54 protein-coding genes and 1 pseudogene (2 of these 55 only partly in view) are annotated in these 57,099 nt (G+C 59.3%); 23 read left to right on the top strand and 32 right to left on the bottom strand.

The window, feature by feature from the left end; translation table 11 throughout:
• The 6 genes from DXY30_RS10485 to rnhA form a co-directional block, all read right to left on the bottom strand.
• Positions 1–1,417: the 5' portion of a type II secretion system protein GspD gene (locus tag DXY30_RS10485; protein WP_244281361.1), read on the bottom strand. 734 nt of this gene lie to the left of the window's left edge; only the first 1,417 of its 2,151 coding nucleotides appear in the window; it begins with the start codon at positions 1,415–1,417; the stop codon falls past the left edge of the window.
• 228 nt (positions 1,418–1,645) lie between these two features.
• Positions 1,646–2,374 (bottom strand): hypothetical protein, encoded by a 729-nt coding sequence (locus tag DXY30_RS10480; RefSeq protein ID WP_115094856.1) that lies wholly within the window; start codon positions 2,372–2,374, stop codon positions 1,646–1,648.
• On the bottom strand, positions 2,371–3,051 hold the full coding sequence (locus DXY30_RS10475; RefSeq protein ID WP_115094855.1) for a PilN domain-containing protein: 681 nt from the start codon (positions 3,049–3,051) through the stop codon (positions 2,371–2,373). The genes DXY30_RS10480 and DXY30_RS10475 overlap by 4 nt, the downstream gene beginning before the upstream one ends.
• Entirely contained in the window at positions 3,048–3,974 is a 927-nt protein-coding gene (locus DXY30_RS10470; RefSeq protein WP_115094854.1) for a hypothetical protein, read from the bottom strand. Before DXY30_RS10470 ends, DXY30_RS10475 begins: the two co-directional genes overlap by 4 nt.
• Positions 3,975–4,087: 113 nt before the next feature.
• Entirely contained in the window at positions 4,088–5,269 is a 1,182-nt protein-coding gene (locus DXY30_RS10465) for a quinone-dependent dihydroorotate dehydrogenase (protein ID WP_115094853.1), read from the bottom strand.
• Positions 5,270–5,277: 8 nt separating this feature from the next.
• Positions 5,278–6,024, bottom strand: a complete 747-nt coding sequence (gene rnhA / locus DXY30_RS10460; RefSeq protein WP_115094852.1) for a ribonuclease HI — start codon at positions 6,022–6,024, stop codon at positions 5,278–5,280.
• A 51-nt stretch (positions 6,025–6,075) separates the two neighbouring features.
• Here rnhA and DXY30_RS10455 point away from each other — a divergent pair, with 51 nt between their 5' ends.
• Complete coding sequence (locus DXY30_RS10455; RefSeq protein WP_115094851.1) at positions 6,076–6,816, top strand: DUF3747 domain-containing protein; 741 nt, start codon at positions 6,076–6,078, stop codon at positions 6,814–6,816.
• A gap of 274 nt (positions 6,817–7,090) precedes the next feature.
• Here the strand turns inward: DXY30_RS10455 and rplL are convergent, their stop codons facing one another.
• The 4 genes from rplL to rplK form a co-directional block, all read right to left on the bottom strand.
• Positions 7,091–7,483: a 50S ribosomal protein L7/L12 gene (gene rplL / locus DXY30_RS10450; protein ID WP_115094850.1), complete on the bottom strand. Its 393-nt coding sequence runs from the start codon at positions 7,481–7,483 to the stop codon at positions 7,091–7,093.
• 54 nt (positions 7,484–7,537) lie between these two features.
• A complete protein-coding gene (gene rplJ, locus DXY30_RS10445; protein ID WP_006851480.1) occupies positions 7,538–8,065 on the bottom strand; it encodes a 50S ribosomal protein L10 in 528 nt (175 codons plus the stop codon).
• Positions 8,066–8,303: 238 nt separating this feature from the next.
• Positions 8,304–9,011 (bottom strand): 50S ribosomal protein L1, encoded by a 708-nt coding sequence (gene rplA / locus DXY30_RS10440; protein ID WP_115024548.1) that lies wholly within the window; start codon positions 9,009–9,011, stop codon positions 8,304–8,306.
• 71 nt (positions 9,012–9,082) lie between these two features.
• Entirely contained in the window at positions 9,083–9,508 is a 426-nt protein-coding gene (gene rplK, locus DXY30_RS10435; protein WP_006851160.1) for a 50S ribosomal protein L11, read from the bottom strand.
• Between rplK and DXY30_RS14610 the strand changes: the two genes are divergently transcribed.
• Complete coding sequence (locus tag DXY30_RS14610) at positions 9,501–9,635, top strand: hypothetical protein (protein ID WP_256359554.1); 135 nt, start codon at positions 9,501–9,503, stop codon at positions 9,633–9,635. The genes rplK and DXY30_RS14610 overlap by 8 nt on opposite strands.
• On the opposite strand, the gene nusG is transcribed toward DXY30_RS14610, so the two are convergent.
• The 4 genes from nusG to gloA all read right to left on the bottom strand — a co-directional run bounded on the left by nusG (position 9,619) and on the right by gloA (position 13,767).
• Positions 9,619–10,287: a transcription termination/antitermination protein NusG gene (gene nusG / locus DXY30_RS10430; protein ID WP_115094849.1), complete on the bottom strand. Its 669-nt coding sequence runs from the start codon at positions 10,285–10,287 to the stop codon at positions 9,619–9,621. The genes DXY30_RS14610 and nusG overlap by 17 nt on opposite strands.
• A 21-nt stretch (positions 10,288–10,308) precedes the next feature.
• Complete coding sequence (gene secE / locus DXY30_RS10425) at positions 10,309–10,551, bottom strand: preprotein translocase subunit SecE (RefSeq protein WP_115094848.1); 243 nt, start codon at positions 10,549–10,551, stop codon at positions 10,309–10,311.
• Positions 10,552–10,621: 70 nt separating this feature from the next.
• Complete coding sequence (locus tag DXY30_RS10420) at positions 10,622–13,363, bottom strand: ATP-dependent Clp protease ATP-binding subunit (RefSeq protein ID WP_115094847.1); 2,742 nt, start codon at positions 13,361–13,363, stop codon at positions 10,622–10,624.
• 5 nt (positions 13,364–13,368) lie between these two features.
• Positions 13,369–13,767 carry a lactoylglutathione lyase gene (gene gloA, locus DXY30_RS10415; RefSeq protein WP_115094846.1) on the bottom strand — a complete coding sequence of 133 codons (399 nt, stop codon included), beginning with the start codon at positions 13,765–13,767 and terminating at the stop codon, positions 13,369–13,371.
• Between the two features lie 112 nt (positions 13,768–13,879).
• Between gloA and eno the strand changes: the two genes are divergently transcribed.
• Positions 13,880–15,172 (top strand): phosphopyruvate hydratase, encoded by a 1,293-nt coding sequence (eno, locus tag DXY30_RS10410; protein WP_115094994.1) that lies wholly within the window; start codon positions 13,880–13,882, stop codon positions 15,170–15,172.
• Positions 15,173–15,190: 18 nt separating this feature from the next.
• Here eno and DXY30_RS10405 read toward each other — a convergent pair whose 3' ends face one another.
• The 3 genes from DXY30_RS10405 to DXY30_RS10395 are packed head-to-tail and all read right to left on the bottom strand — an operon-like array spanning position 15,191 to position 17,772.
• On the bottom strand, positions 15,191–16,843 hold the full coding sequence (locus DXY30_RS10405; RefSeq protein WP_115094845.1) for an AarF/ABC1/UbiB kinase family protein: 1,653 nt from the start codon (positions 16,841–16,843) through the stop codon (positions 15,191–15,193).
• Positions 16,843–17,154, bottom strand: a complete 312-nt coding sequence (locus tag DXY30_RS10400) for a hypothetical protein (RefSeq protein ID WP_115024556.1) — start codon at positions 17,152–17,154, stop codon at positions 16,843–16,845. The genes DXY30_RS10405 and DXY30_RS10400 overlap by 1 nt, the downstream gene beginning before the upstream one ends.
• A gap of 45 nt (positions 17,155–17,199) precedes the next feature.
• Positions 17,200–17,772, bottom strand: coding sequence for a hypothetical protein (locus tag DXY30_RS10395; RefSeq protein ID WP_115094844.1), 573 nt, complete (start codon positions 17,770–17,772; stop codon positions 17,200–17,202).
• A 603-nt stretch (positions 17,773–18,375) separates the two neighbouring features.
• On the opposite strand from DXY30_RS10395, the gene DXY30_RS10385 reads away from it, so the two are divergent.
• Positions 18,376–19,902: a lipopolysaccharide assembly protein LapB gene (locus tag DXY30_RS10385; protein WP_115094842.1), complete on the top strand. Its 1,527-nt coding sequence runs from the start codon at positions 18,376–18,378 to the stop codon at positions 19,900–19,902.
• A gap of 526 nt (positions 19,903–20,428) precedes the next feature.
• Here DXY30_RS10385 and DXY30_RS10380 read toward each other — a convergent pair.
• Positions 20,429–21,283, bottom strand: coding sequence for an ion transporter (locus tag DXY30_RS10380; protein WP_244281360.1), 855 nt, complete (start codon positions 21,281–21,283; stop codon positions 20,429–20,431).
• On the opposite strand from DXY30_RS10380, the gene DXY30_RS14200 reads away from it, so the two are divergent.
• Positions 21,275–21,415: a hypothetical protein gene (locus DXY30_RS14200; RefSeq protein ID WP_170951204.1), complete on the top strand. Its 141-nt coding sequence runs from the start codon at positions 21,275–21,277 to the stop codon at positions 21,413–21,415. The genes DXY30_RS10380 and DXY30_RS14200 overlap by 9 nt on opposite strands.
• 108 nt (positions 21,416–21,523) lie before the next feature.
• Here DXY30_RS14200 and argJ read toward each other — a convergent pair whose 3' ends face one another.
• A complete protein-coding gene (gene argJ, locus DXY30_RS10375; protein ID WP_115094840.1) occupies positions 21,524–22,762 on the bottom strand; it encodes a bifunctional glutamate N-acetyltransferase/amino-acid acetyltransferase ArgJ in 1,239 nt (412 codons plus the stop codon).
• A gap of 14 nt (positions 22,763–22,776) precedes the next feature.
• Between argJ and coaE the strand changes: the two genes are divergently transcribed.
• Positions 22,777–23,415 carry a dephospho-CoA kinase gene (gene coaE / locus DXY30_RS10370; protein ID WP_115094839.1) on the top strand — a complete coding sequence of 213 codons (639 nt, stop codon included), beginning with the start codon at positions 22,777–22,779 and terminating at the stop codon, positions 23,413–23,415.
• An 11-nt stretch (positions 23,416–23,426) separates the two neighbouring features.
• On the opposite strand, the gene DXY30_RS10365 is transcribed toward coaE, so the two are convergent.
• Positions 23,427–24,248, bottom strand: a complete 822-nt coding sequence (locus DXY30_RS10365) for a 2OG-Fe(II) oxygenase (protein WP_115094838.1) — start codon at positions 24,246–24,248, stop codon at positions 23,427–23,429.
• The gene (gene gatB, locus DXY30_RS10360) at positions 24,248–25,729 is read right to left on the bottom strand and encodes an Asp-tRNA(Asn)/Glu-tRNA(Gln) amidotransferase subunit GatB (protein WP_115094837.1); all 1,482 of its coding nucleotides are present in this window, start codon (positions 25,727–25,729) and stop codon (positions 24,248–24,250) included. Before gatB ends, DXY30_RS10365 begins: the two co-directional genes overlap by 1 nt.
• Positions 25,730–25,811: 82 nt before the next feature.
• Here gatB and DXY30_RS10355 point away from each other — a divergent pair, with 82 nt between their 5' ends.
• Positions 25,812–26,402 (top strand): cyclic nucleotide-binding domain-containing protein, encoded by a 591-nt coding sequence (locus DXY30_RS10355; protein ID WP_170951224.1) that lies wholly within the window; start codon positions 25,812–25,814, stop codon positions 26,400–26,402.
• Between the two features lie 7 nt (positions 26,403–26,409).
• Positions 26,410–27,522, top strand: coding sequence for an FAD-dependent oxidoreductase (locus tag DXY30_RS10350; RefSeq protein ID WP_115094835.1), 1,113 nt, complete (start codon positions 26,410–26,412; stop codon positions 27,520–27,522).
• A 4-nt stretch (positions 27,523–27,526) separates the two neighbouring features.
• Here DXY30_RS10350 and ndk read toward each other — a convergent pair whose 3' ends face one another.
• Complete coding sequence (ndk, locus tag DXY30_RS10345; protein WP_115024564.1) at positions 27,527–27,982, bottom strand: nucleoside-diphosphate kinase; 456 nt, start codon at positions 27,980–27,982, stop codon at positions 27,527–27,529.
• 114 nt (positions 27,983–28,096) lie between these two features.
• On the opposite strand from ndk, the gene speA reads away from it, so the two are divergent.
• Positions 28,097–30,031 (top strand): biosynthetic arginine decarboxylase, encoded by a 1,935-nt coding sequence (gene speA / locus DXY30_RS10340; protein WP_115094834.1) that lies wholly within the window; start codon positions 28,097–28,099, stop codon positions 30,029–30,031.
• Here the strand turns inward: speA and alaS are convergent.
• Entirely contained in the window at positions 30,022–32,691 is a 2,670-nt protein-coding gene (gene alaS, locus DXY30_RS10335; protein ID WP_115094833.1) for an alanine--tRNA ligase, read from the bottom strand. The two genes, speA and alaS, sit on opposite strands and share 10 nt — an antisense overlap.
• A 25-nt stretch (positions 32,692–32,716) precedes the next feature.
• Between alaS and DXY30_RS10330 the strand changes: the two genes are divergently transcribed.
• The 5 genes from DXY30_RS10330 (at position 32,717) to DXY30_RS10310 (ending at position 38,273) form a co-directional block, all read left to right on the top strand.
• A complete protein-coding gene (locus tag DXY30_RS10330; protein ID WP_115025006.1) occupies positions 32,717–33,133 on the top strand; it encodes a hypothetical protein in 417 nt (138 codons plus the stop codon).
• The gene (locus DXY30_RS10325; RefSeq protein WP_115094832.1) at positions 33,130–36,327 is read left to right on the top strand and encodes a DEAD/DEAH box helicase; all 3,198 of its coding nucleotides are present in this window, start codon (positions 33,130–33,132) and stop codon (positions 36,325–36,327) included. The genes DXY30_RS10330 and DXY30_RS10325 overlap by 4 nt, the downstream gene beginning before the upstream one ends.
• Positions 36,328–36,329: 2 nt before the next feature.
• The gene (locus DXY30_RS10320) at positions 36,330–37,220 is read left to right on the top strand and encodes an SWIM zinc finger family protein (protein ID WP_115094831.1); all 891 of its coding nucleotides are present in this window, start codon (positions 36,330–36,332) and stop codon (positions 37,218–37,220) included.
• 14 nt (positions 37,221–37,234) lie between these two features.
• Positions 37,235–37,714 (top strand): MEKHLA domain-containing protein, encoded by a 480-nt coding sequence (locus DXY30_RS10315; RefSeq protein WP_115094830.1) that lies wholly within the window; start codon positions 37,235–37,237, stop codon positions 37,712–37,714.
• Between the two features lie 166 nt (positions 37,715–37,880).
• Entirely contained in the window at positions 37,881–38,273 is a 393-nt protein-coding gene (locus DXY30_RS10310) for an Hsp20/alpha crystallin family protein (protein WP_115094829.1), read from the top strand.
• Positions 38,274–38,373: 100 nt separating this feature from the next.
• Here DXY30_RS10310 and DXY30_RS10305 read toward each other — a convergent pair whose 3' ends face one another.
• Entirely contained in the window at positions 38,374–39,669 is a 1,296-nt protein-coding gene (locus tag DXY30_RS10305) for an NRAMP family divalent metal transporter (RefSeq protein WP_115094993.1), read from the bottom strand.
• Positions 39,670–39,751: 82 nt separating this feature from the next.
• Between DXY30_RS10305 and DXY30_RS10300 the strand changes: the two genes are divergently transcribed.
• Positions 39,752–41,500: a diflavin flavoprotein gene (locus tag DXY30_RS10300; protein WP_115094992.1), complete on the top strand. Its 1,749-nt coding sequence runs from the start codon at positions 39,752–39,754 to the stop codon at positions 41,498–41,500.
• Here DXY30_RS10300 and DXY30_RS10295 read toward each other — a convergent pair.
• A complete protein-coding gene (locus DXY30_RS10295; protein WP_115094828.1) occupies positions 41,494–42,633 on the bottom strand; it encodes a hypothetical protein in 1,140 nt (379 codons plus the stop codon). The genes DXY30_RS10300 and DXY30_RS10295 overlap by 7 nt on opposite strands.
• A gap of 50 nt (positions 42,634–42,683) precedes the next feature.
• Between DXY30_RS10295 and DXY30_RS10290 the strand changes: the two genes are divergently transcribed.
• From DXY30_RS10290 to DXY30_RS14470, 5 genes and pseudogenes are all read left to right on the top strand, one after another.
• Positions 42,684–44,486: a diflavin flavoprotein gene (locus DXY30_RS10290; protein WP_115094827.1), complete on the top strand. Its 1,803-nt coding sequence runs from the start codon at positions 42,684–42,686 to the stop codon at positions 44,484–44,486.
• A 78-nt stretch (positions 44,487–44,564) separates the two neighbouring features.
• Positions 44,565–45,278, top strand: a complete 714-nt coding sequence (locus DXY30_RS14630) for a rubrerythrin family protein (RefSeq protein WP_115094826.1) — start codon at positions 44,565–44,567, stop codon at positions 45,276–45,278.
• Between the two features lie 139 nt (positions 45,279–45,417).
• Positions 45,418–45,933 (top strand): NADPH-dependent FMN reductase, encoded by a 516-nt coding sequence (locus DXY30_RS10280; RefSeq protein WP_115094825.1) that lies wholly within the window; start codon positions 45,418–45,420, stop codon positions 45,931–45,933.
• 70 nt (positions 45,934–46,003) lie between these two features.
• Positions 46,004–46,177: pseudogene (locus DXY30_RS10275) on the top strand (pirin family protein); the annotation flags it as partial.
• 157 nt (positions 46,178–46,334) lie between these two features.
• Entirely contained in the window at positions 46,335–46,586 is a 252-nt protein-coding gene (locus tag DXY30_RS14470) for a hypothetical protein (RefSeq protein WP_115094824.1), read from the top strand.
• Here the strand turns inward: DXY30_RS14470 and DXY30_RS10265 are convergent.
• The 4 genes from DXY30_RS10265 to DXY30_RS10250 all read right to left on the bottom strand — a co-directional run bounded on the left by DXY30_RS10265 (position 46,544) and on the right by DXY30_RS10250 (position 51,525).
• Complete coding sequence (locus DXY30_RS10265; RefSeq protein WP_115094823.1) at positions 46,544–46,798, bottom strand: hypothetical protein; 255 nt, start codon at positions 46,796–46,798, stop codon at positions 46,544–46,546. The two genes, DXY30_RS14470 and DXY30_RS10265, sit on opposite strands and share 43 nt — an antisense overlap.
• A gap of 129 nt (positions 46,799–46,927) precedes the next feature.
• Positions 46,928–49,741 (bottom strand): aminomethyl-transferring glycine dehydrogenase, encoded by a 2,814-nt coding sequence (gcvP, locus tag DXY30_RS10260; protein WP_371638803.1) that lies wholly within the window; start codon positions 49,739–49,741, stop codon positions 46,928–46,930.
• Between the two features lie 112 nt (positions 49,742–49,853).
• A complete protein-coding gene (gene gcvH, locus DXY30_RS10255) occupies positions 49,854–50,243 on the bottom strand; it encodes a glycine cleavage system protein GcvH (RefSeq protein WP_115094821.1) in 390 nt (129 codons plus the stop codon).
• Positions 50,244–50,253: 10 nt separating this feature from the next.
• Positions 50,254–51,525, bottom strand: a complete 1,272-nt coding sequence (locus DXY30_RS10250) for a methionine gamma-lyase family protein (RefSeq protein ID WP_115094820.1) — start codon at positions 51,523–51,525, stop codon at positions 50,254–50,256.
• Positions 51,526–51,692: 167 nt separating this feature from the next.
• Between DXY30_RS10250 and DXY30_RS10245 the strand changes: the two genes are divergently transcribed.
• The 3 genes from DXY30_RS10245 to dnaB all read left to right on the top strand — a co-directional run bounded on the left by DXY30_RS10245 (position 51,693) and on the right by dnaB (position 54,618).
• The gene (locus tag DXY30_RS10245) at positions 51,693–52,604 is read left to right on the top strand and encodes a fatty acid desaturase (protein WP_115024585.1); all 912 of its coding nucleotides are present in this window, start codon (positions 51,693–51,695) and stop codon (positions 52,602–52,604) included.
• 77 nt (positions 52,605–52,681) lie between these two features.
• Positions 52,682–53,140, top strand: a complete 459-nt coding sequence (gene rplI, locus DXY30_RS10240; RefSeq protein ID WP_115024586.1) for a 50S ribosomal protein L9 — start codon at positions 52,682–52,684, stop codon at positions 53,138–53,140.
• A gap of 71 nt (positions 53,141–53,211) precedes the next feature.
• Entirely contained in the window at positions 53,212–54,618 is a 1,407-nt protein-coding gene (gene dnaB / locus DXY30_RS10235; RefSeq protein ID WP_115094819.1) for a replicative DNA helicase, read from the top strand.
• A 240-nt stretch (positions 54,619–54,858) separates the two neighbouring features.
• Here the strand turns inward: dnaB and DXY30_RS10230 are convergent, their stop codons facing one another.
• From DXY30_RS10230 to DXY30_RS13675, 3 genes are all read right to left on the bottom strand, one after another.
• Positions 54,859–55,800 (bottom strand): neuromedin U, encoded by a 942-nt coding sequence (locus tag DXY30_RS10230; RefSeq protein WP_179948970.1) that lies wholly within the window; start codon positions 55,798–55,800, stop codon positions 54,859–54,861.
• The gene (locus tag DXY30_RS10225) at positions 55,800–56,786 is read right to left on the bottom strand and encodes a helix-turn-helix domain-containing protein (RefSeq protein WP_115094818.1); all 987 of its coding nucleotides are present in this window, start codon (positions 56,784–56,786) and stop codon (positions 55,800–55,802) included. The genes DXY30_RS10230 and DXY30_RS10225 overlap by 1 nt, the downstream gene beginning before the upstream one ends.
• 105 nt (positions 56,787–56,891) lie before the next feature.
• Positions 56,892–57,099 carry the end of a hypothetical protein gene (locus DXY30_RS13675; protein WP_137006841.1) on the bottom strand. 353 nt of this gene lie beyond the right edge of the window, so only the last 208 of its 561 coding nucleotides appear in the window; the start codon falls outside the window, past its right edge; the stop codon is at positions 56,892–56,894.

Here is a 57,099-nt window from a genome sequence, read left to right as displayed (position 1 = left end):
TCTCATCAAGAAGATCCGGATAAGTGACATCAGAACCTATTTGATTACCATTTTTATCAAAAATTGGCGTCACAATTCCATTTTTTACGTCTTTTGCAGCGATAACAGGATCCCTTACATCCTGCGCCTGAACTCTCGGCACAAACGATGGATATGTTCCAGGATTAACATATTCACTGCCATTATAAGTTCCCGACCCCAGGAGAGGCCCACCAGGCTTATACGCGCCAAAGTTCATATGAGCCTTGCCACTCTGGCTCACAATGAATGTATTCCCGATCTTTGCCGAGAAACTAGAATCAATACTCGCATCATTGTCAAGAGTTACATTTAAAATCTGAACCTTCACCGCAACTTGGCGCTTGCGCAGATCGATTTGCCTGAGATAACTCTCAGCAACACTGATTAATTTAGGATCCCCTATCAAAGTAATCGTATTTAAACGTGAATCGGTAGTCCCAATCAAACCGATCAACGGCCCAAAGCCAGAGCTATAAGTCTCAACAGAGCTGGAAACTGAAGCAGTTGGATCATTCGATCCACCCGAATCAGAGCTTTCACCATCATCAGAAGACTCCTCAGAAGCTGCTGCTGTTGATGTACGCGTTACCGTGATCGCAGCCCCAAGATTACCTAGATATTGACTTGCAGACTCCACATCCACCTGATTCATCCGGAACACTTTCGACATCTGCGGGCCAAAGCTTTTCGCAGAAATAGCTGTTCCCACAAGCAGAGTGTTTCCATCCAGCCGGCCTTGCAATCCTGACGACATCAAGACGCTGTTCAAGGCACGGTCGTAACGCTCATCACGAAACGCCATGGTGACAGGGTATTGACTGCTATCAACGCCTTCAGCAGTCGGGAGATCGGCACCGCCAACAAAGACAAAGCCATACCCCCCAAGGCGAGCCAACGACATCAGGGCATCCTTCGCCGGAGCATTATTCAAGGTGAGAGAAACCGGCGGACCACTTGCCGTAACAAAGCTACGATTGTTTACCAACATCGTTCCAACAGCCATATCACCGAGCGGTGGTGCTACAGCCCGTGGACGTATCGGCGGGGCCATCACTGGCTGTGCAACTCGGCCGGGACGACGCAAATCCAACGAACTGGTTTGACGCGTCTTGGATGCACCTGTGAGGCCGCTAAACCGAAGCACTAAATCATCTCCAGTGGCCAAGATCTTTGGCTTCGGCAAAACAATGCCCGTAACGGATTTAACCTCCAACCGATAGGCAGAACCAGATCCACGAAGACGAACACTGGCCAAACCCATCTCTGGCATGGACACCTGTTGCGCCACCTCGTCAGTCGACAACCCATCATCCGAACCGGTAATTTCCCCCCGCCAATTGGTGTCGGTGCTCCGCTCTTGAACAACCCGAGCGCTATCACCAATGCCGGTCAGCATCACATCAAGATGTCTGGGCTCCTTTCGCAACTTCAGGGAGACCCGAGACACGCTTTGCGCCAAAACCGCTCGCTCGAGCAATAGCGAGTCCACCAACCCCTGACCAGCCAGACCAAGCATTAAGAAGAGCGGAAAAAGACGCCGGGAAGAGGGGGTCACCAAACAAAAACCGCTCGAGTGCCTGAACTATGGGCAGATGGTATCAATGAGATCTGGAGACCACCAGACTTAAGTGGGATCTTCGTTGGAACTTGGCGCAGTTGGACGATCAGCAGGTTCAGGAACTAAGTCATAAAAACTCAATTGGAGGGTGAGCTTGGTTGCTGCGCTGTTCGGCCATGTTTCATCAGCAGCCTCTTGAGCAAGGGCCTGAAGTGACAGTTCACTGCTTTCGACCAGCAACTCCAACGCTTCCATGCGTTGCAAAAAGGCTTGCAAACCGCCGTAGGAGCCGCTGACTTCAAGCGCAACAGATGACTTGCGATAACCAAGAGCCTGCAAGGGATCTTGCGGCAGCTTGGTTTTCCCATTGGATTGCTTGTTGTTCCGGCGGGATTGCCTCTGCCGAGACGCCGAGGGAGGAGCTGCCGTTTTGAGCGGTTCATAGCGCTGCATCTGCACAGCCGATGCCACAGCCTGCTGATTCAACAGCGCCAAAAAGGTCTGCACACTGTCACTCCCGGCCAGCAACCCAACCAAAAGAGCTTGCTTCTCTTCAACCGCCAACAGTTCAGCCTCCGCTTGAGGGAGCTGGCGTTCCAACGCAGAAAGACTGAGTTCAAGGCTGAGCAAGGCATCTCGCCTTGCCTCCAAATTTCGCACTTGTTGAACAGCAGGCAATACCGCCAAGAGCACAACAGCAGCACTCACCACAACACCAATCCCAAGGGGCAGACCCACCAACAGGCGCCCCCGCGTCAGCCATCGCTGTCGTGGGGGCGTCAACAGATTGGTCATGGCAACACACCTTCGTCTTGAAGCAACTCCAAACGACGAGCCACGCCTTCGGCACCAAGGCCACGCAACTGTGCCGTTGTGGGTTTGCTTGTTCGATCGAGCTTGGCCTCGAGAGTGAACGCAATCAGTCCATCCTGATTGGCCTGAGCTTTCACCACAGTTGTTCCATCGGGGAGCATGCCCGACAACGCTTCAAGGTTGAGATCCAAGGCATTGATCCGTTCAAAGGCATCTCTTCCTTGGGCTTCCCCCTGGATCGCCAACTTGGATGGGTTGGCGTCGACCGACACAAGGCGTACACCCTGAGGCGTGACCTGTCGCAACTGCTCCAACAACGCCGACCCCGAACGCAGCGCCACCAATTGTTCGGCGATGGATTGCGTCTGCTGCTCCAAGGTGGACCGGCGCGAGGTCAGCGCTTTGAGCCGTGCCTTGGCGTCACCAACACGCTTCTCCACAGCATTGAGGGCAGCGACCTCGCCCTGCACCACCTGTTGACGATGCTGCAATACCAACACGGCGAGCAACGACAGCATCATCAACACCACCGCACTGATGCCCCCCTTCAAGAGAAGGGACAGCATTGACGGAACCGGTGCCGGCTCAAACGGCAAGCCGAGCTCAACCCGGCGTTGCTGCAATAAATCCGGCTTGGGCCAAGCCTGACGCGCCGTCATCGCTCCTCCTCTTGCAGAGCCAACAGCGCCAAATGCTGAAAGGGTGAAAGCGCATCAACAACAGCGGCTTCATCCCACGATTCGGCCAAAGCGGGCAAGGGCTGGTTCAAGCAGCACTCTCCTGCCGCACCATCAACCAGAGACAACCACTCATCGACCTGCTCCACCTTCACCGAAAACCACCATCCAAGTGGTGGTGGCGTGGCCACATGGGACTGCCACGCAGCAACACAGGCCCGAATCTCGCGTTGACAGGCAACAGGTTCATCCGCTTCAAGGAGATGGTCAACCTCAGGAACCCTCTGGCGGAGCAACACCAAACGAATGCTCTGCTCCTCCACCACGAGCCAAGCCAGGTCGCCCTGCCACGACTGCGTGAGTTGCTGTAGGGCCCGCTGGGCTGCCGTCAGAGACCAATCAACGCGGCGCAGGGGCAAATCAGCGAGTTCAGCAACCTCACTCCACCCTTCAATCAACGAACGGGGCACACCCACCACTGCCAAAGCGTCCTGCATCGGCGAGGACGTGATGTAACTCTCAGCAAGATCAAACGGCAGGTCGACAGACGGCAAGGACGGGGGCAACACGCCAGTCGCCCCATCCAATCCGTAGCCGTCGACCACGCACCAGGCAGCAGCGCGCAGGGGGAGACAAAGAACAAGTTCTGCCCCGGGAAGATCGCAGTCAAAGATCAAATCAGCGATGAACTCACCAACCGCTTCCCGTTGCAGCGGCACACCATCACGACACACACCATCGGGCCAGTCGACAACGCGTTGCCAGCAACGCTCCCCTTTGTCCCAACAACACACCAAGCGCGTGTTGGTCACCATGATCAACACCGGCTTGATCTCGACAAGCCGCCGCCAAGCCAAGCTCAATGCTGTGAGTTGAGGCAGCTCAGCGAGAGCAGGCAGTGGCACACAACTCTTTCCACTGTCTTCATCCTATCGACGATCACTCGCTTGAATCACTCTCCCAAAGAGACATTCAAAGGCACAACATCAAGGAATGAGATGGCTTTGATGCATCCAGTTCAGTCCTGCCAGGGCAAACCGCTGCCGGATGCCTCCGCAATGTTGCGGAGGCCATGGCGATCCAACTGCAACAGCAGACCCTCCAGAATCCGCGGCACCAGATCCGGCCCCTGAAAGATCCAACCGGTGTAAAGCTGCACCAGGGAGGCACCTGCGGTGATGCGCTCCCAGGCGGCTTGCGCGGAGTCAATCCCACCCACGCCGATCAACGGCAACGCAGGGCCGGCGCTAGCCCGTAACCGGCGAACCACCTCCTGAGCCCGGTGACGCAGGGGGGCACCGCTGAGGCCACCGGCCTCCTCCGCCAGAGTGCATCCCGTCTGAGGCAGACGCCGTTGCTCCAGGCCAAGCCGATTGAGACTGGTGTTGACAGCGATCACGCCAGCTAGGCCTTCCTCAAAGGCCAGGCGAGCAATGGCATCGATCGACTCATCGTCCAAATCCGGCGCGATTTTCACCAGCAGCGGAGGGCAAGCCGCCAGGCGTCGCAGCCGCTCCACAAGCCGTCGCAGCTGAGTGGTGTCTTGCAGATCCCGCAGCCCGGGGGTGTTGGGGGAGCTGACGTTGATCACTGCGTAGTCCGCCAAATGAGACAACAACTCCAGGGAGGCCGCGTAGTCATCCGGAGCCTGCTCCAGGTCTGTGATCTTGGATTTGCCGACATTGATCCCCAGAACAGATGGACGACGACCCGGCGGGTCCAACCGTTGTCGCTCCAGGGTTTTCAACAGCGCCTTGGCACCATCGTTGTTGAATCCCATCCGGTTCAACGCTGCCTGTTCTTCCGCCAAACGAAACAGGCGTGGTTTGGGGTTACCCGGCTGGCCATGCCAGGTCACCGTGCCCACTTCGGCGAAACCAAAGCCGAAGCGATCCCAGATGCCAGCCGCCACGCCGTTTTTGTCGAATCCCGCTGCCAAGCCCACCGGGTTGGGGAAACGACAGCCAAACAACATCTGCTCCAAGCGCAGATCACGCCGTTGCAGATCTGCCGCCACGCCATCGAGCACCGTGGACACCCCTGGCCAACGACGCCGCAGGCTGGCCTGAGCCAGCGCCGTGAGCGCTGTACGCGAGAGCTGTTCAGCATCCAGACCGTCGTCTCGCGCCAAGATCGGGCCAAGCCAACGTTGATAGAAGGCACCGCTGCTGAGCGGTCCGGCCGAAGAGGACGGCGACATGCTCTGCCTCAGGACTGTCCTGATCCTGCCTCGCGGCGTTGCAGGGTCCAGCGGCCATCCTCCTGGGGATGGACAGTCCAGTCCCTCCAGATCCAGCTCTCCCGCTTGGTTTCCAGCTGTTTGAACGGCTGTTCCACCAGCTGCGCCAGCTCCAGCAACGACAGGCTGTATCCGCCCTTCGCCAACCGATCCGCCAACTCCAATCGTGACAACAACTGCAGCAAAGGCTTGGGAGCGGCCTCTGGAGCAGCCTCCGCAGACAGCGGCTCAGATGATCCCTGCTGCAGGGCTAAATCTGGCTGGACGGCATGGGAGAACGCCACAGCGATGCGATCCACCCGTTCATTGTCTGGATCGCCGCTATGGCCTTTGACATACCGCAGCGGAACGTCATCCAAGCGGGCGGCATCCAGGGCCCTCCAGAGATCCTGATTGAGCACTGGCTTGCCGGCAGCCGTCTTCCAGCCTTTGCGCTTCCAGCCTTTGATCCAGGAGCCCAGCCCATCAATCAGGTATTTGCTGTCGGTGCGCAGGGTGAGGTCCGGATGACGGGGCAGCTGCTCAAGGCGTTGCAACACCTCTAAAGCCGCCTGCAATTCCATGCGGTTGTTGGTGGTGTCGGGCGCATGGCCCCCGAATTCCTCAACACTGCCGTCTTCGAAACGCAACAACGCGCCCCAACCTCCCGGACCTGGGTTGCCGCTGCAGGCGCCGTCCGTCGCTGCAGCCACGACACGTCCGCGTCCTTCGGCCATTGATCTGTCCCAACACGGTTCGGTACAACACGGTTTCTGGCGTCACCGTGCATGAGCCGAACCTACCTGCGGGCTGCCGGCCTGACTGCCGTGGGGCTGATGGGCGCTGGCCTACCGCAGGAGGGCGCGGCGCGGCCCCTGTTTGAGAGCACAGCAGTTCCACAGGAGCGCTTCGCTGTACTTGCACAACCCGTTGGGAGGGCCCAGTGGAAATTGCTGGTTCTGGAACAAATCAAGCCCCAACCGCGCTGCTGGACGCCACGCCAGGACGGACTGGTGGAGCCCAGCCTGAATCGCTTCGACTTCACCAGACTCTGCAAGCGCTACCTGGACAGCAATGGCTACTCGTTGCGCAGCGGTGAACAAGATCTCGGAACCCGCTTCCGCTTCCGTCTCAAACAATCCGGCGCATCACTGAAACTCGAGGCCCTCGACCCCCAGCAACGGGCACCACTCCTGGTCGGGCAGGCCCCTGTCCACCGTCGTGAACCCAACGGATTCGTCCCCCTGCAACTGGAACCTGGCTGGGCACTGGAACGGCGCGTTTACCAAGGCCGCAAACTGAACCACCTGTACTTTGCCCACAAGGCACCGGTGAACCTGCTCCTCGCACGGGCCAGCAGTCATGGCCAACGTTCCGGATTCAGGCGATTGGGAACGCCGATGCCACCGGTTGCACCACCTCCCCTCCCTGCCGCAGGAGCAACGCGCAGAAGAGCAGGTCGAACAACAGCCAGCCGCATCGTTAGCAGTGGCCCGATTCGATTGCAGGTGATTCCCTACGCCCGTTGACGGCAAACCGGCACAGTGCCAGTCGAGAGAGCGACCAGAAAGGGGCTGACAATCAAATCCTCGCTCTTAGTTTGCGTTTGTGTGAGGAGTGCAGAACGCCTCTTCAGGGTCGAAACAAGGACAGACTCCTGAACACGTTCCTCTCGACAAAAGCTCCGCCTTTGGCGGGGCTTTTTTGTTGGCAACCGAAAAACATAAAAAAAACCGGCCCACAAGGGACCGGTAGCTGAGCGACAACAAGCAGGGGAGAGGGGCATGCCCTCTCCCAAGGCGATCACTTGAGGGTGACCTTGCCGCCTGCTTCTTCGATCTCTTTCTTGAGAGCTTCGGCATCGGCCTTGGAGATGCCTTCCTTGACGGGCTTGGGGGCAGCTTCCACCAGAGCCTTGGCATCGCCGAGGCCGAGGCCGGTGGCGTTGCGGACGGCCTTGAGGACCTTGATCTTGGCTGCAGCGTCGAAGCTTTCGAGGATGACGTCGAATTCAGACTTCTCCTCAGCGGCTTCGCCACCACCACCACCACCAGCGCCGGGGGCAGCCATCACAACACCAGCAGATGCTGCGGCAGACACACCGAAGGCCTCTTCGATCTGCTTAACGAGCTCGGAAGCTTCAAGCAGGGAGAGGGATTTCAGCGATTCGAGAATTTCGTCGGTTTTTGCAGACATGGTTTTGAAAGGGGAAGCAACAGATCAATGAACAGTGGTCTCGGCAGAGCCGAATCAGCCTTCGCCGCCTTCGGCGTGCTGCTTGAGCGCCCTGGCCATACCAGAGGGAACCTCGTTGATGCCCACAGCGACCTTCGTGGCCACGGCGTTGATGGCACCGGCGATCTGAGCCATGAGCTGCTCCTTGGAGGGGAGATCAGCAATGGCTTTGATCTCGTCCTGCGACAGAAGCTTGCCTTCGAAAAGGCCGCCCTTGGTCTCGGACTTTTTGAGTTCCTTCTGGAAGGTCTGAACGGCCTTCACACCAGCACCAACATCGCCCTTCACCAGGACGAAGGCATTGGTACCGGTCAGCAGGGAGTCGAGGCTGGCCCAGTTGCTGTCGCCATCAATGGCACGGCGCATCAAGGTGTTTTTGGTCACCTTGCAAACGCTGTCGCTGGCCCGCAGACGATCCCGCAGGTCAGACATCTCCTTGATGGACAGGCCCTTGAAATCAAGGACAAGTGCCAGTTCGGCGTCGGCGAGGAGCTCCTTGAGCTCTCCGACGATCTGCTGCTTGTTCTCCAGCGTGCGGCCCATAGGGATTGGATCGGATCAAAGGAACAAGCTGGGCACACGGCCGATCGAGTCTTCTGAACGAAGACGAGGCCGCGTGCCGATCCAACCCCGAATGGGACAAAACCGTGTCGCGTCTGCCTCGGCAGGGATTACATCTCTGGGAATGACTGACGTCATATCCAGGGACATCCTGCTGTCTCTGGCCGGGCGCGTGCCCGATTTGGCTTTCGCCAAAGGTTGAGTGTAGAGGAGAGCCTGATCAGCTCCCCTGCTCAATGTCCTGTAGGGCAGAGAAATCGACCTCTACGGAGGGGCCCATGGTGGAGGTCACATACAGGGACTTCCAGTAACGGCCTTTGGCACCACTGGGCTTGTTGCGGTCAATGGTCTCTTGCAACGTCTTGAGGTTCTCAAGCAGGGCCTCAGGACTGAAGCTGGCCTTGCCGAAACGGACATGGACGATGCCGGTGCGGTCGGCACGGAATTCAAGTTTGCCGGCCTTGAATTCCTTAATCGCAGCCGCAAGATCCGTGGTGACGGTGCCCGCCTTGGGGTTGGGCATCAAGCCGCGGGGGCCAAGGACTCGGCCCAACTTGGCCACCTTGGGCATCATGTCTGGGGTGGCGATCAGCAGGTCGAAATCCATTTCGCCCTTGCTGATGGTTTCCACCAGTTCTTCTTCACCAGCGAGTTCAGCACCCGCGGCCTTGGCTTCAGCCACCTTCTCACCACGGGTCACCACAGCGATGCGCACACTCTGGCCGGTGCCATTGGGCAGGGCCACGGTGGTGCGCAGCTGCTGGTCGGTGTACTTGGGATCGATGCCGAGGCGCACATGGGCCTCCATCGTCTCGTCGAATTTCGCGTTGGCGTTGTCCTTCACCAGGGCAATCGCCTCGAGGGGGGCGTAGGCACGGTCCTCGATCTTGCCGGCCAGGCTGGCCAGGCGCTTAGAGATTTTGGGCATGTTCAGAGGTGGGGTTCAGGCGACATCAGCGATGTCTCCCCCGAATGGGTTGGAGAAGAGATGCAGCGACGTCAGTCGCTGATGGAAACGCCCATGTTGCGGGCGGTGCCTTCGATGATCCGCATAGCGGACTCAACGCTGGTGCAGTTGAGGTCAGGGAGCTTGGTCTTGGCGATTTCCTCGAGCTGAGCCCGACTGATCGATCCAACACTGCCCTTGGCAGACTCACCGGATCCCTTTTGGATCTTCGCGGCCTTGGTGATCAACACCGACGCCGGAGGCGTCTTGGTGATGAAGGTGAAGCTGCGGTCTTCAAAGACCGAAATCTCCACCGGAATCACATAACCGGCCTTGTCCTGCGTCCGAGCGTTGTACTCCTTGCAGAACATCATGATGTTCACACCGTGCTGACCGAGGGCAGGGCCCACCGGCGGCGCGGGGTTTGCTTTGCCGGCATCTAGGGCCAGCTTGATCACAGCTACGACTTTCTTGGCCATCGGCTGGGTGGTTTGGACAGCTGCGGATCACAAGACCCTCGGGTCTGGTGCGGCGGAATGGTTGCCCACTCCTGAGGCCGCCCTCCGCAGGGAGACGGCCGCCGCATGGATCAGTTCTGTTTACTGATCTGAGAAAACTCCAGTTCAACCGGTGTCTCTCGACCAAAGATGGAAAGCAGGGCCTTGAGCTTGTTGCGCTCGCCGGACACCTCGATCACCTCTCCCTGGAAATCCTTGAACGGACCCGATGTAACAAGAATCTGATCGCCTTCGGTCAGATCCACCTTGACGACGGTCTTCTTCTCAGCCGCCCGCTTGAAAATGCGATCAACCTCAGACCGACTGAGGGGACGTGGCTTGATGTGACCACGGGCCTTACCAGTGGCACGGCGGTCCTCAGCACCCACGAAATTGATCACGTTCGGGGTGCTTCTCACCGCCATCATCGTGTCCTCATCCAGCACCATCCGGACGAGCACATAACCGGGGAACACCTTTTCCTCAGTGGACTGACGGGTGCCGTCCTTCTTCAGCTTGACGGCAGGCGTCTGGGGAATCTCAATTTCAAGAATCCGATTGCTCACCCCCAGGGTGACGGCACGCTGCTCAAGGGTCGCCTTGACCTTTTTCTCGCAGCTGGAGGCCACCTGAACGGCATACCAGCGGGCAATGGCCGTGTTGGCGACAGCTTCCAAAGGCAAGGTGCCAACTTCCCCCTCATTCGGGGCTGGCAGATCAAGCACCTCAGGGGCGTCCGGTGTGGTCAGGTCGTCGGGCACGGCGAGAAAGGTGATATCGAGTCAGCGGAACACCTGGGACGAAGCCCACCCAAAGAAGCGACTGACAGCCGCAATGGTGGCCGCCGAAAGGCTGACCATCAGGATTACAGCGATGGATTCGCTGAACAATTGCTGGCGGCTGGGCCAAACCACGAGTTTCAGCTCATCAACCGTGTCCGCCAGAAATCCACCGGATTTGGTGGGATCGGCGGCGGCCTTTGAGCCTTCAGATGTGGTGGTGTCCTCAGAGATGGGGCTGGTCACGGGGATGGGACCGGAAGTTGACAACGGTGCCGGCTGGCACTTCGCCAAACAACCACCCTACCGGATGCCCTCAAACTCCCATGGGATCAAAGACCAAGGAATCTGCACCGGCCTCTCCCAACCGCACCGTCACACCACTGGCACCGGTAAAGCGTTCCTCGAGCAGCAGCGTGGAGAGCGGATTTTCCAGCTGGCGCCGCAACACCCGTCGCAGTGGCCTCGCCCCGTACTCGGGTTCATAGCCCTGACGGGCCATGGCCTCGGCGACAGCATCATCCACAAGAAGAGCAAGACCCTGCTCGGCCAACAGGGCGGCGAGATCTTGCAGTTGCAGCTGAACAATGCGCACCAGATCAGCCACCTCCAAGGGGCGGAAACGAATCACCTCATCGATACGGTTCAGGAATTCAGGCCGGAACTGACTCGACAGCGCTGCATCCACCTGCTGTTGAAGGGCTGACTCGTCCGTGGATCCCGAGCGGGCATGTTCCAGGATCGCCGGGCTGGCCAGGTTGCTCGTCATGACGACCACGGTGTGGCGGAAATCGACGGTGCGGCCCTGGGAATCGGTGAGTCGGCCGTCATCCAGCACCTGGAGCAGCAGGTTGAACACATCGGGATGCGCCTTCTCCACTTCATCGAGGAGCAGCACCGCATAGGGACGCCGCCGCACAGCCTCGGTGAGCTGCCCGCCTTCCTCATAGCCGACATAGCCGGGAGGAGCACCGATCAGCCGAGCCACGGCGTTGCGCTCCATGAACTCACTCATGTCGAGGCGAACCAGCGCCTCCTCTTCATCGAACAACGACGCTGCAAGCGCCTTGGCCAGCTCGGTCTTGCCCACGCCGGTCGGCCCGAGGAACAGGAACGATCCCACCGGGCGACGCGGATCCTTCATGCCTGCACGGGCACGGCGGATGGCAGCAGCAACGGCGATCACCGCCTCGCCTTGGCCAATCACCCGTTCGGCGAGATGGGCGTCCAATTGCAGCAGCTTGCGGCGCTCACCCGCCAGCAGCCGCTGCACAGGGATCCCGGTCCAGCGGGCCACAAGATCAGCGATGTCACCGGCCTCCACCTGCTCGCGCAGCAGAGCAGTTCCGGAGGTCTGCGCCTCCGCCTGGGACGCCTCCAGTTCATCCCGACGCTGCTGCACCCGATGCAATTGGTCGTACTGCAACCGGGCCGCTTCCTCGAGGTCGCCATCTCGCTCGGCTTCAGCGATGGCATGGCGCAGGTCTTCATCCTGCTGAAGCAACTGGCCGAGTTCCTCCAGCTGACCACGCTCCTCCTGCCAGCGTCGCCGCAGATCGTCCAATCGCGTCGACACTTCAAGCCGGTTGCGCTGCAACTGAATCCGCTCCGATTCAGGCGCTTGCTCAGCAGCGAGCAATGCCAGTTCAACGCGGCGTAGATCCGCCTCGGCTTCCTCCACCACCTGCGGCTTGGAGGTGACCTCCATCTTCAGTTGTGCCGCCGCTTCATCGATCAGATCAATGGCTTTGTCCGGCAGACAGCGGTCGCTGATGTAGCGATCGGCGAGACGGTTGGCGGCCTGAATGGCTTCATCGGTGATCGTGACGCCGTGATGAAGCTCGTAGCGCTCCTTCAGGCCCCGCAGAATTTCGAGGCTCAACTCCAGATCTGGCTCCCGAATTACCACCTGCTGAAAGCGGCGGTTGAGGGCAGGATCCTTCTCCACCGTGAGCCTGTAATCCTCCGGCGTGGTGGCGCCGATGCAGCGCAAATCACCACGGGCGAGAGCAGGCTTCAACAGGCTGCCGGCATCGGTGCTGCTGCGATCGCTGCCAACAACGGTATGGAGCTCATCGATGAACAACACCACGCCGGAATCGGAGCCGCTCACCTCCTCAAGCACCGACCGCAGGCGTTCCTCGAACTGACCACGGAACTTGGCGCCGGCGATCAAGGCCCCAAGGTCGAGAGCCACAAGGCGCAGACCCTGTAGAGATTCCGGCACTTCACCCGCCACGATCCGCTGGGCCAACAGCTCCGCAATCGCTGTTTTGCCAACGCCGGGTTCACCGATCAGCACCGGATTGTTTTTGCTCCGGCGTGAGAGCACCTTGATCAAGTTGCGAATTTCGGAATCGCGACCGATCACCGGATCGAGGCTGCCCGCCTCTGCTTCTTCGGTGAGATCCCGCCCATAGGACTCCAACGCCGTGGGCTGCTGCGGCGCAGGCTCTGGAGAGAGGACGGGCGCAGCGGCCTCGGGGTCAGGGGAGAGAAGAGTTGCGTTGGGAGGAGCCGACGCACGGGGCTGACGGGACGATGACGGAGCGCGGGCCACCCGTTGGCGGCGTGGAGCCTCCTGGGGGGGAGAGGCTTCAGCGGAACCCCTTTGGATCAGCTGCTCAAGCTCATCCGCTGAAACACCAAAGCCAGCAAATAATTCGGCACCGATCCGTGGATCAGCACCGATGGCCATCAGCAATTCCGGCAAATCGATGACGTCGCCATTCCAGCGCCGACGAATGGCATCGGCCGCATCGAGCAGCTGCTCCAGGTCATCACCAATGAACAACTCATCGCCGCGCCCAGAGGGCTGATCGGCCAGCACATCCTCCAATCGATCCAAGAGCGCATCGGTTGGGAGGGGCAATCCCTCCACCATGCGGCGGCAGGAGGGGTCGGTGAACAGCACCTGAATCAGATGCTCAACATCCAACTGCTCATGGCGCCAGCGACGGGCGACGTCCTGACCACTCAGCAAAAGATCCCAGGCCGCATCGCTGAAGCGATCCGGCTCGTGGGTGAGGCTGCCGTTCAACGCTGGGGATGGGGTCATCCGTTTCAGGCGGGGACTTTGGAGGACAACTCGATCAATTCCACCTTGTAGCCATCCGGATCCTCAACAAAGGCGATGACGGTGGTGCCGTGCTTCATCGGGCCAGGTTCCCGCACCACGCGGCCTCCCTTACCGGCAATCCCGGCACAGGTGCTGCGGATGTCCTCAACCCCCAGAGCGATGTGGCCATAGGCGTCACCCAAGGTGTAGCTCTCGGTGTCCCAGTTGTGGGTGAGTTCCAGAACGGTGTGATTCTGCTCCGATCCATAGCCAACAAAAGCCAGGGTGAAGCGGCCGCTGGGGTAATCCTTTCGACGCAGAAGCTGCATGCCCAGAACTTCGGTGTAGAAGCTCAAAGACCGCTCCAGATCAGCAACCCGAAGCATGGTGTGAAGCATCCGCATGGGTGAGCGTCGTTCAGGATTTACCTCCCATCATTCTGGCCAGGTATGACCCGTCACAACAGGGGAGAGAGGGGCGACTCATAAGATCCCCGGGTTAAGCGTGCGTCCCAACGTGATCGATTCCCTCGACCTCGTCATCGACACCATCGTGGCCCGAGAGGTGCTCGATTCCCGCGGCAACCCAACGGTTGAAGCCGAAGTGCTGCTCGAAGGAGGTGCCATGGGACGGGCCATCGTTCCCAGTGGTGCCAGCACCGGCGCCCACGAAGCCCACGAACTGCGTGATGGGGGAGACCGCTACATGGGCAAAGGTGTGGGCCAAGCCGTGAATCACATCGAAGAGCGGATCGCACCAGCCCTCTGCGGCCTTTCGGCCCTCGATCAGGCGGCTGTGGACACCGCGATGCTGGAGCTGGACGGAAGCGACAACAAATCCAACCTGGGTGCCAACGCGATCCTGGCGGTGAGCATGGCCACCGCTCGCGCTGCCGCCAACGGCCTGGGAATTCCCCTCTACCGCTACCTCGGCGGTCCGATGGCAAACCTGCTGCCGGTGCCGTTGATGAACGTGATCAACGGTGGCGCCCATGCCGCCAACAGCCTGGATTTCCAGGAATTCATGCTGGTCCCCCATGGGGCTCCGAGCTTCCGCGAAGCGCTGCGCATGGGAACCGAGGTGTTCCACACGCTCAAAGGGCTGCTCAGTGCCAAAGGCATGAGCACCGCCGTTGGCGATGAAGGCGGTTTCGCCCCCAATCTGGGCAACGTTGAAGCCGGTGAAATCCTGGTGGAAGCGATCACCAAGGCGGGATACAAGCCCGGCGAGCAGATCTCCCTGGCTCTGGACGTCGCCAGCACCGAATTCTTCGAGAACGGTCGCTATGCCTTCGATGGTGGCAGCTACACCAGCGCAGAGATGGTCGGCCAGCTGGAACAACTGGTGGACAAATTCCCGATCGTTTCGATCGAAGACGGCCTGGCCGAAGACGACTGGGATGGCTGGAAGCTGCTAACCGAACGCCTCGGCGGCAAGGTGCAGCTCGTGGGTGATGACCTGTTCGTGACCAACACCAAGCGCCTTCAGCAAGGCATCGACAGCGCCACGGCCAACTCGATCCTGATCAAGGTGAACCAGATCGGCTCACTCACGGAAACCCTTCAGGCCATCGATCTGGCAGGGCGCTCCGGTTACACCAGCGTGATCAGCCACCGCAGTGGCGAAACCGAAGACACCACGATTGCCGATCTCGCCGTCGCCACACGCGCCGGGCAGATCAAGACCGGTTCCCTCAGCCGCAGTGAGCGGGTCGCGAAGTACAACCAGCTGCTGCGCATCGAAGACGAACTGGGCAGCCAGGCCGTTTACGCCGGTGCTGTCGCCCAGGGCCCCCGCGGCAAGGCCTGATCTCAGGCCCCAGACGGCTCAACGGTTGGAACCGGGCAACTGCTCCAACCGTTGATCGCGCCGGATCTTGACCTGCATTTGGAACCAGCCCAATCCAACAGGCAAAGCAGCAGCAGCCGGAAGAATCGACCAGAGCGGGCGGGCACTCGCACCAACAATGGCTGTGGCCAAAGCCAAGCATCCGAGTAACACCGACTGGCCGATGGACTGTTGTGCAAGGGCCATCCGGCGGAACTGGCGATCCGATTCCCCCAGACGTACCTGGAGCTGAAGATCGCCCTGCTCTAGGCGTTCAAGACTTTCATCAAGACGTCGTGGGAAGGCAGCAGCACGGCTGCTGAGAGCCCCGACCTGACGGCCGAGTTCATTGAACAGATCATTGCTGCCAGAGCCGCTTGAGGTCATGAGTGGAAGGAGGTAGGGCTTGGCAATTGCAACCAAGCTAAAAGCGGGATCGAGACTGCGGCCAACACCCTCGAACGTGGATAGCGCTCGCATCACGAAGATGAGTTCGACCGGCAGACGGAAGGGCTGCCCGTAGACAAGGTCGTAGAGATCTCCGGAGAGTTTGTCGATCGCATTGGCCGTGAATGGTGGGGTCAGAGCCTCCTGCAGCATCAGCCGCACAAGACGACGGACCGGACCAACATCAATGCCTCTGGAGATCACCCCGGCAGCCTGCATTTCCTCCACCAACGCCGCTGAATCCCTGGCGGCAGCAGCGCGAACCATGGCCCCGAGGCGTCGACGCAAGCCATCCGACAACAGGCCCATCATTCCGAAGTCGTAGTAGATGAGAGCGCCATCGCTAGCGACGGCAAGGTTGCCGGGATGGGGGTCGGCATGAAAGAAACCAAACCGCACCAACTGCTTGAGATAGCTGGCCGCACCCACTTCAGCCACTTTGACTGGATCAATACCGGCCTCGATTAACGCCTCACGGTCATTGACCTTGATGCCTGGCAGATAGTCGAGACAAAGCACACGGCGGTTGCTCAACTCCCAGATCACACCTGGGATCCTGATCCGTTCGTCATCCAGAAATTGTTGACGAAAACGCGCCGCATACTGAGCCTCAACCCGGAAATCCAACTCACGAAGCAGGACACGTCGACATTCGCGTGCCATCGCCGGCCAATCTCGACCACGGCCCCAACTGGGGTGGCGCTGCAACACAGCCGCCACCTGCTGCATCACCTCAAGATCAAGACGAAACAGACGATCCAGGCCAGGTCGCTGCACCTTGAGCACCACCTGCCGGCCACTCCGCAGGCTGGCGCGGTGCACCTGGGCCAAAGAGGCAGCACCAAGGGGCTCCGGGTCAAGGTCGATGACCTCTGCACAGCGCTGACCAAGCTCTCGTTCGAGAACGGTCTGCACCTGATCAAAACTGAATGCCGGAACGCTGTCCTGCAGCGCCTCCAGTTCAGCCACCCAGCCCGCCGGGAGAATGTCTGGCCTTGCAGACAGCAGCTGCCCCAGCTTGATGAAAGCTGAACCCAGAGACAGCAGCTCAGACGTCAACCAGCGAGCTCGGCCTTGCTGACGACAAGCACGACGCTCCACGGTCACGCCACCGCGGTAGGTCCAGGACTGACCATCCCACCAAAGCAGCAGCAGAAGGGTCAGGACAGAGCACCAGATCCGAAACGCTCGCAGCAGTCCGAGCATCAGGGGCGTGCCTCGACCGCTTGACTGAGATCAGCCACCGTGGCCCGGAGGCGATCAATGACCGCTTGAGGGGTCTCCGATTGTTCCGCGGAGGGCTCCCCATCCGTGCTCACCACAGCCTGATCACCTCGTTCAATCCGTTCTGCCTCTGCAAGCACCTCGTCCTGAAACAGATCCCATTCCTGACGCAGCCGTTGCGGAGCGTCTTGTGCCAACACCGCCAACTCCGCCGCTGCGTCCGCAAAACCGTGGCCAAGCCGCGCGCTGATGCGATTCACGGTGGCGCGAATCAAGGCCTCCGAGGAACCCATGAACCGAAAACAGACAGGCTCAACTGTGGCAGATCCACCAGGAGATCAGGGCTGAGGAGGGATCACAGGCTCAATGGTTTCGAAAAAAGCTTCGGCACCAGGGGGAATTACAGCTGAATCCGGCTCGGCCAGCAGCACCGGTGAATCACCATCAGGGACAACCACAGCAGGCATGTCCTCGATGGACTCCTCAGGAACCACCAGGGAATCGGCGTTGCTGTCGTCAAGCTCGGGGGCAATGGTTTGGGGGTCCGACCAGGCTGGGGCCGTCCACACCGGAGGTTCGGGCGTCTGCAGAGCCAGATCGGGTTTGATCGCCTCCTTGACCACTGGCTTGGCCGGACGGCTCGCGGCCTCGGCGGCCTCCAGGGCTGTGACATTCACTTGCAGCTCTGCATCGTCGTCGCCGAACCGGGACCGAATCTCCTGCAGGGAATCCCCTGGAAACGCGAGCGGTGTGAAGGCCTCAGGGACAGGGTCTTCAGCATTGGTCTGCAGCGTCAGCACCCGCTCGGTGATGCCGTAACCGAGGGCAAAACAACAACCAGCCACCAGAGGGCCCACCCAGAAACGAGACTGGGTTTCAACGGGAGCGTCAGGGGAGCTGGTCTTGTCCACGGGTGGGGCTGACGAAGACTCGGATTGTGACAGAGATCCAGAACAGAATCTTCAAGTGGTGTAGTCGGCGTTGATGTGCACCTGAGTCAAAAAACATGTCCTGGGCTGCGATCTGATCAGCAAGATCCTTATACTTATGACTCATTAAAATAGACTCACTCACCAAATGCCTAAACCATTTCCATTGCGGTAATTCTGATCTCTTTACGAGACATGAGATGAACCATCATTATCTGATCTCGAAGGGCAATAGGTGTGGCAGTGATCTCAAAGATATATTTCCTGTCTTTCTCTCTGAAGCAGACAAAGACAGACTCGAATACGGCAAAGTCGCGCAAACCATCAGATCTTTTCAAGATGAAAAATGTTTCCCTAAGTGTTGACCCAGACTCCTCTTCTTTGACAGCAAAGGGTTTGAGACCAGACCAACACTAATTCCCTACCACAGATGGAAAACCCATCTCGTTGGACTGAATCACTCGCAGTCTTTGAGCGACCATATGCAATTGGTCTTGGGAAGACAAAGGGTAACAACCTCATCACGACCCTCTAGTCATGACGAAAAGCAGACCATGCAATAATCATCCATCCCCCCAAAAAAACATGAGTGACAGGAAGACATTCGCAAAAAAAATCAGAAAACTCCTGAAATCTAAAAACCTCAGCGCAGCGAAAGAAGAACTTGCAATAGGACTAGAGAAGGCCCCCAACCAAGTCAATCTCCTCACCATTGCAACTAACGTCTACCGCGCATCTGGTAATCGAGAAAAATCTCTTGAATACGCCGAACTCCTAATTACTCACCATCCAGACAACTGGAATGGATATAGACTTGCAGCACAAGATTTAGTTGCACTGAAGAGGTTTGAGCAAGCACAAGATAAGATTAAGGCAGGACTAGAGAAGATCCCCAACCAAGTCAATCTCCTTAAAACCGCGACTGATGTTTACCGTGCATCCGGCAATCGAGAAAAGTCTCTTGAATACTCCGAACTTCTAATTACTCACCATCCAGAGAACTGGAATGGATATGGACGGGCAGCACAAGATTTAGCTGCACTCAAGAGGTTTGAACAAGCACGGGAGAAGATTCAGGCAGGACTAGAGAAGATCCCTAATCAACCTAAACTACTAATCATTGCAGCAGATATTTATTTTGACAATGGAAACCTTGAAAAGTCTCTAGAAAATGTAGACCTTCTGATCACTCATCACCCTGACAACATCAAAGGCTACTCAAAACTAATCGAACTAGGCTATCCGGACGAGAGCATTGAACTCGCCCAAAAGAGATTAGAAACAAACCCTGGCAATAAATCGCTAGCATTGTTAGCGAACAAGCACTTCATGGATAAAGATATCATTTATGAAGACGAATTCTTGCGTATATGTGGCAATCGCAACCCCAAGAGTACGACATGCATAGTTGCATTTACTGGCGCCGCAGAAGCGCTGGGAGGCATAAAAATTGAGGGGGTAAACTTTTGGGGCACTGAGTTTGAAAACGCGAGTATCTTTACAGTAATTGACAAGAAAAAAAGTTGGTCAAATTACATTAATGTAGAGGTTTTGAAAAAGACTTTTCAGTCATTCGGAGTGTTTTCTAGGGTTATTGCTGTTGGAACAAGCATGGGAGGGACCAACGCACTTATTCTTGGACCACTTCTCAATGCAGAGACAATCATCACCTTTTCACCGCAATACAGTGCCTATCCTGAATACATTCCTGAATTAATGAAATTTTTTAGACGAGTAAAGAAAAACTCTCGCATTCTCGATTACGTAACAAGAATCCAAAAGTGGAGATTTAAGTCACTGAATGATATCGAGCACCATGCAAAAAATGAATTTGTGTTTCATAGTGATACATTTTATGACCTCCCTCAATGCAAGAGTTTCCTTGAAAATCCAGTCAAAGGAAGGCGATGTATAACCATTAAGAAAATAAAACATGCATGTGCGGTAGATCTTGAAAAAAGAGGGGTTCTTGCTTCTTTGATTAAGTTGTGCCTGGACGGTGGAGAGGCGTCTCAATGCATCGGACTATTGAACGCAGCGGGACTAGATACCTATGAAGAAATTCCAATTGAGATCAAATCTGCCGCTCCCATTAAAAGCAAAGATCTATAATCCAATATATATGCAAAGATCGGCAATCAATTTTCTTATACTTCGAATCCCTTGGCTATTTCAGTCTTTATCTTATTCTCTAGTCCCTTCTTATATCTCTTGTCTCTCTTCTGAAGTTCCCTGAGCATCTCATATTCAACTTTAGTCAGTCGAATAGTGATAATCATCCCGCCACCTCACTACGGTTGCTCTGAAACCACTCATAGTGAGTGATCAGGCAATCCAGTTTTCCTGTCCTAGATCGTCTGAGTTAATGAGATAAGGAATCAAACTTCTGCAGAGGTCGAATACGAAGCGACCAGATTTGTGGAGAACGATGCAATTCCTCCAGACAGTCAGCAGGTTGGAGAGGTGTGGGAAAAATCAAATAAAAACGGGAACAGAGATAAGAGGTATGCCGAAAATCGCCAGTTCCCTATGATCGAATATGGATAAATCACCTTTAGATCGGGATCTGGAATTTATGAGAAATATATGTTCAGCGATCCTAGAAAAGCGGAGGAGTTTGCCGATGCTCTACAAGCGTTTAAGAGTCTTCTCTAGAAGTCTCTGACCCTAGGGATTCGGTAAAACTCGCTGAGATAATTCCGATCGGAATGGCGATCACTGCAATTCCGCTTATAGCAATTAACGCTGCCACCAATTTTCCCAGTGCTGTCACTGGATAAGTGTCGCCGTAACTGACCGTTGTCACGGTAACCACTGCCCACCATAGGCATCTTGGTATTGATCCGAACTGCTCTTTCTGGATATTTTCTTCTGCCAAGAACATCAAAATGCTGCTAAAGGATATGACGATTCCCGAGTAAATCGCAGAAATCTGAAGTGCTTCCTTCTTGGCGGCGATCGCCTCGTTGAAGTGCCTGATGCTATTGCGAAAACGCTTTGAACGACCTACGCGGCCTATGCGTGCCAGTCGAATAATTCTAAGCAAATACAATTCAGGGGCGATGAAACCTAGGATGGTTGGGTCAATTGCAGTAAGATCCAGGATTGCCAGAGGCGTAATGCCGTAGTCCCAGGCACCTCGAATGCCTCGTCTTACTCCTTCCCTAAGTGGAGCAACCCAGAGTCGCAAGATGTATTCGACCAGGAAGATTATTGCAACAGCGACATCAAGTTTTACGACCAAATCTCCCAGTGATGAGCGAACAACAGTTTCTGTCACCACAACTGCCAAACCGATTGATAAAGCGATCAGCAGACCTATCACTTTGACGGCATTAGTCGCTTCCCCTCGCTCGCCCTCAGAGTTCAACGAGCGGAAGAGTTTTTCCCGGAAAGTTCGCACGACGACTGGACTTTGCCCGCACTCATCTTGTTCGTGCCCATCGTTCAGCGACACCAGCGGCACTTTCTTCCGATTTCGCTCTTGACCCAACTCCGCCAACCAGGTGCAGCACATCTGTACTACACCTGGTTGGCGGAAGAGGAATGGGACTTTGTGGATGGTCTGAAGCAGACGAGGAGACGGGATCCCTGGGGTGTGGGCACTCCAGGGGTCTTTTTTTGACTTCCTACCCTTTGATTTTGGGCGGGATACGTGAGATATGGTTTTGCACCTCCTTTGCACTAGCGCATTTGAGAACCCCGAACGCACTGGTATCACTACATTTTTTGGTTAAGTTGTGTAATCGGCGTTAATACGCACGTATTGATCTGAAAGGTCACATCCCCAGGCCTGACCACAGCCGGAACCATCCCCGAGGCAGACGCGAATCGGAACATGCTCCTGACGCAGGATGTCGCTGGCTGCAGCGCGATCAAAGGCCACGGGTTGACCGGCCGCCATCAATTGATGCGGACCAATCCAAAGAGCAACGGCACCCGGCTCGAAAGACACGCCGGAGCGACCTGCTGCCGCCACGATCCGCCCCCAGTTCGGATCCCGGCCATGGACAGCGGTCTTCACCAAGGACGAACCACAAACCGTGCGCGCCACCAGCAACGCCGCGGCCTCGTCAACCGCGCCCTCCACCTGCACCTCGATCAAACAGGTGGCCCCTTCACCATCCCGGGCAATGGCCTGGGCGAGCTGCTGCATCGCCTGGGTCAGACCCTGTTCCAAAACGACATGGTGCTCTTGGGCCAGCGGTGGGCCTGCCGCGAAGGCCAGCACGGTGTCGTTGGTGCTGGTGTCTCCGTCCACGGTGATGGCATTGAAGGAACGCTGCACCGCGCGCTGCACCATCCCCTGCCAGACGGCGGCGTCGACGCCGGCATCGCAACTGAAGAAACCAAGCATCGTGGCCATGTCGGGATGAATCATTCCCGAGCCTTTGGCCATCCCTCCAATGCGCACCAGGCGACCCTCCAGCTCCAGTTCAAGCGCCACCTGCTTGTCCACCAGATCTGTGGTGAGGATGGCGTTGGCAGCGGCATCACCACCCTCGTCATCCAAGGTCTCCACCAAAGGAGCCAACCCGGCCAACAACGTCGTCATCGGGATCGGCACACCGATCACGCCGGTGGAGCAGATCAACACCGACTCCGCATCCAAGCCGAGCTGATCAGCAAGCACTTGGGTGGCGCGCTGGCTGTCGACCAGACCTCGATCACCGGTGCAGGCATTGGCCTGACCAGAATTGATCAACACCGCACGGACCTGGCCGCCATTGCTGGAGAGGCGATCACGGCAAAGATCAACACAGGCCGCCCGCACCACTGAGGTGGTGAAGGTGCCAGCACAAACGGCCGCCTCCGGTGCCAACAACAGGGCCAGATCTGGCTTACCCGAGGGCTTGAGACCCGCAACGATGCCTGCCGCTTGGAACCCTTCCGATGCCGTGACACCACCCTGGATTGGTTGCCAAGAAGAAGCCATCGCCACCGCTAATCCGTCGCGAGACACTGAATGCATCCTGCTCCGACACCATGGCGCCTGGCGAGCGGTTCTCGCAACGACGCATAGGACTCACGGGCGGGATTGCCAGCGGCAAAAGCAGTGTGGGCCATTGGTTGGCGCAACAAGGCCTCCCGGTGTTGGATGCGGATCAATTCGCCCGAGAGGCCCTCGAGCCCGGTCGAAACGCCACCAATACCGTGCTGCAGCGGTATGGCTCAGCAGTTCAAGCAAAGGAGACAGCGACCATCGACCGAGCGGCACTGGGTCGGATCGTGTTCCAAGACTCCGCTGAGCGGCACTGGCTCGAGCAACTGATTCACCCGATCGTGCGGGACCGCTTCGATCAATCACTCACACGCCATGCCAAGACGCCAGCCATCGTGCTGATGATCCCGCTGTTGTTCGAATCGGGTTTGGAGTCGCTCTGCAGCGAAATCTGGCTTGTCGACTGCGATGAATCCCAGCAACTCGAGCGATTGATCGCGCGCGACGGGCTAAGCCCTGCAGCCGCTCAAGCACGCATCGCCGCCCAATGGCCCCTGAGTCGCAAACGCGCGCTGGCAGATCACGTCATTTCCAATCAGGGCCAACACTGTGCTTGGCAAGCCCAAGCCATGGGTCTGCTGAACAACCCGGAGACACCCAAGCCCCAGAGGTCCACGGGCTAGGACAATCCGGACTATCCGTTACGGCCGAAGTCTGCGCGAAACCACTTGGTGATCACCCATTTGTTCCCCTCCTCCACGGGCAAGGCTTCATGCAGCGTGAAGGGATTGGGGGTTCCATCGGCCTGGAGATTGTTCCAGGCCAATGCCATACCAGGCACAGGCGTGAACGAACGACCAAGGCGGCGGAACAAGGTCTCTCCACCCCGTTCAACAGCGTTGAGATAAACCATCACCGTCCAGGTGCGTTGCCCACCGCTGTCGGTATGGGTGGCGTATTCCTCCGTCCCCGGCGAAAACCAGTCCGTGTGTTCCTTGAAGTACTCGCCTGGGTCGTAGCGCTGACCCTGGATGGGTTCCGACAGACGCGGATCAACCCCAAACAAGGCCGCAAACCGCCGATCGAGGCGCGCAGCAAGCTGTGGATGGTTCTGACGCAAATGGCAGGTTCGGCTGGTGCGGTAATCACTGGTGCCACGGGTCACCGTCGATGGCTGCAGTGACGCATTGATGGCTTCGATCACCGCCTCGCATTCCTCGTGGCTGAGCAGTGCAGGCAACTCATAGACCTGAGCGAGAGACGTATCCAGGCGCCAGGCGCGCGGCCGATGTTCAGGACGGGTAAGGGGTGACTCGAACCAGGCGAGCCAATCCACCGTGGGTGCGCCCGTCGCCCTCGGCGCCTGCGATGACGATTGGAGAACCGCCGCAATCGCTTCACGGGCAAATCCCTGGTCGAGGGCCCGCTGCATCAGCACCTCGGGATCACAGCCACGATCCCTGTTCTGCAGCAACCACTCCTTCCAGGTGTCGGGAATGGCTGCCGCTGCGCTCATCAACCCTTGAGTTTCTTGCTGAGAATCTGGTTGGCCAGCTTGGGATCGGCCTTACCACCAGTCTTCTTCATCAACTGTCCAACGAAAAAGCCCTGCAACTTGGTCTTGCCGCCCCGGAAGGCCTCCACCTCATCGGGATGGGCCCCCAGCAGCTCGTCAACGATCGCCTCAATCGCGGCCGGATCGCTAATTATCCCGAGACCACGCTCATCGACGATCGCCTTAGGGGAGCCGCCTTTCTCAAGCAGCTCGGGAAGAATCTCTTTGGCGATTTTTCCACTGATCTTGCCACCATCGATCAGCTGAACCATCTCAGCCAACTGCTCCGGGCGGAACGCCAGTTCGGCATAACTCAGCCGGTTGCTGTTCACATAGGCAGCGATGTCGCCGGTGATCCAGTTCGCTGCAAGCTTGGCGTCCGCGCCAGCGCCCACAACAACCTCGAAGTAATCCGCCATCGGCCGCTCGTCGGTGAGCACCCTGGCGTCGTACTGGGACAGACCCAGGTCCTGGGCGTAGCGATGGCGCTTGGCTGCCGGCAGCTCCGGAAGTTCCGAGCGCCAGGACTCCCGCTGATCGGCACTTACTTCAATGGGGCCTAGGTCAGGATCAGGGAAGTAGCGGTAATCGCTGGCCCCTTCCTTGCTGCGCATGCTCTTGGTGAGCTGCTTGCCCTCGTCCCAGAGGCGGGTCTCCTGAACGATCGGCTCACCGGTTTCGTAGGCCTTGATCTGACGCTTGATCTCGTACTCGCAGGCTTTTTGAATGGCCGAGAACGAGTTCATGTTCTTGATTTCCACCTTCGTGCCGAAGGGCGCATCCGGCCCACGGCGCACGGAGATGTTGACGTCGCAACGCAAAGATCCCTCCTGCATGTTGCCGTCGCTCACACCCAGATAACGCATGATCCGGCGGATCTCCGAGGCGTATTCCGCCGCCTCGCGACCGGTGCGCAGATCCGGCTTGCTGACGATCTCGGCCAGGGCCACACCGGCGCGGTTGTAATCCACCAAGGAATGGGTGGATCCCGCCAGGCGGTCGCTGCCTGCATGCACCAACTTGCCGGCGTCCTCCTCCATGTGCAGACGCTCGATGCCGATCGTCTTCAGGTAGGTGTCTTTTCCCTTTTCAGCAACCTCCACCTCAATCCAACCCTCCTCAGCGATCGGCTGGTCGTACTGAGAGATCTGATAGTTCTTCGGCAGATCTGGATAGAAGTACTGCTTACGGTCGAACTTGCTGTGTTCGGCGATGTTGAGATTCAGCGCCATCGCGGCCTTCACCGCAAACTCGAGAACCTTCTGATTCAGAACAGGCAGCGTGCCAGGCAAACCGCACACCACCGGATCAATGTGGGTGTTGGGGTCATCACCAAAGGTGGTCGACGCCGCGGTGAAAATTTTGCTGTCCGTTCCCAGCTGCACGTGGGTCTCGAGACCGATCACGGCCTCCCAGGCCGGTTGGGTTGCTGCGTCGGCCATGCGCCCCTGGTGTGTTGCAGTTTCCGGGATCCTATGGAATCAGGCCCTGGCCAATCAGGATGGGTGTCGTTGCCTGGCCGGAATGGACCCCGAAGCACAGGAGCAAGAACCCATCAACCTCAGGCCGTGGCATCTGCTTCAGACCCATTTGAAGCAACTTGAACCCGAGCTGCTTCTCCCTGAACACAATGCCGTTCTGATTGAGCAAGGCGATGTCGCTGACTCGCTCTTGCTGGTGCAACAGGGCCATCTCTCCATCGAAATCCATCAGAACGGGAACGCGTCCCGAACCATTGCTGAAGTGGGGGCGGGCGCAGTTCTTGGGGAAATGGCCCTGTTTGGGATAGGAGAGACCCTGCACGGCGCGCGGGTTCGGGTGCTGGAGGCGAACACAGAAATCCTGCGATTCTCGCGAGAGGCACTTCATAGTGCAGTTCTCTTCGACGCTGAACTGGCTGCTGAAATGCTGCTGCTCAGCAGTGAACGCTGCCGCAACAGCAACCGGATGATCAACCTGTTGCTGGATGGGATTGATGCCTCATCGCGCGGTGATGCCACGTCACTGGCGAGCAACTGCAGCACACTGCGCCAAGGGCCTGCCAGCATGGAACAAGCGGCTGGCCAGCTGGAGCATTTGCTGACGGTCGCTGCATCACCCCGCCTGGAGAGTTAAGCCAGCCATGACCCCTGCACAGACGCCAGCAACGCTCGTGCTGGGGGGTGGGTTGATGGGGTTAGCCATTGCCCACCAACTCGCCCGTCACAACCAAACCGTACTGGTGATCAGCCGACGCCGCAGCGAAGCGGCAGGGTTTGTTGCTGCGGGCATGCTGGCGCCCCATGCCGAAGGCCTGAGCGGAGATTTACTACGCCTGGGGCAGGCCAGCTTGGAGGGGATTCCCCGTTGGGTCGCCCAAATCGAAAGTGACAGCGGCTTGAGCTGCGGACTTCGCACCAGCGGCATCGTGGTGCCATTCCGCACAGCCAGCGAACGGGACGCCTACCCAACGGCCCAGCTCGGACTAACGCTCGACCGCGCCAGCCTGGATCGAGAGATTCCGGGTTTGGGCCCGGATTGGACGACGGGGTTGCTCTTCGAACAAGACGGCCAAATCGACAACCGCCGTCGACTGATGCGAGCTCTAGAGCGCGCCTGCGTCTCCTTGGGCGTTCAATTCATGGAAGGCGCCGAAGTGATTGATCTAGAGCGTGATTCCGCCGGACACCTCTGCGGGATCCATCTGCGCAGTGCCGAAGGAAGCGAGCAACACCTGCACTGCCGACAAGCGGTGCTTTGCAGCGGGGCCTGGAGTCAACACCTAGTGCCCGAGCTCCCGGTGTTCCCTGTTAAGGGTCAAATGCTCTCCCTGCAAGGGCCGCGGGAAGCGCTCAAGCGCGTGATCTTCGGCCCCGGGATCTATCTCGTTCCACGTGAGGACGGACTGATCGTTGTGGGGGCCACCAGCGAACGGGACGCTGGATTCGCGGAAGGCCTCACACCCGATGGCCAAAAACAACTCCAAACGGGCATCAACAGCCTGCTCCCCATGGCCGCTAACTGGCCGCCCATGGAGCGTTGGTGGGGGTTCCGGCCCTGCACGCCAGACGAAGGCCCCTTGCTTGGCTCAGGCCCATTTCCAGGACTCTGGCTGGCCTGCGGTCATCACCGCAATGGTGTTCTCCTCGCTGCCATCACCGCCGAGCTCACGGCCGGCGCCGTGATGCAAAAAGCCCCCAACGCGGCCGCAAAGGCGTTGTTGGAGGCTTTCCGCTGGAACCGATTCGAAAACTGAGCAATCAGCCCTCGACCCGCCACTCCTGATCGGATGGGGACCAGTCGTTCAGCTCAGAGGCTTCGAACCAGAGGCCGATCTCAAATGCAGCTGTTTCGGGGGCATCGGAACCGTGAATCACGTTGCGACCGATGTTGACGGCCAGGTCGCCGCGAATGGTGCCGGGCTCAGCCTCGAGGGGCTTGGTGGCGCCGATCAGTTTGCGAGCGCTGGCGATCACACCATCGCCTTCCCAAACCATGGCCACCACAGGACCGGATGTGATGAAGTCGACGAGACCGGCAAAGAAGGGACGCTCCTTGTGGACGCCGTAGTGCTGCTCAGCCAGGGCGCGGCTAGGGGTGATCTGCTTCAGGCCCACAAGCTTGAACCCCTTGCGCTCGAAGCGGCCGAGGATCTCGCCAACCAGGCCGCGCTGGACGCCGTCGGGCTTGATGGCGATGAACGTGCGTTCGGCCATGGTGTGTGTCAATAAAAAGCGCCGCCATCGTCAGTGCTGGCCACCCCGCTTGGCAAGCACAGGCCTTGGGCAGCGCAGGGAATGTCCCTAGATTCCGACCATTCCCCACGACGAATGCCAGTGGCTGACAGCGAAGGCTGGTCGATTGAAGACAGTGCTGCGCTGTACGGGCTCGACCGCTGGGGAGATCCTTACTTCTCCATCAACGGGCGCGGGCACATCAGCGTCCAACCCCAAGGAGATCGCGGCGGAAGCCTGGATCTGGTGGATCTGGTGTCGGAGCTGAAAAGCCGAAATCTTGCCCTGCCACTGCTGATTCGCTTCGACGACATCCTCGAAGACCGCTTGGAACGGCTCCACGCAGCCTTTGAACGCGCCATCGCGCAATACAGCTACCAAGGGCGATACCAAGGTGTCTTCCCGGTGAAATGCAACCAACAACGCCATGTGGTGGAGGAGTTGGTGAGCTGCGGCCACCGCTGGAACTTCGGGCTAGAAGCTGGCAGCAAAGCGGAGCTGCTGATCGCGCTATCGCTGCTGGACGACCCTGAAGCCTTGTTGATCTGCAACGGCTACAAGGATCGGCTGTACATCGAAACCGCAATCCTGGCGCGACGTCTGGGTCGGCAACCGGTGGTGGTGATTGAACAGCCCGACGAAGTCGATCGGATCATTGAAGCCAGCAAAAACCTGGGTGCTGCGCCCTACATAGGCGTGCGAGCCAAGCTCTCAAGCCGCAGCACAGGGCGTTGGGGCAGTTCCGTTGGCGACAAGGCCAAATTTGGCCTCTCCATTCCCGAGTTGCTGGAAACGGTGGAACGTCTTCGGGACCACGACCTGCTCCAGGATCTCCGCCTGCTGCACTTCCATATCGGCAGCCAGATCAACGACATTGCCGTTCTCAAGGACGCGCTCCAAGAAGCGGGGCAGATCTATGTGGAACTCACCCGGCTGGGGGCCCCGATGGGATTCCTCGATGTGGGCGGTGGACTCGGCATCGACTACGACGGCAGCCGAACTGCATCGGCGGCCTCCACGAACTACTCGCTGCAGAACTACGCCAATGACGTTGTGGCCACAGTGCGGGAGTGCTGCGAACCCAACGGTGTAGACGTGCCCACGCTGGTGAGTGAAAGCGGCCGCGCCATCGCCAGCCATTTCTCCCTGCTGGTCTTCGACGTCCTTGGCAGCAGCGCGCTCGCGGCATCCATTCCCGACGCCAGCGGAGAGGAACCACTCACCGTTCGCAACCTGCGGGACACCCTCGACACCATTCAAGAGTTGTCGGCAACGGCGGATGCGCAGTTGGTGCGACTGCAGGAAGCCTGGAACGACGCCTTGAAGTTCAAACAGGATGCTCTGGCCGCATTCCGGCTCGGATACATGGGGCTGCCCGACCGCGCCACAGCCGAACAACTGACGTGGGCCTGCGCTGATGCCATTGCCCGACGGCTGCCCAAGGATCAAGCCATCCCGGAAGAGCTCTCAGCCCTGAACAAAGCCTTGGCAGGAACGTATTACGCCAACCTGTCGATCTTCCGCTCAGCACCCGACACCTGGGCCATCGATCAGCTGTTTCCGGTGGTCCCCATCCAGCAACTGGATCAACGGCCGACGCGGCTGGCCAATCTCGCCGACCTCACCTGCGATTCCGATGGACGCCTGGATCGCTTCATCGGAGATGGACAACCCAAACAGCTGCTGGAGCTGCACGAGCTCAACGGCCACAACCCCTATCTGATCGGCCTGTTCCTCAGCGGGGCGTATCAGGAAGTGATGGGCAATCTGCACAACCTGTTTGGCACAACGAATGCCGTGCACATTCGCCTCAGCCCAGGAGGTAGCTATCGCATTGACCACGTCGTGCGGGGTGACACCAATGCCGATGTACTGGAGGCCATGGAGCACGATCCCCGCGCTTTGCTGGAGCGCTTGCGGGTAGCGGCGGAGGCGGCCATCAACAACGGTCAGCTGCGCATCGACGAATCACGACGGCTGCTGGACCACCTCGAAAGCAGCCTCCGCCAAACCACCTACCTTCAAGACTGAGGCAACGCTGCAGCCAACTCTGAACGAGCGGCCTCAAGAGCAGTAGGCAGGGCAGCGCCATCACGACCCCCGGCCTGGGCCAGGTTCGGGCGACCACCACCACCGCCGCCGCACCGCTTGGCTATGCCGCCGATGAACTTGCCAGCCTGAATCTTGGCGGCGATCACCTGCTTGCCGAAGGCCGCCACCAGGATCACCTTGCCCATGTCGCCGGGATCCGGCAGACCGCCGATCACCACGGCCGCACCATCCCCCAGCTGATCGGCCAGGCTCTGGGCTGCCCCCTGCAAACCGGCACCATCCACGCCATCGAGGCGTTCCACCAGCAGTTGGAACTCACCCATAGCCTCTGCCTTGGCGGCCAGAGCGCCGGCCTTGGCCACCGCCAGCTCGGCCTGCGCCGCGGCCAGCGCCTTGCCGGTGGCCTTGAGCTCCTCCTGCAGGGCCGCCACACGGTCAACAATCTCGGCCGGCTGGGCCTTGAAGCGATCTCCAAGCTGCTTCACCACCGCATCGCGCTCGTTCAGATAGGCGAGCACGGCAGGGCCGGCGACAGCTTCAATCCGACGGATACCGGCCGCCACGCCACTTTCCGCCACGATCTTGAACAGACCGATCTCTGCGGTGTTGGCCACGTGGGTGCCGCCGCAGAGCTCCATCGACACACCGGGAACATCAACGACGCGCACCACATCGGCGTATTTCTCCCCGAACATCGCCACAGCGCCGGCCGCTTTGGCCTGATCAATCGCCATCTCCTGCACGTCAAGCCCGTGGGCTTCGGCAATCCAAGCGTTGATCAATGCTTCGATCTGCACCAGCTGCTCCACCGTCACCGCGTTAGGGGAGTGGAAGTCGAAGCGCAGTCGATCGAAATCCACCAAGGAACCGGCCTGGCCGATCCCCGGATCCACCACCTGCTTAAGCGCAGCCTGGAGAAGGTGGGTGGCGGTGTGATTCGCCTGAGCCCGGCGCCGGCAGGCACGATCCACCTGCGCCTTAACGGTCTCACCTAAGGAGAGCTCACCGCGTTCCACACGACCGGCATGCACGAACACATCACGGCTACGGCTCACGGAATCAATCCGCACGATGAGGTCCGTGCCGGTCAACAGCCCGCGATCGCCCACCTGGCCACCGCCTTCTCCGTAGAAGGGTGTGGTGTCGAGCACCACCTGAACCGCATCACCAGCCTTCGCGGTAGTGGCCGGTTCGCCGTTCACCACAAGCGCCTGGACGCAGGAGGCGTGGTCGAGAGCCACATACCCCTGGAAGCAGGTCGCCGCCTGATCGGCCACCACCTGATCGATCGCATCCTGAAGCGTGAGATCAATGCTCACCGCAGCGGCCTTGGCCCGCTGACGCTGCTTCTCCATCGCCGCCTCGAAGCCATCGAGATCGACGGCTAAGCCCTGCTCCTCAGCAATTTCCTGGGTGAGCTCCAGGGGGAAGCCATAGGTGTCATAAAGCTCAAAGGCCTGGGCACCGCTGATCTGCGTTGGCTTGGACGCCAGCACCTCCGCCAGCAGCTTCTCACCGCGCTCCAAGGTCTCGAGGAAACGAGCCTCCTCCCGTTGGAGTTCGGCCAGAATCACCTCCTGCCGCTCAATCACGCTGGGGTGGGCCCCCTTCAGCAAGGCAATCGCCGCTTCCCCCATGGTGACCAAGAAGGGCTTGTCGATGCCCAGGAGGCGGCCATGACGCACCACCCGGCGCAACAGCCGCCGCAGGATGTAGCCGCGGCCCAAGTTGCTGGCGGTGACGCCATCACAGATCAGCTGCGTCACAGCACGGCTGTGATCGCCGATCACTTTCAACGACGTCTTGCCCTTGTCGTCGAGCTGGTGGTAGTCGACCCCTGCCAGCTCCGCGGCCGCCTGGATCAACGGAAAGATCAAGTCGGTTTCGTAGTTGTTGGGGACCTTCTGCAGGATCTGAGCCATCCGCTCCAGACCCATGCCGGTGTCGATGTTGCGATTGGCCAGCGGCGTGAGCGTGCCCTCAGCGTCGCGGTTGTACTGCATGAACACCAAGTTGTAGAACTCGATGAAGCGGTCGTCGTCCTCCAGATCGATGCCCTCATCACCCCGCTCAGGCTTGAAGTCGTAATAGATCTCCGAGCAGGGACCACAGGGCCCAGTCGGCCCCGAAGCCCAGAAGTTGTCGGCCTCGTCCATGCGGATGATCCGCTTGGGGTTCACCCCCACCACATCGCGCCAGATCTGCTCGGCTTCATCGTCTTCACGGAAGACACTCACCACCAGATTTTTGGGGTCGATGCCATAGACAACGGTGCTGAGCTCCCAGGCCCACTCAATCGCCTGCTGCTTGAAGTAATCCCCAAAGGAGAAGTTGCCGAGCATCTCGAAAAAGGTGTGATGCCGGGCGGTGCGCCCCACGTTCTCGATGTCATTGGTGCGAATGCACTTCTGAGAACTGGTGGCCCGGGGAGCCGGTCTCTCCTGCTGGCCGAGAAAGACCGGCTTAAAGGGCAGCATTCCCGCAATGGTGAGCAACACCGTTGGGTCGTCGGGAATCAACGAAGCGCTGGCCATCCGCTTGTGGCCGCGCTCGGCGTAGAAATTCAGGAAAGCCTCACGGATCTCCTCACCGCTGCGCGGTGCAGACGCTGCAGAAGACGACGATGCGGCGGCGACCATGACAGGAAAGGGGGATCCTGCCGTCATGATCGCCTTTGAACCGCCGGCGCCCGTGGCCGTTCCTCCCAGTGATCCTGAGATTCGCCAGCGATTGAGACTGCAGTCGATCGGCTGGGCTCTAATTGCCGGCATCAGCGCGGGGCTGATCAGCCTGCCCTGGGGCTTGGAAGCAGCCGTGCGTTCTGGCGGTTGCGGTCTGTTCTACGGACTACTGGCTTTCCACCTGCAGCGGGTGGACCCCGATGACGGGCATCTTCAAGCGGGTCTGGTGGGGGCGGTCTGCGGGCTGCGCAGCCTCGGCATGCCGCTACCCCTTGACAACTGGCAGGTCGATGGCCTGGCATCATTAGTACTGGAGCTTTTTCTGGCCTGGCTGCCGTTGATCGGCAGTGCTCTCCTGCTCCAAGGCATCCTCCGCTTCCTGCCCGCGTCGCGGCCATGAGCCTGCTGCACGCCACCTGGCTTCCCGCCATCCGTACCTCCAGCAGTTCCGGCCAACCGGCACTGCTCGTTTGGGCTGACACCTGGCGGGTGGCCACACCGGAAGGGCCAGGCCTCACCCCGGCGCTGCATCCCTTCACCCTCAGCCACGACGACCTCAAGGCCTGGCTCAGCGAACGCGACCTTCTGCCCGGCGGCAGCATCGATGCCACGGCTTGTCTCACCCTGCCGAGCCGCACGGTGAAGCCGCGCAAAAGCCGAAGCAAAGCAGCGGATCCAGCGCCAGAGCCACCGGGCTGGACCGGGCTGCCGATGCAAGCCGGCGAACCGATCCCCAAACAAACGGAATGGTGGCCTTGGCAGGTGCAGGGCCTTGCCGTGGAACCCTCAGCAGCCACAGAGTGGCTGTCCCGCTTACCGCTGTCGGGGACCAACCCGGACCTGGCCGATGAATTGCGCTGGTGGAGCCATCTGCAGCGCTGGGCCCTGAGTCTGGTGGCTCGGGGCCGCTGGATGCCCCAGATGGAACTGAGCAAAGGGGAGGGCTACCCCCATCGGGCCCGTTGGGTGCCGCTGCTTAACCGGGAAGAAGATCGACGCCGGCTAGAGGATCTGGCAGCCAGCCTTCCCCTGGTGGCCACCTGTGCTTTGCCCTGGCGCGAACCACTGGGGCGCCGCAGCAACCGCACGACCCGGTTGCGGCCAGAGGCGATGCGGGCCGCCAATCCCGTCGCCAGCTGCAGGCCCCGCAGCGGTCGCCTGCGGGTGGCGACCCTGCTGGAAGACCTTGTGGACGCCCAGCTGCGCAAGGACTTCGAGCCCTCCAGTGATGGCCTTGATCCCCTGCTGACGCTCTGGCAGGAGGCCCTGGGATCAGAGACCGGGGTGATCGAGATCGGTGATGAGGAGGCCGAACGACTGGCCAGCGCAAGCCATCACTGGCGGGAAGGCATCGCCGGCGGATTCGCCGCGGCCCGGACCTGCCTGGAACTGCACACCCCACCGGATGGGGAGGATCTCTGGGAACTGCGCTTCGGGCTGCAGGCGGAAGCCGACCCAAGCCTGAAGCTCCCGGCCGCCGCCGCCTGGGCCTCCGGCGCCGAAATGCTCCAACTGGGTGAGATCCAGGTGGACCAGCCCGGCGAAGTGCTACTGGAGGGCCTCGGGCGGGCCCTGACGGTGTTCCCACCGATCGAACGGGGGCTGGAAAGCGCCACGCCAGACACGATGCAACTCACACCGGCCGAAGCCTTCGTGCTGGTGCGCACTGCAGCTCGGCAACTGCGGGACGCCGGTGTGGGCGTGGAATTGCCCCCCAGCCTCTCCGGTGGACTAGCCAGCCGACTGGGATTGGCGATTAAGGCTGAATTACCGGAGCGGTCGCGGGGCTTCACCCTCGGTGAGTGTCTGGATTGGGAGTGGGATCTGATGATCGGTGGGGTGACGCTCACCCTGCGAGAACTTGAGCGACTCAGCGGCAAGCGCAGCCCCCTGGTGCGCCACAAGGGGGCCTGGATCGAACTGCGTCCGAACGACCTCAAGAACGCCGAACGCTTCTGTGGCGCCAAAGCAGAACTGAGCCTCGACGACGCGCTGCGGTTGACGGGAACGGAAGGGGAGCTGCTGATGCGGATGCCGGTGCACCGCTTCGATGCCGGCCCACGGCTGCAGTCGGTGCTGGAGCAATATCACCAGCAAAAAGCCCCCGACCCACTGCCAGCTCCAGAGGGTTTCTGCGGCCAATTGCGGCCTTATCAGGAGCGGGGCCTGGGCTGGCTCGCCTTCCTGCATCGATTTGACCAAGGAGCCTGCTTGGCCGATGACATGGGCTTGGGCAAAACAATCCAGTTGCTGGCGTTTCTGCAGCACCTCAAGGCGGAGCAGGAATTGAAGCGCCCTGTGCTGTTGGTGGCGCCCACCTCAGTGCTCACCAACTGGCGAAGGGAAGCGGAAGCCTTCACCCCCGAGTTAGCGGTCACCGAGCACTACGGCCCACGTCGTCCCTCCACACCGGCCGAACTGAAGAAAGCCTTGAAGGAGGTGGACTTGTTACTCACCAGCTACGGACTGCTGCAACGCGACAGCGAACTGCTGGAAACCCAGGACTGGCAGGGGGTCGTGATTGATGAAGCCCAGGCAATCAAGAACCCCGGCGCCAAGCAGAGCCAAGCAGCCCGGGATCTGGCCCGCCCAGGCCGAAGCAAAAGCAACCGCTTCCGCATCGCCCTGACCGGCACCCCAGTGGAAAACCGCGTCAGCGAACTGTGGGCGTTGATGGACTTCCTCAACCCCAAGGTGCTGGGGGAGGAGGACTTCTTCCGCCAGCGCTACCGGATGCCGATCGAGCGGTACGGCGATATGTCGTCTCTGCGGGACCTCAAGGGACGAGTCGGACCATTCATCCTGCGCCGGCTCAAGACCGACAAAACGATCATCTCGGACCTTCCCGAAAAGGTGGAGCTGAGCGAATGGGTGGGGCTGAGCAAAGAGCAAAAATCCCTGTACAGCAAAACCGTGGAAGACACGCTTGATGCCATTGCACGTGCTCCGCGCGGGCAGCGCCACGGCCAAGTGCTGGCCCTGCTCACCCGACTCAAACAGATTTGCAACCATCCCGCCCTTGCCCTGAGCGAAGGGGCTGTAGACGATGGCTTCCTCGGCCGATCCGCCAAGTTGCAGCGGCTAGAGGAGATCCTTGACGAGGTGATCGAAGCGGGCGACCGGGCTTTGCTGTTCACCCAGTTCGCCGAATGGGGGCATCTGTTACAGGCGTGGATGCAACAGCGCTGGAAGGCGGAGGTGCCCTTCCTGCATGGCGGCACCCGCAAGAGCGAACGTCAGGCGATGGTGGATCGCTTCCAGGAGGATCCCCGCGGTCCGCAGCTGTTCTTGCTCTCGCTCAAGGCCGGTGGTGTGGGCCTCAACCTCACCCGGGCCAGCCACGTGTTCCACATCGATCGCTGGTGGAACCCGGCCGTGGAAAACCAAGCCACCGACCGGGCCTACCGAATCGGCCAGACCAATCGGGTGATGGTGCATAAATTCATTACCAGCGGCTCGGTGGAAGAAAAAATCGATCGCATGATCCGGGAGAAATCACGCCTGGCGGAGGATGTGATCGGCTCCGGGGAGGATTGGCTCGGCAGCCTCGGTGGCGATCAATTGCGTGATCTCGTTTCCTTGGAGGACACCTGACCATGACCCTCAGCAACAACAGCACCAACGGCAGCACCGCCATCGGCGACGACGGCCTGGGCCAACAGCCCTGGTGGGTGGAGCAATGGATGGAGCTGATCAACGGTTACCGGTTCAAGAAGCGATTGGAACGGGCCTGGGGCTATGCCCGCGAAGGCCATGTGACGTCGATCCGCTTCGAAGGCCGCCGGGTCCATGCCCGGGTCCAAGGCACCGATGAAGCGCCTTACAAAGTGAAGCTCTGGCTGGATGTGCTGAACGATGAAGATTGGGGCTATGTCATGGAAGCCCTGACCCAAAAAGCCCGCTGGTCGGCCCAACTCCTGGCGGGGATCATGCCCTCAGACATCGAACGGGCCTTCGCCGCCAGCGGCAAACGCCTGTTCCCGTTCAAGCTGCAGGAGGTACGCAGCGAGTGCAGCTGCCCGGATAAAGCCAACCCCTGCAAACACATCAGCGCGGTGTATTTCCTGATGGGGGACCGCTTCAGTGAAGACCCCTTCGTGTTATTCCAACTGCGGGGCCGCACCCGGGCTCGGCTGCTGGAGGACCTGGCGGAACACCGGCGCAAGGCCCTGGCTGAGCGGGCGGAGGCGGCCAAGGAAGCGGGCATTACCAACATCCCTGACAATGCCACCACCCCCCTGCCGCCCCATCCAGCAGTGCAGGATCCCGCCCTGTGGTGGCGCTACAACCGCAGCCTCGATGGCGACCTGGTGGTGATCACCCCGGCGATGGATGGAGACACCGGCCTGGATGCCGCCGGAGAGCTGCCACTGGCGGAAGACCCGCGTTTCGCCGATGCCCGAAGCACCTTCCTCAGCAACCTCAAGGCCCACGGCCAGGCCAGTGCCCAGAAGGCGATGCTGCAGGCCATGGCGGCCGGCAGCTGAAGCGGAGGCGAGCCATGGCCTGCGAAGCCGCCTGGCTCACCACCGAAAAACAAGGGCTCGCCGGGGTGCTGCTGCAATCCCATCAACAGGCCTTCTGTCGCCCGCTGATCGCCGCCGCCCAACCGGGCCGCTCCAGGCGCCTGCTGTGCCAGGAACTGTTCGCCTGCGGCTTTCCGGTGCTGGCCCACGGCACCGAGAATGACCCGAAACTGAGTTACGCCAATGCGGCTGCGCTGCAGCTCTGGGAGACCAGCTGGCATGAGCTGATCGGCCTGCCCTCACGGCTCACCGCACCGGAAACCGAACGGGCAGAACGCAGCAACGCCCTGGGCCAGGCCAAACGTCTGGAGGCAGTTCAGAACTATCAAGGCATTCGGATCAGCCGAAAAGGGCAGCAATTCATGCTCAACAACGCCCGTATCTGGACGCTCTGGGATGCAGAAGAGCGGGTTTGCGGCCAGGCGGCCTGCTTCAGCGACTGGTGGTGGCTTTAGGGAGATTCGGTTTCAACACCATCCCTGTCGTGCCAGCCGAACCTGGTGGTAGAGACCGAATCAAAACGGGCGGCTCTCACGCTTCTGGTTCTCATCCAAGCGGCGCAGATTGTGTTGGCGGGCAATCAACCAAGTCCGCAGATGTTCATTCTTCAGAGCAACCATCATGCTGACCCTCCGCCAATCCCCCTTCGATCTGTTCGAGCGTCTCGAGCAGCAACTTGCGACCGCAGAGCGCGTCCCCAACGCCGAAATCCATGAGACTGAATCCAGCTACATCGTGCGGCTGGAACTGCCTGGCGTGGACCGCGACTCCATCGACATCAAGGCCACCGATCGCAATCTGGTGATCAACGCAGAACGCACAGCCGCAACTGGCGATGACAACAATGAACCTCTGCTGAGCGAATTCCGCAGCGGCACCTGGAGCCGCAGCTTCCGCTTCCCCCACAGCCTTGATCGCGACCAGCTCAAAGCCAGCTACCGCGACGGCATTCTTGAGATCAACGCCGGCAAAGCTGTTGAACACACCAGCGTTTCGGTGAAGATCGAAAGCTGATCAGCCTTGGGGTGAACAAGCCCAACAGACCAAGACGAGAAGAACGGAAGCCCAACCCCTGCCCATGGCAAGGGTTTTTTATTGAAGCTGAAGCTTGGAGTCAGCCACCAAGGCCCAGGAAGAAGCGGCCGATGAACAACAGGCTGAAGCCACTAAAAAACAACAGGCCAAACCAGCAGAAGGCTTGGGTGAGCCGCCCATAACGATGTTCCAACGGAACCAAAGGGCTGTTGATCGTGTCCATCGCCATCCAGGCGAACAAAGGAGCGGTGAGGAAGCTGCCGGTCATTGCCCCGAAGACGAAATCCTTCACGCCGATCCCGCCGCTCTTGGCCACCACCAGCGCCAACACAGCGGCCAGGAAATGCACGATCACCCAGATATCGAAGCGACGTTGCATGGGCCCCGGTGCCGAGTCACCACTGTCGTGATGGCGCAGCAAGCCCTGAATCGCCGCAATGCTGCGGGGGTAGGCATCAAGACAGGTGAGGGTGGTGCTGAACATGGCGAAAAAGGCCGCCGGAATGATCACCCAAGCCGCCCAACCGCCCATGGCGGCCGTATAGAGCTTGATCAGCTTCTGAGCGAAGGACACACCACTGCCAGCGAGCATTCCATCACCGCTGCCGTACATCGTGAAGGCGCCAAGGATCACGAAGAACATCGCCGTCACCACCGTGACGCCATAGCCGAGGTTGAAATCAAATTCCGCTTCCTTCGGCGTTGCGGTGTGGTCGGTATCCCGGGCACGGGAGAACATCCACAAGGATGGCCACACGCACATCTCCACCGGACCGGGCATCCAGCCCATCAGGGGAATCAAAAAGGCCAGATTGGCGAGGGTCCAGGGACTGGGATCCGTGCTGACCCAACTCGATGCCACATCACCGACGGGGCCACGAATCAACAGTGATGCGGCCGCGATCCCTGTGAGCAAGGTGAGCAGCACCACCAGCAGCTTGGAGAGACGGTCCAAAGCGCGGTAGTGCCCCAACAGCAGCACCAGGCCACTCACCACCAACACGGCGATCGACAGTCCATAGGGGTCCAATCCCGCCAGCAGGGGGATGTTGGTGAGCAGCAGCCCCGCAACAAAACTCACTGCAGCGATGGTGAAGGTGCCTGTCACCAGGCTCACCGCCAAATACAGCGGCAGGTAGAGCGGATTGCGTTGCTGGAAGCCCTCCAGCAACGACAGTCCGGTGGCCGCCGTGAAGCGGGTGCCCACCCGCAGGAACGGGTATTTGATCAGATTGGTGAGCAGGATTAGTCCCACCAGCGCAAAGCCGAAACGGGCCCCCGCCGTGGTGGAAGACATCAAGTGGGATCCACCAATGCAGGCACCGGCCAACAGGATCCCGGGACCAATGCTGCGTCGCAGCGTCGATGACGCCATCACAAGGTTGCGGTTGCTACCAGTCTCCGCCGCCTTCCCCCGCTGAATCTCCGTAAAGTCGACATCCGTCATGGTCGGTTTCATGGTCGTCGCTCCTGCTGCTCCGAAGCTGTCGCTGCAGTGCGAGGCCATTGCAGACGACACCAGCACGATTCGTTCCCTGGACTGGGATCGCAGCCGCTTCGACATCGAATTCGGCCTGCGCAACGGCACCACCTACAACTCCTTCCTGGTGCGCGGCGAACGCACCGCCCTGATCGACACCAGCCACGCCAAGTTCCGCGATACCTGGATTCCCCTGCTCAAGGAGCAGATCGATCCAATCGCGATTGATGTGTTGATCGTGAGCCACACGGAGCCGGACCATTCCGGACTGATTGGGGATCTCATCGACCTCAACCCAAACATTGAAATCGTCGGATCGAAGGTGGCGCTGCAGTTCCTGCAGGACCAGGTGCACCGGCCCTTCAAATCCCGTGCCGTGAAATCCGGGGAAGAACTGGATCTCGGCACGAACCCAGCCAGCGGCATTCAGCACCGCTTCGAATTCCTGAGCGCTCCGAACCTGCACTGGCCAGACACGATCTTTTCCTTCGATCACGGCACAGGCATCCTCTACACCTGCGACGCCTTCGGCTTGCATTACTGCTCCGACGATGTCTTCGACGCCGACCCTGGCGCCATCGCTCCCGATTTCCGCTTCTACTACGACTGCTTGATGGGCCCCAATGCCCGAAGCGTTCTGCAGGCCCTGAAGCGCATGGATGGCCTGCCGGAGATCAACACGATCGCCGTGGGCCATGGCCCCCTGCTACGCCATCACCTCAGCCACTGGGTCAGTGACTACCGCGACTGGAGTGGTCAACGAAGCAAGGGAGAAAGTTATGCAGCCGTCTGCTATCTGAGCCAGTACGGCTTCTCCGATCGGATCAGCCAGGCCATTGCCCACGGCGTCGGCAAGGCGGATGCCCAGGTGCAACTGGTGGACTTGCGGGCCACCGATCCGCAGGAACTCACCGCACTCATTGGCGATGCCAAGGCTGTTGTGGTGCCGACCTGGCCATCGGAACCGGAACCTGATCTCCAGGCCTCGATCGGCACCCTCCTGGCGGCCCTTCATCCCAAGCAACTGGTGGGGGTCTACGACGCCTTCGGCGGCAACGATGAACCGATCGACGCCGTCGCCGATCAACTGCGCAGCCAGGGGCAGAAACCAGCATTCAGCCCATTAAGGATCAAACAACTGCCCCAGGGCAGCGACTATCAACGTTGTGAAGAGTCGGGCACCGACCTTGGTCAGCTGCTCACCAAGGAGAAGACAATCGCGGCGATGAAAAGCCTCGATGGCGACCTCGACAAGGCTCTTGGTCGCATCAGTGGTGGCCTCTATGTGGTCACCGCAAGCCAGGGGGACGGCGAATCGCAGCGCCGCAGCGCCATGGTGGCCAGCTGGGTGAGCCAAGCCAGCTTCACACCACCGGGGCTCACGATTGCTGTCGCCAAAGACCGTGCGATCGAAGCACTCATGCAGGTTGGCGACAGGTTCGTGCTGAATGTTCTCCGGCAGGACAACCACCAGGAGCTGATGCGTCATTTCCTCAAACGCTTCCCCCCCGGTGCCGATCGTTTCGCCGGGGTGAATGTGCTGGAAGGAACAGCCGATGGAGGCCCGGTGCTGGCCGATTCACTGGCTTTTCTTGGCTGCCGGGTGGAGCAGCGGATGGAAGGCCCCGATCACTGGATCATCTATGCCGTCGTGGAGCAAGGCAACGTGGCCGATGCCGAAGCCAGCACCGCGGTGCATCACCGCAAGGTGGGCAACCATTACTGAGCTTGCAGCTGATCCAGAGCGTCAAGAAGATTCGTGAGCAAGGCATGCACGTGTTGGCTTCTCCGCCATTCACGGCGATGGAGCCAATGATCTGAGCAGTCGCGCCACCAGCCCTCATCAGCCGGCTTACAGAGAGCAACACCTCGGTGATGAGGGGCCAGAAAGATGGCTGCAACCAAGAGGTTGGTGCCGAAACCCAGCACATTCAAAGGTCCACTCCCTTCACACAACCATCCGCTCGACAGCCGCACCTCGAGAGGGGCATCTGATGAGAACAGCTCCAACGATCTCCCTTGATGCAGCGGATTCAAGAGCTGCTGAACCAAGGAATAGTGAGCTTCATTTTTGGGATGGGCTTGCACCCACAACGGTGCATCTGCGCGCAAATGTCGAAAGGCGGAACGGATGGCGCGAATGAAGTACGCACTGTTCGCGATTCCTGGCTTCCGGCGCCAACCAAACGATTTGCCAAAGAGCCGCCAGCGAACATGCCATTTGGGCACTCTCAGGTAAGGCAGGCAGAGCATCACGCCCGGTTGATGCTTTCCGCTGATCGCTTCATCGTCAAGCAATGCGGAACGGAAATTCGCGCAAATGTCGAGCATGGCCTGGAGCCGCAACGGCTCAACAGGACGGTCAAAAGGCAGCAGCGGATCCTGACGAACCGAAGGAATGACTTCAGAACAATTCACGACCTCCAGCACCTTGCTGCGTTTGCGCTGTGCTTGATCTGTATACAAGCGCGTCTCGACCCCAATCGATTCCCCCAGCTCCACCACTTCTGAAGCCTGGTAGGCAAGCAGCATCCACTGCCCTTCACGATCATCCAACCGTGGCAGCAGCAGCAGGCTGCACTCCAGGGGCTCAGACCGAATCAGCAGGCTTTCCCCAGCACTGAGCTGGAGCACTCGAGTCTGATCAGGGGGGATCTGGATGAACTGGCACTGATGCCCATCCTGGGAAGCGAGATCCCGCAACAGCGGCTGGAAGGCTTTGGTCGAATGGCTGTACTCGTCGCGATAAGGCGAGACAACGTGCAGCCGGGTTCCTCGTATTCCTCGCGAGCGCAGATAGGCCAGAGCCGAGAGGGTGGTGATCAGCTGGCAGGAGAGAACAACAACGCTCTGCGGCACAGGTCTGCTGCTCTCACTAACAACACGCCTACATTCAACTTGCTTCGAAAATGAGCGTGACCAGCACCGCAACCACGCGTCGCACGATCCAACTGCCGATCGACGATGGAGTCGTTGGTCTCCGCGGTCTGAGCCCCCAACGAAACCGCTTTGAACTGGAGTACGCCCTGGAGCGGGGCAGTACCGCCAACAGTGTGTTGTTTGAGGCCGGTGATGGTGCCCCTGCCGTGTTGGTTCACCCTCCAGGTGTGGCCTACAGCGGGGCCTTTCTTCCGGTGCTTGCCGACGCCCTACCCAGCAACGATGCGCCGCTGCTGGTGGTCTTGGGTCACGTCAATCCCAATCGCGTTGCCTTGCTGCGGGATTTAGCGGAGGCCTATGCCGGGCTGGAACTGATCGTCTCCAACCCGGGCGCCAAGTTGATCAAGGAACTGTGGAGCCAACGCAAACCGGCCCCGCCCGGAGAATCAAGCGAACAACCACCCTTGCCCGGCCTGCCGCCCCTGCGGATCATCCGCCAGGAGCAAACGCTTCCCCTCAGCCATCAGCGCAGCCTGATGCTGCTGCCGGCCCCAACCCCCCGTTGGCCTGGCGGGTTGCTGGCGTTTGAGGAAAGCCTCGGCTTGCTGATGAGCGACAAATTCTTCAGTGCCCACCTCTGCACGGACAGCTGGGCCGAAAGCAACCGCAGCAGCACAGAAGAAGAGCGCCGTCACTTCTATGACTGCCTGATGGCTCCCATGGCCAGTCAGGTGGATGCCCTGGTGGAACGGCTCGAAGAGCTCGATATCCGCACCATCGCTCCGGGCCATGGCCCCGCGATCGAAGCCAGTTGGCGCAGCCTGCTCAGTGACTACCGCCGCTGGGGAGAAGGCCAGCAGAACGCCAGCCTGACGGTGGCCCTGCTGTTCGCCAGCGCCTACGGAAACACCGCGGCCATTGCCGACGCCCTAGCCCGCGGAGTCAGCCGCACCGGCATCCGGGTGAGCAGCTTGAACTGCGAATTCACCCCGGCCGATGAACTGGTGAACACCATCCAGCAAGCCGACGCCGTTTTGATCGGCTCACCAACCCTGGGGGGCCATGCCCCAACACCGATCGTCTCGGCCCTGGGCACCCTGTTAGCGGAAGGAGATCGCAACAAGCCCGTGGGGGTGTTCGGCAGCTTCGGCTGGAGCGGCGAGGCGGTGGATCTGCTGGAAACCAAGCTGCGGGATGGCGGCTTCAGCTTTGGCTTCGAGCCGATCCGGGTGAAGTTCAGTCCAGATGCCGCACGGGTGAAGGAGCTGGAAGAGACCGGCACCCGTTTCGCCCGTCAACTGCTGCAGAGCCAGAAGCGAGCGCAGCGGCGCAGTGCAGGAGGGTTGAGTGAAAGCCGCAGCGATCCAGCGGTACTAGCCCTGGGCCGCGTGATCGGCTCCCTCTGCGTGCTCACCACACGTAAAGCTGATCTAAGCGGCGCGATGGTGGCCAGCTGGGTGAGTCAGGCGAGCTTCAGTCCTCCCGGCATCACGGTGGCAGTCGCCAAAGACCGCGCCGTGGAAGCCTTACTGCACAAGGGCGATCGCTTCGCCTTGAACGTTTTGGCAGAAGGTCGCGAAACAGCAGCGATGAAGCAATTCCTGCAGCCGTTCGAGCCCGGTGCTGATCGCTTTGCAGGCCTTGAGCTCAACACAAGCCCCGCCGAGCAGCCGTTGCTACCGGATGCCCTGGCCTGGCTAGACGGGAAAGTAAGCCAGCGGATGGAATGCGGCGACCACTGGCTGATCTACGCCGAAGTGGATCACGGTGGGGTGCTGGATGCGAAGGGCAGCACTGCGGTGCACCAACGCCGGAGCGGCGCCAACTACTGAGCCGGCAACCCGTAACATCTCCTAACTCATAATGAGTATGAGTTAGGAGTAGTCTGTTGGAACGATCGCTTCTCCTCGATGGACCTCTCCAAGCCATCCACCCACACCAATCTCGAAGCCGCATTCGGCGGCGAGAGCATGGCTAACCGCAAGTACCTGTTCTTTGCGGATGTGGCCAAACAACTGGGTCACAAAGACCTGGCCAAGTTGTTTCGTGAAACCGCGGCCCAAGAAACAGAGCATGCCTTTGCGCACTTCCGCCTACTGCATCCCGAATTAGTGGTGGGCAACCCCGACCAGCTCAGCGACAACGAGAAGCAAGCGATGCTGACCCGCTGCCTGGAACTGGCGATTGAAGGCGAAACCTACGAGTACACAACGATGTATCCGGAGTTCGCCGCCCAGGCCCGTCAGGACCGGGACAGCGGCGCCGAGGCGGAATTTGCCGAGCAAAGCAGCGAATCCAAGGAGCATGCCGGCACCTTCCGGACAGCCGCTAAGAACTTCGGCCTGCTAACCCCGATCGAACAACATCACGCCGAAACCTATGGCGTCGCCCTGGAAGCACTGCAAGGCAAAGGAACGGCAGGCCAAGCCGATCAACCCCTTCCAGGCAAATGGATCTGCAAGGTGTGCTCGATGATTTACGACCCCACCGAGGGAGATCCGGATTCCGGCATCGCCGCAGGCACACCCTTTGAAGCGATTCCGGACGACTGGGAGTGTCCGATCTGCGGCGCCCGCAAAGCCAGCTTCGTCCCCTACCGGGAAGCCGAGTTAAAGGCCGCCTGACGCTCTCCCCAACCGTGCAGGCCTCCAGCACGGGCAACAACGCAACTCCCAGGTCCGTCAGCGCATCGTCCGAGCGCGGCGGGCCTTGTTGTGAGAACAAGCGAGAACTTGCACGATTCAATCAAGTTCAGAATTCTCCATGCCCTCCGATCTCATCGTTCTGACAGCAAGCAATGGCGAGAACCTCAAGCTTGCTGAACGGTTCGTGAAGGCCGCAGCAGCTCAGAACGCCACCGCCGAACTGATCGACCTCACGCAGCTCGACGTGCCCCTGTTCACACCGAGAGTCAAGGAAGCGGGTGCTGGCCCTGATCTTGTGACCCTGCACGACAAGCTCCAGCAAACTCCGTGCTGGGTGATCTGCGCACCGGAATACAACGGCTCAATACCGCCATCCCTCACCAATGCCATTGCCTGGCTCTCGGTGACAGGAGATGACTTCCGATCCCTCTTCAACGGGCGACCGATTGCCATGGCCACCTTTTCCGGTGGGGGCGGCATGGAACTGCTCCTTTCCCTGCGCATCCAGCTGACGCACCTTGGAGCCCAGGTTGTCGGGCGACAGCTGCTTAGTAACTACGCCAAGCCACCCCAAGACGACACCATCGCCGACCTGGTGCAACGGCTGCTGCAGATGACTCCCCTGGAGCTCTGAAGCGAACACCTCACCCCGAATACCCCCTTTCCACGCGATCAACCTGACCGCTGTTGTCAACACTCCATCAATGCGGATGCGCCCGGCTTCCGAGCGCTGTCTCACCCAACTGGACTGGCTTGAGTCCTGGCACAGCTTTTCGTTCGGCGGCCATCAGGATCCGAACTGAATGGGCTTCGGCCCCTTGCGGGTGATCAACGACGACACCATCGCTGCTGGAAAGGGTTCCGGCATGCACCACCACCTGTGGGGGCACAACTGACAGGCCGTTGCAATCTCGCAAGCTGATCTCCGTTTGACCACTTGAAACGCAGCAATCCGGAAGAGATTCGGTGCAAGCGCGTAACACCAGATCTTGCGCCCTGAAATGACGGAGTCACTTTCAAACAATCCCTTGAGCGATGGGATTCATGAACGGTCATGAAACCGCGGTTCGTTACCGCGGGTTCCTTTTGATGCCTCAAACCAATCGAAGCTGGTTGGTGCGACCTGAACGCAGCCCCATGCGGCTCCTGCCGTTCAGAACACCGACCTGCTCATTGGCCGACGTCAAAGCCCTTGTGGACTGGCGTCTTTCGCAAGAGTCATCAGAAATCGGAGTGGCCTTAATTCAGGCCGCTGCCGGTGGAGGGGTGGGATCGCCCACCGGTTGAAGAGGAATGACGAGGGTGGCCCAGTGATCGGGCCGCTCCGGGCGGCTACGACGGGAGCGGCGGGTGCCGAACGGAACCCGAATCACATTCGTCCCTTCAATAGACAAAGTGTGACCACGATTGAAGGCCGACTCGAGACCGTCCGAAAGTTGAGGAAGGGCAGGTCCTTCAACGGTCCTGAGGCCAGATTTCTTGATGTTGTCCCGATCCATGGTGTCCCCCGACAGACGAATCAGTTGTCGAACAGTTTGACCGAACCCGCAAGGGCGATGAACGGAATCAAACCAATTTTTCCACTTTCAGTGAAAATTTACACGCTCTGATGCCCTCGCACCAGGGTCTCAAGCCGCCACAGCCACCTCTTCCACAGAGGGGCAGGTGCAGATCAAGTTGCGGTCACCGAAGGCGTTGTCAATCCGAGCCACAGCTGGCCAGACCTTGTTCTCGTGCTGGCCTTCCATGGGGAATGCGGCCTGCTGACGGCTGTAGGGACGATCCCAGTCATCCGCTGTCACTGCAGCCAGGGTGTGCGGGGCAAGCTTCAACGGGTTGTTCTGAGGGTCGCTGGCGCCGTTTTCAATGGCACGAATCTCCTCACGGATCGCCACCAGGGCATCGGCGAAGCGATCCAACTCCGCCAGGCTTTCGCTCTCCGTGGGTTCAACCATCACCGTTCCAGCCACCGGCCAACTGACGGTGGGTGCGTGGAAGCCGTAATCCATCAAACGCTTGGCGATGTCATCAACATCGATTCCCGCTTCCCTTTTCAACGGCCGCAGATCAAGGATGCATTCATGGGCCACTCGACCGGTGCTGCCCCGAAACAGCACGGGGTAATAGGGGTCAAGCCGATGGGCCAGATAGTTGGCTGACAACAGTGCCACGGCACTGGCCTGCCGCAGGGCATCCGCCCCCATCATCCGTAGATACATCCAACTGATCGGCAGGATGCTGGCGCTGCCGAGCGCTGCTGCGGAAACGGGTCCGATGGCGGCTGAGGTACCGGCTTGCAACGGATGACCCGGCAGGAAGGGCGCCAGATGCGCCGCCACACCAATCGGTCCCACACCTGGGCCACCGCCCCCGTGGGGGATGCAGAAGGTCTTGTGCAGGTTGAGATGGCACACATCGGCACCGAACGCACCAGGACGGCAAAGCCCAACCTGCGCATTGAGGTTGGCCCCATCGAGGTACACCTGCCCACCGTGCTGATGCACAACGGAGCAGATCTCACGGATGCCGGTTTCAAAGACGCCGTGGGTGGAGGGGTAGGTGACCATCAACGCCGCCAGCTGATCGGCATGCTCAGCAGCCTTCGCAGCAAGATCCTGCTGATCGATGTTGCCCTCGTCATCGCAGGCGACAGCCACAACCTTGAGTCCGGCCATGACGGCACTGGCGGGGTTGGTGCCATGGGCGCTGGTAGGAATCAGACAGATATCGCGATGGGCCTCCCCGCGGGAGCGGTGCCAGGCGCGAATCACTAGAAGCCCCGCATATTCCCCCTGAGAACCGGCGTTGGGCTGCAACGACACGGCTGCAAATCCAGTCAGAGCCGCCAACCATCGCTCCAGATCGTCGGCCATGCAGCGATAGCCCTCCGTCTGATCCACTGGAGAAAACGGATGCAATGCCGCAAAGGCAGGCCAACTCACCGGCTGCAGCTCAGCGGCGGCATTGAGCTTCATGGTGCAACTGCCCAAGGGGATCATCCCGTGCACCAGGGAAAGATCACGGCTCACCAACCGCTGGATGTAGCGCAACAGCTCCGTCTCGCTGCGGTACTGATGAAACACCGGCTGGGTGAGCCAGGGTTGGCTGCGCTGCGGCAGGGACAGGGACTCGGGCCGCGCAGCCTCAAGCTCTGGCAAGTCCTGACCGCAGGCCTCCGCCAGGAGCCCCAGGAGCACTTGCAGCTCCCGTTCATCCGACAACTCATCCAGGCTGATGCCGAATCCGGCGGCGTCCGCCGGAGCGGCGCCATCTGGCAGCACCCGCAGATTGAAGCCTGCTGCGGCAGCGGCGCGGTGGACGGCAGGCGCCGCCGCACAGTGCACGGTGACGGTGTCGAAACGGTCCGCCAAGGCCAGCGGATACCCGAGAGCCTTCAGGCCCTGCTCCAACTGGCTGCGCAGCCCAACGATGCGCTGGGCGATGGCCTGAAGGCCGTCGGGCCCGTGATGCACCGCATAGAAAGAGGCCATCACGGCGAGCAACACCTGAGCAGTGCAGATATTGCTGGTGGCTTTGTCACGGCGGATGTGCTGCTCACGGGTCTGCAGCGCCAGCCGTAGGGCCGAGCGGCCTTCTACATCCTTGGACTGCCCCACCAGACGACCCGGAATCTGACGCTTGTAGGCCTCAACCGTGGCGAAAAAGGCTGCATGGGGGCCACCGAATCCCATCGGCACCCCCAGGCGTTGGGCACTGCCCACGGCAATGTCGGCTCCCAGGGATCCAACAGGCGCCATCAGGGTCTGCGCCAACGGATCGATGGCCACAGTGGCCAAAGCGCCAGCCGCATGGGCCGCTTCGATCACGGCAGTTGGATCCCAGAGACAACCATCAGCCCCGGGCAATTGGAGCAGAACTCCGAACACGGACGCATCGATCGGCGCCGTTGCCGGGTCGATCCGCTCCAGGGTGATGCCAAGAGGTTCCGCGCGGGTCTGCAGCACGGCCCAGGTCTGCGGCAGCACATTGGCGTCCACCAAGAACCGGGTCGCCTCGGGGCGACGGCAAACCCCGAAGCTGAGGCTCATGGCCTCCGCTGCTGCGGTGGCTTCATCCAGCAGCGACGCGTTAGCGATCGGCAAACCCGTGAGCTCACTGATCAGGGTTTGAAAGTTGAGAAGGGCCTCAAGACGGCCTTGGGCGATTTCCGCCTGATACGGGGTGTATGCGGTGTACCAGGCCGGATTTTCAAAAACGTGGCGCTGAATCAGAGCCGGGGTTGCTGTGCCGTAGTAACCCAACCCAATCAAGGAGCGTCGAAGTGAATTGGACTCGCTCAGCTCCTTCAGCTGCCTAAGGGCTTCCGCCTCACCACAGCCCTCGGGCAAGGCTTCGTAAGGCGGCGCTGGGTCAAGGATGTCGTCGGGCACGACATCAGTGATGAAACCCTTCAGATCGCTGTAGCCGAGGGCATTCAGCATCCGGCTCTGTTCCGCCGCACTTGGGCCGATATGCCGCTGCGAAAAAGGAGAGATCAACGTCTAAAGCAGCAGCGCACGGAGCGATCGTAAGAGCCGCGTCCCGTAGTTGATGTCAGCCGGCGTTGACCTTCGCGCCGTAGGCCTCCGCAGTCATCAGGCTGTCGAGCTCGGAGGGATCCGTTGGACGCAGCACCAAAAGCCAGCCCTCGCCATGGGGATCGTTCTGGAGTTCCTCCGGACTGGCCAGCACCGCTTCATTGCGCTGCACCACCTCTCCGGCAATGGGTGCGTACATGTCTTCCACAGCCTTCACTGATTCCACCGATCCGAAGCTGGTGCCCTTCGCCAAGCTGGAGCCCACGTCCGGCAGGTCGACGAACACGATGTCGCCCAGCTGATCAACGGCGAAGGCGCTGATGCCCACCCGCACCAGATCACCATCGGAGTTGGCGTACTCGTGGCTGTCGGCGAAGCGAAAAGAGTCGGGGAACGCGAACGCCATCGACGCAGTTTCAGGTGATCCCAGTTTGCGTGAGATTGATCAGTCCTGCCGCATTCAGGTCACACAACGCACGGGACAACGCCAGGCGGATGTGAGCCCGATGGGTACCGCCCTGCACGTACAGGTTGAAGGGTTCCCGCAGCGGCGCATCCGCCGAAAATTCACTGGTAGAGCCGTCAATGAACGTCCCCCCTGCCATCACGAGATCGGAGGCATACCCCGGCATGGATGCAGGCACCGGATCGAGATAAGCGCCAATCGGTGATGTCGACTGGAAGGCTCGACACACGACTTTGAGGGCTTCCGGACTTCCCAGCCGAACCGCCTGAATCAAATCGCTACGCACCGCGCCTGGCATGGGATTAACAGGGAAACCAAGTCGCGCGAACACCCCCGCCACAAGATCCGCGCCGATCAATGCCTCCGACACCATCTGCGGTGCCAGGAACAGGCCCTGCAGCACCAGCCGCTGCAGGTCAAATCCCGTGCCGCCCTCACTACCGATCCCCGGCGCCGTGAGCCGGCAGCAGGCCTGCTCGACAAGATCAGCCCGTCCGGCGATGTAACCGCCAGTGGGGGCAATGGTGCCGCCGAGATTCTTGATCAAGGATCCAGCGATGAGATCCGCCCCAACAGCGGTTGGCTCCTGCTCCTGCACCAACTCGCCGTAACAGTTGTCGACAAAGACAACGCAGTCGGGCTGGCGCGCATGGATGTGTTCACACAGCCTTGCGATCTGATCAACCGTGACCGAGGGCCGCCAGCTGTAACCACAACTTCGCTGGATCAGCACCATCCGACAGGACTGCTCCAAGGCCTGACTCAACGCCACCTCATCCACTGCCCCGTCGGGCTGCAGGTCGATTTCGTCGTAAGAGATCCCGAAGTCTGCAAGGGAGCCTTGACCCTCACCGCGGAGACCGATGACCTCTTCCAAGGTGTCGTAGGGGCGCCCAGTGATGGACAACAGACGATCACCGGGCCTCAACACCCCAAACAACGCTGCCGCAATGGCATGGGTGCCGCTCACGAATTGCAGGCGCACTGCTGCGGCTTCGGCCCCCAGCACCCGGGCAAAGACCCGATCCACCACCTCACGCCCTTGGTCACCATGGCCGTAGCCGGTGAGCGAAGTGAAGTGCTGTGTACCCACACGCTCTGCCGACAGCGCATCCAGGACCCGTTGCAAACGCAGCTCCACGGACGCCGTCCTCGCTGCGGCAAGTTCAGCCTGATCCCTTGCCACCACTTCGATCAGATGATTTGCGATTGCACTAATCACCCGTTTCCTTGCTGAGTTCTTGCCTTCATAGGTCCTGACCGACGCGACTCTTCAGAACGTGCCAAGCCTCTGCACTTCGTGAACTCCTTTAGATTTCTGTCACTAACGGCACCATCCGCTCCTCGGTTTCCCTGTCTGAGCGGCTTGTCAATTTCAGGAGAATCCGATTGGTTTCCTCGCAAACAGCTGACACCCGTGAGCTACGCCAGCGGGCAGCGGTGGTGGCACGGCGTGAGCCTCTGCCAGCCCGTCAGCGCAAGCTGAAGATGGGCACCACCAGCTTCATGCTGGTGATGCACGTGCTAGCCACCGTGGCCCTGCTCCCAAGGTTCTGGAGCTGGCAGGGGGTTGTGGCTTTCGGTGTTTTGTACTGGATGACTGTGCTGGGCGTCACGCTTGGTCTGCACCGTCTGGTCGCACACCGCAGCTTGGTGGTTCCGGTATGGGTGGAGCGCATCCTGGTGCTCATGGGCACCCTCGCCTGTCAGAGCGGCCCGATCGAGTGGGTGGGATTGCATCGCCATCACCATCGCTTCTCCGATCAACCCAATGATCACCATGACGCTGGGCGTGGGCTGTGGTGGAGCCACAGCGAATGGATGCTGCACGACATCCCTGCTCTTAGGGAGCTCGACCGTTACGCCGGCGACCTTCAATGCGATCCGTTTTATCGCTGGCTCGACCGCTGGTTCCTGCTCCTTCAAATCCCCCTGGGACTTGGGCTGTACTGGTTCGGGGAAACTGCACAGGTGCATGGTGGAGGCCTTGGCTTGGTTCTGTGGGCCATCCCGCTCCGTCTCGTGGTCGTCTACCACGTGACCTGGCTGGTGAATTCAGCCACCCACGCCTTCGGATACCGCAACTTCGATTGCCCTGACCTGTCGCGCAATTGCTGGTGGGTAGCTTTGCTCTCGTTCGGTGAGGGTTGGCACAACAACCACCACGCTCACCCCGCAAGCGCTCGCCACGGTCTGCGCTGGTTTGAATTTGATTTCACCTGGCAACACGTGCGGCTGCTCAAACGTCTTGGTCTGGCGAGCCGTGTCCGCACTGCTCGTTACGTCAACGAAGCCTCCTGAGGCTCTGAGACTTCTTACCAACAGGCCACGTCGTAACGTGGTCGATCGCACCCGCCTTCATCCATCGTTCCGGTCCCATGCCTAAGCGTGTAAAAGTCGTTCTGAATGAGGATCTCCTCAGCCTGGGCAAGGACGGAGACCTGGTGGAGGTTGCTCCGGGTTACGCCCGTAATTTCCTGCTCCCCTTCGGCAAAGCTGTGCCCCTCACCCCAGCGGTGATGAAGCAGGTGGAGCACCGCCGGGCCAAGGAAGCTGAACGTCAGGCAGCTCTGAAGCAGGAAGCGCTCGACTTCAAAACCGCCCTTTCCACCATCGGGCGTTTCACCGTCAAGAAGCAGACCGGTGAAGACAACGTTCTGTTCGGCACCGTGACCAACGGTGATGTGGCCGAAGCCATCGAAGCAGCCACCAAGAAGGAGATCGACCGCCGCGACATCGTGGTACCTGAAATCCACCGCACCGGCAAGTTCACCGTCACGGTGAAGCTTCACAGCGAAGTCACCGCCGAGATCAACCTGGAAGTGGTCAGCTACTGATCCCTGATCAAACAACACTCAAACGGCTCATCCGAGCCAGAGTGTGATTCCTTTCGTAACGCCCTGCCGCCATGGTGAGCGTCCCCCTGCCAGAGAAGAATGATGGGGGACGCCGTGGTTATGGCCAGGGCCGTCGCGACGACGAGCCGAACTTCGAGGCCCTACCCGATTCCGTACCGCCCCAGAACCTGGAGGCGGAAGAGGCAGTGTTGGGCGGCATCCTGCTGGATCCTGATGCAATCAGCCGTGTGGCTGACGTGCTGCAGCCGGAAGCCTTCTATCTGAACGCCCACCGGGAGATCTTCCGCACCGCCCTGATGCTGCACGGCCAGGGCAAGCCGACCGATCTCACCGCCATGAGCGCCTGGCTGGCCGACACCGGCGCCCTCGAGAAGGTAGGCGGCAACAACCGACTGGTGGAGCTGGTGGAGCGGGTTCCCTCCACCGCCTCGATCGAGCAGGTGGCCCGGCTGGTGATGGACAAGTTCCTACGCCGCCAGCTGATCCGCTCCGGCAACGAAGTGATTCAACTGGGATTTGATCAGAGCCTGCCGATGGAGCAGGTGCTGGACCAAGCGGAGCAGAAGATCTTCGCCATCAGCCAAGAGAAACCCTCCAAGGGTCTGACTCCCACAGCCGAAATCCTCACCCAGACCTTTGAGGAGATCGAGAGCCGCTCGCTGGGCACCTCAGTGGCCGGCATCCCGGTGAACTTCTACGACCTGGATGCGATGACCCAGGGCCTGCAACGCAGCGACCTGATCATCGTGGCCGGCCGGCCAGCCATGGGAAAAACCTCGATCGTTCTGAACCTGGCCAAGAACGTGGCCCAGCTGCATGACCTGCCGGTGTGCCTGTTCTCCCTGGAGATGAGCAAGGAGCAGCTCACCTATCGCCTGCTCTCGATGGAGGTGGGAATTGAAGCGGGCCGACTGCGCACCGGCCGACTGCAGCAGGAGGAATGGCCGCTGCTGGGCCAGGGCATCAACAGCCTGGGACAACTGCCGATCTTCATCGACGACAAGCCCAACTCCGGGGTTTTGGAAATGCGCTCGCTCTGCCGGCGGCTGATGGCGGAACAGGGCAAGGAGCTGGGGCTGGTGATGATCGACTACCTGCAGCTGATGGAAGGCTCGGGCTCCGACAACCGGGTGCAGGAGCTGTCGCGCATCACCCGGGGCCTGAAGCAGATGGCCCGGGAACTGAACGTGCCAGTGATTGCCCTCTCCCAGCTGAGCAGGGGTGTTGAGTCACGCACCAACAAGCGACCGATGCTGAGCGACCTGCGGGAATCGGGCTCGATCGAGCAGGACGCCGACTTGGTGCTGATGATCTACCGCGACGAGTACTACAACCCGGAAACCCCAGACCGGGGCATCACGGAAGTGATCGTGACCAAGCACCGCAACGGACCGGTGGGCACAGTGAAGTTGCTATTCGAGCCGCAGTTCACTCGCTTCCGCAATCTCGCTGCTTGATTTAGAAGGTTAAAGATGTGGATCGGTCGAATTCTGCTCGTTGGTGTTGGCTCGTCCTACATCGCCCGGTGGGTTCTGAGCCCGCAAAGGCATCGCGACTACGTGGCAGGTTGGCTGAAGGCACTTCGCAAAACCACCAGTTGATTACCGCCTTGGCGACACAAGATTCGCCGGTATGGCAGACGCACCTTTATCGCGACCCTCAGCCGGTCCAATCGGAAAAACCAGGGATTCAACAATTCACTTCGGAAATAAAACCTGAACCTGAGTGCGAATCGTCCAATCGCCCAAAAGCTCTTCACCAGCAAACGTCGGCTTCAAGGCGTTGTAGTAGCTCTCCAGTGAAATCTGCATCGGCTGGTTCGCCAGCCTGAACGCATAACCGATGCCACCTCCCACTGGAACGATCCAACCATCACCATCCGGATGGGTCCAATCGGACGAAATAATTGGCGACGAAGTGAAATACCAGTTCTTGTTGAGCTGGTAACGAATCAAAGGCTGGGCAATAAAGCGGTTGACGCCATCTCGCTGAGGATCACCGGCAACAGACCAGATGTTGCGCATCCTGGCGCCCACTGTCCAACGCCCCCTGTGGTAGTAGCCGAGAAGTGCAGGGCCAACGGACAGCTTTCCACTATCGGTGGGACCATCGCCAGCGGGAATCACCAGCGACGGCCCAAAACCAACGGTCCAATCAGGCCCAAGATTGGGCACCAAAAAAGCAGTCGGGCTGACATCAGACAAACCCATGCGATTTCTCTGATTCCAACCCAAAAGAACGGGTTCGCCCATAGGCGTCAGGCCAAGCTCTGGTGTCGCCGAAGGCGCCGAAACAAAGCGGAAAATCGTCCGCGTCAGGACTGTCCAATCCTCATTGAGACGAAAAGGAAAAACAGGCTGAAGTTTGAGGGTGTAAAGCGTTTTGTCTGGACGTGCCTTCGAATCGATCGTTTTTGGAGCCCATTGAGTGCTGGGAACCATGTTCCACTCAAACCACAAGCGTGATTTTGCGGTGATTGGGTTGGCCCGAGACGAAATAACAGGACAGATCGCGAAAGTACCTGCAAAAAGAAGTGTTCTCAACAAAAGAGCCTTCATGGCAGGAAGATGGAAGTGAAGATTAAAGCGAACCCAAAAAAAGACATTGCAATAAATAAAACAGATCCGATTAAAAAACATTAAAAACTCTTTTCAGCTATTCTGCGAGACTGAAGAGTTTGACGTGGCGTTTCGCGGAACTCTTGCTTATAAAAACGAGCGAAATGAGATCTGCCGACAAAACCAAAATGCTGGGCTACATCAATCACACCATTTAAATTATTTTGCTCACAAAATTCGACATCCAGAAGTGCATGCCGAACTTGATGCATTCTTACTGATCTAATAACCTGAATAGGTGACATGGAAAACTGTTCTTTACATCCATTAAACAAAGAAGTCCTGGATTGATGCAATATTCGAGACAAATCCTGTATTTCAATCCCTTTGGCTTGAGATTGTCTGGTTATGGATAGAATTTTCAAAGCCGCCTCATGGCGCTCCTGACGACTAGGAACTCTCGCGACACGACGGTTATCGCCATCGGACAAAGAGTCGATTAATGTAGCAATAATATGATCTTCAAATAATGATGAAGTACCAAAAAGAATCCCATCATCCAACCAAATCTTTGCCATTAAATCCAAAAGGCGAGTTTGGGTTGCAAGGCTTGAGAAAATATTGTACTTGCCAACAAATTCAAGCAAATGATCTAAACCTAATGCAACTAATTTACTTTCAAAGAAATGCTTGCGCAAGACAATCGTAGCCAATTGGCTCCCACAATCAAGTCGCAAATCTAAGTCCTTTAAATTTGAATTAAACCCAAACAATGCCGGGGAATTAATGTTAACGCCTTGTGCCTTGAGGCCGGAAGAAGGCAAATTAGAGGTGTGCGACAGGTCAACAGAAAAAAATATTTTATCTAATCTTCGATCAGCATAAATAGCGATTGGACGATTTACATTCACTATGTTGAGGCTAATATTTGGCAGCCGAACAACCCCAACAGTGCCACTCAAAGGACCATTTTCTAGGGGGAGTATTGCAGCATTAGAAAGCTGGCGATTTAAAATAAACTCAAGATCTACGGTACTTTTGAAGGTAAGAAATTTCCGATTAGTCATCGGTAGATTTCGCTCGATCTATTAAAGTAACATATTATGTGCGTTTAGGGTTGATCAAATGAGCCCACTTGTTCAAGCAAAACTAAAGTGTTGCCGTCGATACTATTATTTCTTAAGTAATAATACCTGCTTGAGCTCTGCAGCCAACGATCTAAGCTCCTGTTCAGTCAGAAGGTCCTCTTGAAACATGAACGTTGCCATTTCAAGTTTTTTATTGGCAATATTTAAAGCGTAAGCTTCATCGCAGTTTCGAGTATTCATAGTCCCAAATGGGAGGTTTAAAACTGCTCCTACTGCGTAACCATTACCATTT

This window comes from Synechococcus sp. UW106, assembly GCF_900474015.1.
In the GTDB taxonomy this organism is placed as follows: domain Bacteria; phylum Cyanobacteriota; class Cyanobacteriia; order PCC-6307; family Cyanobiaceae; genus Parasynechococcus.
The sequence above is the reverse complement of the archived record's forward strand: the minus strand, read 5'-3'. Positions and strand labels throughout refer to the sequence as shown.

Excerpts from the sequence above, each read along its gene's own strand:
- DXY30_RS10350 (WP_115094835.1), top strand. The coding sequence starts at position 26,410 with ATGACCCCTGCACAGACGCCAGCAACGCTCGTGCTGGGGGGTGGGTTG.
- DXY30_RS10325 (WP_115094832.1), top strand. The coding sequence starts at position 33,130 with ATGAGCCTGCTGCACGCCACCTGGCTTCCCGCCATCCGTACCTCCAGC.
- rplL (WP_115094850.1), bottom strand. The coding sequence starts at position 7,483 with ATGTCTGCAAAAACCGACGAAATTCTCGAATCGCTGAAATCCCTCTCC.
- DXY30_RS10230 (WP_179948970.1), bottom strand. The coding sequence starts at position 55,800 with ATGTTTTTTAATCGGATCTGTTTTATTTATTGCAATGTCTTTTTTTGG.
- speA (WP_115094834.1), top strand. The coding sequence starts at position 28,097 with ATGCCAGTGGCTGACAGCGAAGGCTGGTCGATTGAAGACAGTGCTGCG.
- DXY30_RS10330 (WP_115025006.1), top strand. The coding sequence starts at position 32,717 with ATGATCGCCTTTGAACCGCCGGCGCCCGTGGCCGTTCCTCCCAGTGAT.
- dnaB (WP_115094819.1), top strand. The coding sequence starts at position 53,212 with ATGGTGAGCGTCCCCCTGCCAGAGAAGAATGATGGGGGACGCCGTGGT.
- DXY30_RS10480 (WP_115094856.1), bottom strand. The coding sequence starts at position 2,374 with ATGACCAATCTGTTGACGCCCCCACGACAGCGATGGCTGACGCGGGGG.
- gatB (WP_115094837.1), bottom strand. The coding sequence starts at position 25,729 with ATGGCCGACGCAGCAACCCAACCGGCCTGGGAGGCCGTGATCGGTCTC.
- DXY30_RS10385 (WP_115094842.1), top strand. The coding sequence starts at position 18,376 with ATGAGTGACAGGAAGACATTCGCAAAAAAAATCAGAAAACTCCTGAAA.
- coaE (WP_115094839.1), top strand. The coding sequence starts at position 22,777 with ATGGCGCCTGGCGAGCGGTTCTCGCAACGACGCATAGGACTCACGGGC.
- argJ (WP_115094840.1), bottom strand. The coding sequence starts at position 22,762 with ATGCATTCAGTGTCTCGCGACGGATTAGCGGTGGCGATGGCTTCTTCT.
- DXY30_RS10315 (WP_115094830.1), top strand. The coding sequence starts at position 37,235 with ATGGCCTGCGAAGCCGCCTGGCTCACCACCGAAAAACAAGGGCTCGCC.
- gcvP (WP_371638803.1), bottom strand. The coding sequence starts at position 49,741 with ATGCTGAATGCCCTCGGCTACAGCGATCTGAAGGGTTTCATCACTGAT.
- DXY30_RS10465 (WP_115094853.1), bottom strand. The coding sequence starts at position 5,269 with ATGTCGCCGTCCTCTTCGGCCGGACCGCTCAGCAGCGGTGCCTTCTAT.
- rnhA (WP_115094852.1), bottom strand. The coding sequence starts at position 6,024 with ATGGCCGAAGGACGCGGACGTGTCGTGGCTGCAGCGACGGACGGCGCC.
- DXY30_RS10265 (WP_115094823.1), bottom strand. The coding sequence starts at position 46,798 with ATGGATCGGGACAACATCAAGAAATCTGGCCTCAGGACCGTTGAAGGA.
- DXY30_RS10400 (WP_115024556.1), bottom strand. The coding sequence starts at position 17,154 with ATGGGTTCCTCGGAGGCCTTGATTCGCGCCACCGTGAATCGCATCAGC.
- gcvH (WP_115094821.1), bottom strand. The coding sequence starts at position 50,243 with ATGGCGTTCGCGTTCCCCGACTCTTTTCGCTTCGCCGACAGCCACGAG.
- gloA (WP_115094846.1), bottom strand. The coding sequence starts at position 13,767 with ATGCGGATGCTTCACACCATGCTTCGGGTTGCTGATCTGGAGCGGTCT.
- DXY30_RS10405 (WP_115094845.1), bottom strand. The coding sequence starts at position 16,843 with ATGCTCGGACTGCTGCGAGCGTTTCGGATCTGGTGCTCTGTCCTGACC.
- rplA (WP_115024548.1), bottom strand. The coding sequence starts at position 9,011 with ATGCCCAAAATCTCTAAGCGCCTGGCCAGCCTGGCCGGCAAGATCGAG.
- DXY30_RS10225 (WP_115094818.1), bottom strand. The coding sequence starts at position 56,786 with ATGACTAATCGGAAATTTCTTACCTTCAAAAGTACCGTAGATCTTGAG.
- DXY30_RS10475 (WP_115094855.1), bottom strand. The coding sequence starts at position 3,051 with ATGACGGCGCGTCAGGCTTGGCCCAAGCCGGATTTATTGCAGCAACGC.
- DXY30_RS10280 (WP_115094825.1), top strand. The coding sequence starts at position 45,418 with ATGCCCTCCGATCTCATCGTTCTGACAGCAAGCAATGGCGAGAACCTC.
- DXY30_RS10310 (WP_115094829.1), top strand. The coding sequence starts at position 37,881 with ATGCTGACCCTCCGCCAATCCCCCTTCGATCTGTTCGAGCGTCTCGAG.
- rplK (WP_006851160.1), bottom strand. The coding sequence starts at position 9,508 with ATGGCCAAGAAAGTCGTAGCTGTGATCAAGCTGGCCCTAGATGCCGGC.
- rplI (WP_115024586.1), top strand. The coding sequence starts at position 52,682 with ATGCCTAAGCGTGTAAAAGTCGTTCTGAATGAGGATCTCCTCAGCCTG.
- rplJ (WP_006851480.1), bottom strand. The coding sequence starts at position 8,065 with ATGGGCCGCACGCTGGAGAACAAGCAGCAGATCGTCGGAGAGCTCAAG.
- DXY30_RS10355 (WP_170951224.1), top strand. The coding sequence starts at position 25,812 with ATGGACCCCGAAGCACAGGAGCAAGAACCCATCAACCTCAGGCCGTGG.
- DXY30_RS10305 (WP_115094993.1), bottom strand. The coding sequence starts at position 39,669 with ATGGCGTCATCGACGCTGCGACGCAGCATTGGTCCCGGGATCCTGTTG.
- DXY30_RS10365 (WP_115094838.1), bottom strand. The coding sequence starts at position 24,248 with ATGAGCGCAGCGGCAGCCATTCCCGACACCTGGAAGGAGTGGTTGCTG.
- DXY30_RS14630 (WP_115094826.1), top strand. The coding sequence starts at position 44,565 with ATGGACCTCTCCAAGCCATCCACCCACACCAATCTCGAAGCCGCATTC.
- DXY30_RS10455 (WP_115094851.1), top strand. The coding sequence starts at position 6,076 with ATGAGCCGAACCTACCTGCGGGCTGCCGGCCTGACTGCCGTGGGGCTG.
- DXY30_RS10420 (WP_115094847.1), bottom strand. The coding sequence starts at position 13,363 with ATGACCCCATCCCCAGCGTTGAACGGCAGCCTCACCCACGAGCCGGAT.
- DXY30_RS10300 (WP_115094992.1), top strand. The coding sequence starts at position 39,752 with ATGGTCGTCGCTCCTGCTGCTCCGAAGCTGTCGCTGCAGTGCGAGGCC.
- DXY30_RS10320 (WP_115094831.1), top strand. The coding sequence starts at position 36,330 with ATGACCCTCAGCAACAACAGCACCAACGGCAGCACCGCCATCGGCGAC.
- ndk (WP_115024564.1), bottom strand. The coding sequence starts at position 27,982 with ATGGCCGAACGCACGTTCATCGCCATCAAGCCCGACGGCGTCCAGCGC.
- DXY30_RS14470 (WP_115094824.1), top strand. The coding sequence starts at position 46,335 with ATGGGATTCATGAACGGTCATGAAACCGCGGTTCGTTACCGCGGGTTC.
- alaS (WP_115094833.1), bottom strand. The coding sequence starts at position 32,691 with ATGGTCGCCGCCGCATCGTCGTCTTCTGCAGCGTCTGCACCGCGCAGC.
- DXY30_RS10290 (WP_115094827.1), top strand. The coding sequence starts at position 42,684 with ATGAGCGTGACCAGCACCGCAACCACGCGTCGCACGATCCAACTGCCG.